The following is a 55,950-nucleotide window of genomic DNA, read 5'->3' as shown; positions in this document are numbered from 1 at the left end:
TATCGTCATTCCAGATGTTGTACATATTCAAGAATGCGGAAGCGAGTAAAATGAGGATTAAGACTGCGTCTATCTCGCGTTTTTTCATTTTCACCTGTGTTTTCACTCCTTTTGTTTAACTTTGAACAAGTGTAACAACCAAATGTGAAAAATTTATTAATAAACAAAGACAATTATTTTGCCGTTTACAAATAGGTAAAAAGAATAACAAAACGGGTAAAAAAGCAAAAAAAAGATGCCCCCGTCAAGCCGGAAGGCATCTTTCATTATTTCTGATTTACTGAATCGGTTTCAGCCGCGCTTCTATTTCAGAACGGCGGTGTTCGAGATAAGGCGGGAGCGCAACCGTTTTGCCTAGCTCTTCAGGTTTTTCATCAACCATAAATCCCGGACCGTCCGTTGACAATTCAAACAGAATTCCGTTCGGTTCCCGGAAGTACAGCGCTTTGAAATAATAACGCTCTACAATGCCTGAGTTGCTGAAACCTTCTTTCGTAATGATGCGGTGCCATAAAGCAAGCTCCTCCTCATTCTGAACACGGAAGGCCACATGGTGCACGCTGCCTTTTCCAGGACGCTCGCGCGGAAGATCGTTTCTTTCAATGAGATGGACTTCTGTACGCGCGCCACCGTTTCCGGATTCGAGCACCGTAACCGTGCCCCGGTCTTCATGTGTTTCTTTCCCGATTTCAGTGAAGCCCAGCACATCGGTTAACACACGCAGCGTCAATTCTGCATACGGGACGGTCAATTCAACGGGACCAAGACCGCGGAAAGAATATTCTTCCGGTATGCCGCTTTGCTTCACCGCTTCACCGATGTCTTTTCCTTTTTCGTCAGCTGTCAGCACAAGCCGCTGTCCTTCATGATCCTGAAAAGCGAGTGTGTCTCTGCCCGCTATTTTCACGATCTCACCGTGAGAGACCTGATGCTCTTCAAATCGTTTTTTCCAATATTGAAGCGCTTGTGCATCCGGAACACGCAGGCCGATTGAAGAAATACTGTTTGTCCCCGCATGGAACGGCGCGATCCGCGGAATCTCGAAAAACGTCAATTCCGATCCCGGATTGGCTGATTCATCACCGTAAAATAAGTGATACATCGTCGGTTCATCCTGGTTTACCGATTTTTTCACAAGCTTCAGCCCCAGGATATTTCGATAAAAATCTAAATTTTTCTGCGCATCAGCCGTCAATGCTGATACATGGTGTATTCCATTAACTTTCATTATGTTATCCTCCAGTCAATTATCTCGATTTCGAGATATTTTATATATACAATTTATGTTATCCGGATCGTAAAGTCAACCCATCTGCTTCACAGACGGTCTGCAGACTGCCGCTCTCAAAATAACGAACTTTTGATATTAAAAAAACCATTAATGTTCGCTTTTAAAACAGTATTTTTTCCTTCTCAAAAGCATAAACCTTTATCTTTTAGGCAAAACACCAAAATCAGAAAATTTATTTTATTCGTGTTTCAGCAATTAGGGTTTACAATATGGAAAATAGTTTTTTCAGCATAACGATTTTACATCTGGAGGGAAAGGATATGCAGATTGAAGAGAATGGACTTAAAAAAGAGATCGGCCTTACCATCGCCCTCTCACTTGTTATCGGCACCATCATCGGTTCCGGCGTATTTATGAAACCAGGCGCCGTGCTTGCCTACTCCGGTGATGCGAAAACCGCGCTTATCGCGTGGCTGTTAGGAGGCATTTTGACGCTTGCCGGCGGCTTGACCGTTGCGGAAATCGGCACTCAGATTCCGAAAACGGGCGGACTTTATACATATCTGGAAGAAGTGTACGGCGAATTTTGGGGCTTTTTGTGCGGATGGGTTCAAATTATCATTTACGGCCCCGCCATTATCGGAGCAATCGGCTTGTATTTCGGCTCTTTGATGGCGCACTTGTTCAATTGGGATTCCGGCTGGTCTAAATTAATCGGGATTTCAGCCGTTTTGTTTTTAAGCATCATTAACATTATCGGAACGAAATATGGCGGCATCGTACAGGGAATTACGACTGTCGGCAAATTGATTCCGATTATCTGCATGATCGTGTTCGGCCTTTGGAAAGGCGATCAGCATATTTTCACAGCCGTCACAAGCAGCATGTCGGAAATGAATTTCGGCGCCGCCATACTGGCCACCTTGTTTGCTTATGACGGATGGATTCTGCTTGCGGCACTCGGCGGCGAAATGAAAAATCCGGAAAAGCTGCTCCCGAGAGCGATGACGGGCGGACTCTTGGTCGTCACCGCCATTTATCTTTTCATTAACTTTGCGCTGCTGCACATTCTTCCTGCGACCGACATCGTCAAACTCGGTGAAAATGCGACCGGCACCGCTGCCGGAATGCTTTTTGGCGACATCGGGGGAAAATTGATCAGCGTCGGAATCATCGTCAGCATCTTCGGCTGTTTAAACGGAAAGATTCTCGCTTTTCCGCGTGTCTCGTTTGCGATGGCGGAACGGAAACAGCTGCCGTTTGCCGGACAGATTTCGCGGGTGCATCCGACATTCCGCACCCCGTGGATTGCCGTGTCATTTCAGATCGCGCTGGCCATTATTTTCATGATCGCCAGCAATCCCGATAAGCTGTCTGAGATCTCTATTTTCATGATTTATATTTTTTACGTCATGGCTTTTTTCGCCGTGTTTATCCTCAGAAAAAAAAGCGGCGGAAAACCGCGCGCCTACAGCGTGCCTTTGTATCCGATCATTCCTGTTTTGGCCATCGCGGGTTCACTGTTTGTGCTGATCAGCACGATCATTACAGATACACTGAGCTGCGCGCTGTCCCTCTTGATCGGCCTCGCCGGGCTGCCGCTTTATTTTTGGCTGAAAAACGGCAGAAAAAACTGACAAAAACGGTTCCTTTTACGGGAGCCGTTTTTTTTCTGGCAAAATCACGTGCAAAAGTTGACAGCAAATTCACATCTTTTGTTATACTTTTTAAGCAAGATGTCTGAATTCGAAGTATGTTACGTTTTTTTGGCGAAGTGGGTAACATAAGAAAAACAGGATGAGACACGTTTTTACGAAAAAATCAAGAGGCGTTTTTTTCGACTTTATCTGTTTTTTTTCGACAAAAGGCTATATAATAATTTGATGTGTGCATTGTCTCATTCAAACAATGGAGGGTTTTTAATGATAAAAAGAAAAAAAGATAAGTTCTCACTCCTTTTAACAGAAATCGCAAAAAACATAGACGAAACCGCAGAATACTTTGTCAACTTTAAAGTGACGAACCAGACGACTTTAAAGGAATTTGCCGATACGTTAAAAGAGTTTGAAACAAAAGGAGATAATCATGTTCATGTCATGATTAAAGAGCTGAACAAAGCTTTTATCACTCCCATTGAACGTGAAGACATCCTTGAGCTGACAAACAGCCTCGATGACGTGCTTGACGGAATCGAACATTTTTCAGCAATGATGGAGATTTTCTCGATCACTTCTTCAGATGAGCATATCGATAAGTTCAGCGGATACATCAGAGAGTGCGCGAAGGAAATTTTAATCACGATTGAGCTGCTTGCAGAAAACCGATTGAAGGACATTCACCCTCACGCCATTAAAATTAAGGAATACGAGCACAGCTGTGATAACCTGCACCGTAAATCATTAAAAAATCTGTTCGGCACAGAAACCGATCCGATTAAAGTGATTCAGTACCGCGAGATTTACGAAACGCTTGAGGAAATTGCCGACTCTTGCCAAAGCGTTGCCAATAACCTTGAAACCATTATTATGAAAAACGCGTAACGAGGGGTTATAATGGATACTCTATTACTTTTAACGATATTAATTGTCATATGCGCTTTGGTATTTGACTTCATTAACGGATTTCACGATACCGCAAACGCAATCGCCACCTCAGTTTCGACAAAAGCGCTGAAGCCGCGGCACGCAATCGTCATGGCCGCCATCATGAACTTTCTCGGAGCGATGACATTTACCGGTGTGGCGAAAACCATTACGAAGGACATTGTGAATCCTTATACATTAGACAACGGGTCAGTTGTCATTCTGGCGGCTCTACTCGCCGCAATCGCCTGGAACTTGATCACATGGTATTTCGGCATTCCGAGCAGCTCTTCACATGCGATTATCGGAGCGATCGCCGGAGCGGCCATTGCAGCGTCAGGTTTTGCGACGCTTAATTATAAAGGGTTCATTAAGATTATCGAAGCACTTATTTTATCGCCGATTATCGCCTTTGTTCTCGGCTTTATCGTATATTCGATCGTGAAGCTGATTTTTAAAGACAGCAATCTGGCGAAAACAAATAAACGCTTCCGCAGAGTGCAGATTTTGACGGCTGCCATTCAATCCTATACACACGGAACAAACGACGCGCAAAAAGCGATGGGTATCATTACGATGGCGCTTATGACGGCCAATTTACATAAAAGTGATGCCATTCCTTTTTGGGTGCAGCTCTCTTGCGCCCTGGCAATGGGTCTCGGCACATCCATCGGCGGCTGGAAAATCATTAAAACCGTCGGCGGAAAAATTATGAAAATCCGTCCGGTAAACGGCGTATCTGCCGACTTAACCGGCGCAGCCATTATTTTCGGGGCCACGTTTATTCATCTCCCTGTCAGCACGACGCACGTCATTTCGTCTTCCATTCTCGGTGTGGGCGCTTCCCACCGCGTAAAAGGCGTAAACTGGGGAACGGCTAAACGGATGCTTATTACATGGGTCATCACCCTGCCGATTGCAGGTACACTCGGCGCCATCGCCTTTTTCATCTTAGATCTCTTTTTCTGATGACATCCGCTTCTTTACAGAAGCGGTTTTTTTTGTGACAGGAAAATGATGTCATGACATAGAATGAACATAGCAGACCATTTTTCGAATTGTGAGGGATGCTCATGCTTTTGTTTTTTCAGATCATGGTGTGGACGATGGCGGCCGCACTCATTTTATATGTGTACGCATCCTGGCGGTATGAAGCAAAGGTAAAAGAAAAAATGTTTGCCATCCGTAAAACGTGGTATTTACTATTTGTAGTAGGCGCCATGGTCTATTGGACATATGATCCCGAATCGCTCTTTGCCGCATGGAGACAATATTTGATTGTTGCCGTCTGCTTTGCCCTTATTGATGCGTTTATCTTTTTGAGCGCGTATATCAAAAAGCTCGCCGGCAATGAATTAGAGACGGATACGCGGGAAATTTTAGAAGAAAATAACGAAATGCTTCACTCCTATCTTGAAAAACTGAAAACCTATCAATATCTGTTGAAAAATGAACCGATCCATGTATATTATGGAAGTACAGAAGCTTATGCGGAAGGCATCAGCAGACTGCTGGCCGCTTATGGAGAAAAAATGAATGTCACGGCTTCCTTGTGCGACTATTCCGCACAATCGGATAAGGACCGCTTGACGGAGCATATGCCTGATGCGGCGGACGTTCAGTCCCGTCTTAACCGTAAAGACGTCTACTATGATCAAAAAGGCAGGCTTGTGCTTATTCCGTTTACAGTCCAGGACCGCCATTACGTGATCAAACTCACGTCGGAAAACCTGTTGACGGAATTCGATTATTTGCTTTTCACATCGCTAACGAGCATTTATGATTTAATGCTGCCAATAGAAGAGGAAGGTGACGGTTAAATGGAGCAGGCATTTCAAAACGGGCAGCCGGAACAAAGAGCGAAACCGTTCAAAATGTTTAAAAAACGTTCAATGACAAGTATCGCAAGTTACCAGGTCAGCCCTCATACCGCCAGAATTTTCAAAGAAAACGAGCGGCTGATTGACAAGTATAAACAAAAAAAAGCTTGATTACACTAAGGACAGGAGACACGGCTCTTGTCCTTATTCCTTTTTTCCATATCTTTCATATAATAAAACCAACAAAGAGATGCGACAGGTGATGATGTGAAGAAAATTGTCAGACGCGTAAAGTTTGTGGATTACGGACGCTTCGGGCTTTCCGCTTATTCGCTGAGGATGCGGGCGAGGAATCTCGGGTTATTGAACCGGTTAAAAAAGAAAAAAGGCTGAATCCCGCAATGTGAACGGGACTCAGCTTTTTTTGTTAAAGCTGCATCAGAATTTTCGCTTTTACAGCGGGACCGTAGACGCCGTCAGACGTCAGTCCGTTTACAGATTGGAAGCGGGCCACGGCATCTGCCGTTTTCGGACCGTAGATACCGTCAATGCCGTTATTGACAGCTCCTTTTTCAGGATAGAAATAAAGCGCGGCGAGCGCGTTCTGCACCTGGTATACCTTTTCACCGGACGTGTACGGCTCTGTCAGCTTGATCACCTCGTCCGGAAGAGAATACAGTGCTTCAACCGGCGGGCTGACGATCAGCACTTGTCCGACTTTAATCAAGTTCGGGTCAGCGATGTTATTCCATTTCTGCAGATCGGCCACGCTGACGCCGAATTTCCGCGCGATCGCCGACAGCGTATCTCCTTTTTGGACGGTATACGTCTGTCTTTCCTCAGAACCGATTCCCGCTTTAAACTCATCCCATGTATCCAGCAGTCTTCTCGGACAAAGCTTTCCTGACCAATGCTTGTGCGCAACGACATTCGCAAGCGGGATGCCGTGCGACGTCATTAATGTGCGGATGAGCCATTGGGCGTTTGCCACAGCCTGTGAAAAGTTGCCGTCAGCGTTTTCACAAATTTCAATACCGATGGATTTACGGTTGCCGTCCCCGTTTCCGTCACCGGCATGCCAGCCGTTTTCGTTCAGCGGAAGATGCTGATAAATTTCCGTATCATCGACTGTGAAATGCCAGCTTGTCGGTGTATCGGGATTTTTCACATAGCTTGCGTGACTTTTGGCGTTAGCTCCGACTGCGGTATTGGCTGTATTGTGCACCGTAATGTAAATCGGTGTCATTGCATAGCCTGGGCGGTTATTGTTTCCTGCCGGGATAAAATCCTGTGTGATTTTTACCATATTCTCATCTCTCCTATTTCGATAAATTGTTTATTTTTAATAAAGCCTGCTGTTTTTTCCCTTTTGCTGTAACATAATTGTTTTTAAACCAGGCGGCGGCAGTCGTTATGATTGTAAAAACGGCCGACCCGGCGGCATACAGCGTATCTGCAAGCTGGCTGACCTGGTCCTCCTGAATATTCAGCGGCGATTTGCCGAACATCAGCAAAGTTTGATTCAATAAAGCAAGCAAAAGAAGCACCGTCCTGACGACCGTGCCTTTGTCCGCGAATTTCATATCGGTTTCCCCCTTACTTTTGCAGCAGATTGTACATGATGGCGATGGCTCCGCCAATGACGCCCGTGCAGATTGCTGTCACGATCGCTCCTGTAATGGTCCGCTTAATCCATGTTGTGTTTTCGTCAATTTTGTTCAGTTTTTCATTCAGCGTCATGATTTGCTGATCCTGCCGGTCTGATACCCGCTCTAATGCGGCTACCCGCTGTTCAAGCACCTTTTGTTCACCTTTGATGCCTGCGAATTCTTTTTGCACCGCTTGTTCATCCAGAAGCACTTCCGCTCCCTCCTCTTACATTGTTCTCACCTCCCTTCGGAAGCTTCATTCTTAAGAAAATGCCGTGCCTTTGACAGAAAGGCTCCCGCCGGAAATGCTCTTGATTTCCATGACGATTTCCTTAAAGCCGGCAATATCAAATGCCCACACTTCTTCTGTGCCTGACGTACCGGCGGCTGATGTCCCGTCATCAGACCTGATTCCTCTGATCGGCACATTTTTTCCCGAGATGGATCTCCCCCAAAACGCGACATGGCCCGACTCAGCCGTGCCGGTGATTTCGACGAGAAGTTTTTTCCAAGCGCCTGCTGAGAAGATGCTTCCCTCGCCCGCCTCTGCTGCATTTTCATGAAAAATCACGTCTGTATATGAAAATGCCATATCACCGCCCGTACCGACAGATTGGTATAAAACAAATTCGGACTGCTTTTGATTTCCATTTTCAAAACGGAACCGGTAATATCTTTTTGTCAGGCTGACCCACCCCGAAGCGGTCTGCACTCCGCCTTTTACTGCGACAGAATGTGAAGCTGTCCACGAATTGTTATCCTCGCTCTCTTCGATAAAAAGAGTTCCGCTGCGGTCCGAATAAGCCCACCCCTGTGCTCTGTTTATTAAGACGGCTCCTAAACGGTCTTGTCCGAATTGGCTGTAGACTTCAATCGCTTCTAGCGGCGTATTGGTAAGAAGCTCTGCCATTCCGGACAAATCAGCAACCGGTGTGACATAATCGTTTTTGTTACCGCGATAAGCTTTTACGGCGCCGGGCCTGCCAAGTTGATCGGCGGGAAATTCAAATGAATGCTTTTTCATCGGCCGTCCTCCTTTTCTCATTTATTAAAAATGACAAATAAAAAAAGCCGTTTGGCTTATGACACAGCATTTTTATAGTTTTCGTATGTTTCACCCGTTATTTCTTGAAATTCCTCAGGCGTGATATACTTCGCGGCCACACCTTCAGCCAGATCTTCGGCAGAGCAGTCATCATAGCCCATAGCCTGTTTTACCATTTCTGTTGAGGCCCACTCATAAAACAAGGCGTAAACCCAAAAGTTAAGTTTTTTCATTTTTTTCATTCTCCTTTTACGTTTAAGAGTTCCAGTTTTAAAGACGCTAATTGCCTGCCGAGTGACTGTTGCGCTTGTTCGGCTGCTTTTCTGGCCAATTTCTCATTCGCCAGCTGTCCGCCGAGGCCTGCAAGCTGGTTTGAATCGGGAGCCGTATCTTTTTTTAAGCTCTCTTTATATGCTTCGTCAGCGGTTTCCACCCATTCTTGTTTCTCTTCATCAAAAAATGGGCGCCACATCCCTTCGCCTTTTATTTCCGGCGGTAAGTCCGCAGCGTTAGGCGGCATCACATAATCTCCTGTCTTAGAATCCGGATAAAGCTCAACCGGAGTGCCTGTATAAATGTTGTCATTGTCATACGGAAATATTAATTTCATATTCTCGCTCCTTTACGTGAGTGCCAAAACAAGGTCAATATAATAGCCGTTCACGTTATTTTCTATATTGGCCATAATTCCCGTCAGCTTCATATCTCCATTAGAATAGATTATAAATTTGCTGTAACCGGTGGTGCCGCTGGCTGCAACCATTGTCACAACGCCTTTGGCCGGCGCACAAGAGGACGGCACACTCCCGAATACCACTTCTCTGTCCGTAAGAACGTGTCCGTTCAGGTGAAGGGTGTTTCCCACTTTACGGTATTGAAGCGGCCTGTCTCCTGATTTAGCGCCATTTTTATAAGGAACATTTATCCAAGGTACATTCTCAGTATCAAGTTCAGTAACGAGGCGACGCCAGCCCTGCCAGCCCAAGTTCAAATCCAAATAGTTCGTGAACATATTATTTTTATAATCGACGGCAATGACATACCCAAACGTTCCTTTCCCCTCACTGTCAAGAGAGGTAAAATGAAACATGCCGCGGGTTGAAGCGTTGCTCGGACTGTTTGCCGCTTTGCCGGTTGAATAAAAGGTGCCGAACGCCCTGCCGTTTTTAACGATTTTTTCAAGAAAGTTATCATCATCACCAATTGTCAGAAGATAGCCGCCGTTATCGTTTGTTATTTTCGAAAGCTGTGCGCCGTTCCACATATCTTTATCCGCCTGTGTGACATGAATGTCTTTTTTATTGGCGTGAGCCTCTACTTTTGCTTGAGAGCCTGAATCTGTTTCTTGTTGGCTCCATTCCGACCATACGCCTTTAGTGCTGAAACTTCGGACGTATATGGGATTTCCGGCGGTCACTGTGTCTATAAACATTTGGACAAAAGTCGGTGATGCTCCGCGGGTTCTTTGCATGACAATTAATTGTCCGTATTCCGCAGGCTTATTTTCTGTATGCTGAACTGATATATAGTAGATGCCGGACGTTTTTATATTGTCTAAGTTTGTTTCTGTTACCGTTTTAGCATTCCCGTCATTGTCAGTCAGATTGAATAACTGCCCTGCATTCCATTTGTCTTTGTCAGACTTGGTTACATGAAGATCTGTTTTGTCGGCATGCTCATTTAGTTTTGCTTGTGCTCCGGCAGCTGTTTCAAATGGCATCCATTCCGTCCAGATGCCGTTTTTCAGCGTTTTTCTCCAAAATCCCCCGTCATCTGAGAAAGCGGCCGCCTCTCCGTTATTCTTTGAAGAATAAAGGTATATACCCTCTGACGGTTTAGGCGGGGTATTTATTCCGGTTGCAGCTGCTGAGAAAGTAAAGGTCTTATTCTGGCTGGCAGCGGTCTGATGAAAATCCTGTCCGTCAGAGATATTAATAAAAGCGGAGCCATCATCTTTTGTGATTTTAGACAATTGCCCGTTATTCCACTTCTGGCGCTCTTCTTTCGTCACATGCCGGTCCAGATCTTGATTGTGCCGGTCAAAATCTTTCTTTGCTGCCTGCTGGACATTGTCCACGTTTCCGAGGCCGATTTGCGCCTTTGTCGTTTTGTGCGGGTTATTCATGTCGTTTTTATGGGCCGCCAGATCCGTGTGGGCGTCTTTTATGCCTTTTTCCCAGCGGTTGACGTCATCTTCATTAATCGGATCGTCCGGAAGCCAGTCTGTTTTTTCTTCGTAAGCCATCGTTACACCACCTCAAAGGTAAATCTTAAATCAAGCGTTCTGTTATTGCTGAGATCTAAATTTGTTTTTCGTTCTGTAATGACGCTTCCTGTTTCGTCAAGCATCTGCACGGTTTCAATGTGTTTGACGTCTTCTTCCCTGCGTGTGAGAACGGTGACTGCGGCATCTTTTACGGAAATGTCCGCAATCGGAGTTTCTTTGCCGTTTAACAGCACTTTTGTGATCCTGTTTTTCAGATCGGCTGCGGCACGCTGTCTGTAAGCGGCTGATATCATGGTAAGACCACCTCGTTATTGTTGAGTGTGACGGAATAACCGACCTTCAGTTCACTGACTTTTCGGTATCTCCGATTGTTGAGAATGACCCGGTCTTTGATTTCCAGTGTTTCGTTTAATGCGGCTCTCAGTGTATACGCCAAATGAGCGGGTTTGATTTTTTCAAGCGTTTCAATCAGCTCGTTCATGTGCTGCAGGTCATCAAGCCCGATATCGGCATAAAAACGATACTGCCCCGGAAACATCCGAACATAAGCTGACGGATGTTTTAAAAAACGGTTTAGCGCCTGCTCGATCGCTTGATGTGTGATGGGCGGAATATTCGACATCTTCGAGATCAGCCTGAGCCGTCTCATATCCTCCGTGTCACCTGATTCCCGCGGTATTTTTAATATTTTTTCCCAGCGGTCAAGCCCCCATGTCGCCGTCGTGATAAAGAGCTGATCCGTCAAATCGAAAATATCGTTATTCTGCCGCTCAAACTCAGGAGCTTCCGCCATAAGCAGTTGTGCCATCTCTTTTAATCGGGTTAAAAACGGCGGGAGGTACGCCGTCATCTCATCGAGTCTGCTCAAGGATTTTCACCTCTTTGAGTTTAGGAATTTCCACGTCACTGAGCACGAGGTTTTCTGCCGCACCGTTCATTTTAATATCGGCGTAGTCACTGACGGATGCCGAGTTATAAACGATGTTGTTAATTTGTGATAAACGGACGGTGTTTTCTTCAAAGGCCATTTTCTTGAATAAATTCAGTACGCCTTTTTCAATCTCCGCTTTTACGTCATCGATCGAGCTGTTCAGCTCAGGCAGCACGGAAGCGGAGATTTCGATTTCCTTCCATACGGCGCTTTCCACCGTTACTGCCGCTCCGATCGGCGCCTGTCCTTCTCCCTGCCCTTCGTCCGGATCAATATAATCCTTTACTTTTTTGATCAGAATATCTGATGCCGGTTCCAAATTCGCATTTGTGATGACAACTTTCACTGTTCCGTCTCCGTTCCAAAGCGGGAAGATTTTTGCCCTGCCGACGCCGTCAACCTCTTCGGCCCATTGTTTATAATGCTGTTTATTTGCGCTGACTGCCTCCCGGCGGACACGGGTAAAATAGCGCGCCCTTAAGCTGTTGTCATCTTCTTCCTCACGGCCGGGAATTAATATATCGCGCATGACTGCTTTCTCAAGCCCGGGTATCGTATCAAGCGGCAGCAGGTTCTGCCCCGAAATGCCGGCATTGCCCGCTTCACCGGCTGTTTCACATTCAAGCGTTCCATCCCCCGTATATTGAAAATACAGGTTATCAACGAAGAAACGGGAGCCTGGCGGAATGGTGATGCCCGCTGTGAATTCTCCGGCTCTAACCGCTTTAGTGGCAGGTGTTCGTTCAATTCCCGCCTCAGCAGCACGCCTGTCCAGAAATTCACCCTGAGCCGTATCGGAAAACACGAGCTCCAGCACGGTATCCAGCCAAATATAAGACTTTGCGAGCTCAGCGGCCGCAGGCGCGAGCGCATTGTAAATGACGCTGCCTTCTCTCGTATCAATATCCGCCGTAACGCGCGCCAGCATTCTGTCCATAATGTCGTCAAACGTCTGAGCTTCAAACATCCTCACCCAGCACCTCCTCTATCTCAAGCATGCCCTCATCAGTTTCAACGGTAAAAGAGACGATGAAGGCATCATCTTTTTTCTCAATCTCAAAATTGGTAACGGCCAAAATACGGTCATCATACAGCAAGGCTTCTTCTATCAGTCTTGGAATCTCCATTTTTTTATAAGCATCCGTCGTGTTCTGATCTGAAAGCACTTCCTGAAGTTCGTTTCCGATATCATGGCTGAAAACCGAATATGAATACCGTTCTGTGTGAAGAGCGATATAGACGAATTGTCTGATTGCGTCCAGTCCGTTTATCAGTTCATTGGTAATCCGGTTGTTTTCAAAGTCAATTCGGTAGGTTTGTGAAGTCTCAACAGCCTCACTCGCATCCTCCAAATCTTCAAATTCGATTTCCGGTGTCAGGGCCATTGCACCCGCTCCTTTTAGATTTGTTCATGTAAAAAAGCCCTCTTCGGCAGATGAAGCGGCTTTAATAGGCTGATATTCCCGTATATCTCCGTCCGGATGCCGGTTAAATTTTGTCCAGTACAAAGAAAGACTGTCCTCCTGTTAAAGCGGCGGTCATCACCCGATCTCCCGCCTGGAGCTGATCATCTTCTCCGGATCTCAGCCGCTTCGGCACAATGAGTGCATCAGACGGAATCAAAAGTTTGTCGTGATCTTTCAGTTTCAGCTCGAGCGGCGAAACGGAGGTCACTTCGGCCGGCATCAGCTCCACCGGCGCTTCGGCGTCAACCGCTCCGACGGCTAAATGTTTAATGGCATCACTTAATCTCATCAGGCTGTCCCCTCCGGAAGTGAATTTTTCTCCGTGACGTCAATCGTCATGGTATGTTTTGTTCCTTGGAATTCATGGCGGTCCGTATCTACATAATAGGTTTTCTTCAGCCCGATTTCCGGAATTGAAATATAGACGGGCAATCCGCTTTCCAACCCAGGAATACCGATCGCCTGTATATTTTTCAGCTCTTTCTTAATGCCTTTTTTCTCAGCCTGCTTCACTTTTGCGCGCTGTTTCAGCTGGGCTTCGTTAATGTCGTCAGAAACCGTTTCGGTATACTGCAAAACGCCGAATGTTTTCATGCCGGCGCTGTCTGAGGCGGAAGCCTTTATCGTTTTATTGTCTTTTTGCAGCCGCATGACGACACGGGTTGCGGTGTCATCAATTGAGGTGCTGTATTGATACCCTGTAATATTAACTCCTGTTTCCAGCACCCATATGTCAGACGGCTCCGGCCATTCACGCAAGCCGAGCCTGCCTTTTTCTGAATAGAGCTGATAATTGCGCCCCGTCTGGCTTTTTGTCTGCTTTAACGCTTTTAGCATCATATCGTAAAGGCTTGTATCATTTTTAAAAACGAGTGATTTAATGGTATGGCCTGTGTTGGCAATGGATGTGACGGGAATTTGAAAATCGCTGGCGATCCTTTTTAATATTTGATCAGCGCGCTTGTTGGAAAACACGTAAACGTCCTGGTTTTTCACAAGGTATTGGAGCATATCGTATGCGGTGAAGGCGACGGTATGCTCATCGGGCGTTCTTGCAAAAACAATGCCGCGGAACAGCTCTTTTCCGTTCCATTTGAACAAAACCGTATCCCCTTCTGATACGCCGTAATACGTCTGGCTGCCCTGCTTTACGACAATCGTCGCTTCGATGGAGCGGGGCGCCTGATATCTGTGTCCTTCCAGCGTTACGCTTTCTGTGACAAGCTCGAGCCACACCGTTTCTTTTATGACAAATAGTTCAATCATCTTTTCACCCGTTTCATTGCGGTATCTTCAGCTTCTGCCCCGGGAAGATCCAATGCCCCGGCTGCCGGATATTCCGTTTGCTGCGCTTAATCATGGCGGTTTTATTCGCGTTCCAGATTTTCCGCCACTCCGTGTGTTTTCCGTAAAACTTGCCGGCGATGTCCCAAAGCGTATCCCCTTTTTTGACGGTATATGTTTTGGGTGAAGCTTTGGACGGGCGCTTCGCTTTCGTTTTTTTCTTTTGTTTGATTTTTCTTGGCGAAGCGGTTTTATATTCTTTCAGTACGATATCAAAATTCCGGTCGCCGATTTCATTGTCACCTTCGCTGTAATTAAAGCTTTCAATGCTGCATGTGACATTGATTTTTGTCCCTGTAATCAAAAACTGAACGGGTTTTTTCGCTTTCATCCATGCTTCAATGGCTGAAATGGCTTTTTCCGGTGAAGGGATGCTTTGATATTCGGCAATCGGGCTGTACCGTTTCGGAAAAAAAGAAGAGAACGAAATTTCTTTCGCTCCCGGTTCTTCGATAAACGTCACCTCTCCAAGTCCGGTGATTTTCACGGAATCATTCTGCACGCTGTTAGCGATATCAATCGCTTCAGGGAGAACGGGAAGCCGGAGCTTGTCCTTCCCTTGAGACAGCCAAAATTCGTAAACAGATTTAGTCAAAAGCAACGGCCCCCTTTGCTCCGGTATAAATGTCTTTTTGCAGTTCATCAATCAGCGCCTGTTTGATTTTGGCGGCGAGGCTGTCGGCGTCCTGTCCGTTATAGAAATGCTGATCGCCGCTGAATTCGATTTTAATTTCTTTTGTTCCCGTTTTTTGAACGGTTTGGCCGCCGCCTTTAACGGCTGCGGAAACCGTGCCGGCTGAAAGCGCCGCCGGTTCCGTCCGGGACGGATCGGACACTTCCATGCCGAGCGCCTGAGCCGCTTTTTGCAGCAGATAACGGCCGCGGATGCCCCGCTCTTCAGGGATGATCCACTCCCGTTTGTTCCCTTCGCCGACACGGGCGATCTGCTCCTTGGTAATCAGACCCCCATTGGCATAACCGACGTAAGGGCCGCCATGAGCCATACTTTTAATCCCGGGGACATTGCTGATCGAGCCGTATCGGCTTTTAATATAGCCGATAGCGGCAGCGGCGTTGTGGATTGGATTTCTGATATCATTCATGCCCGGCGCTTTGTGATCTTCAAAGGTGCTCGGAATCGTCTGCATAAGCCCCTGTGACGGGTGTCCGGCTTTGGCGTTGCTGTCCCATAGATTAATGGAATTAGGGTTGCCGCCTGACTCATGCTGTGCGATCGTCATTAATCCCGGAAGCCAGCTGATCGGCGTATTGGTTGCTTTCATTGCGGCCAAAAGCCATTCTTTGACGCTTCCTTCCGCTGCACCCATGCCGGAAAAGGCTGCTGCAAGCGAGCCTGCCTGTTTTTCCGCATATTTTTTCACGTCAACTGAGCTGAGACCTTTGACGACGCCGACTGAAGCAAAGCGTCCGAGACTCATCATGACACGGGAAGGAGAGTGAATATCAAGCTCTTCCCTGAATGCGTCCTCGACTTTTTTGGCCATATCTTTGGCCGCCTGTTTGACTTCGCTTCCTTTTGCAGTCATCCCTGATACGAAGTGTCCGATCAGGCCTGACCCCCAGCCGTTCGCGGAATCTCTTGATTGAACAAACGGTTTATTGATATGTGCGCTTACGTATTGCGACGTTCCCGTATCTTTTGCATTCTGTCCGGCCGAATAACCTTTCACTGTGGCGGCGCCCCATGATGACGATTGATTAACCGCCGATTGATAAGGTGTTTTCACCTTTGTTTTTAAAAACGAATCGGTGCCCGTCGGCGATGTATTCTGACCTTTGGCATAGCCCGCAGCGACTTGCTTTCCGTAATCGGGCGAAGACGAAATAAGGGCGTTAAACGGCGTTCCGATGTTTTTCTCCTTCCAGCCGTCCATATCCACCGCTTTATTGCTGATTCCGCTGTCAAAGCCTTCAGTAAACTGTTTGCCGAGTGATGAAGCCGTCCCCGCAAATCCGGAAGCATCCACAGACGCAGCGGCCGATACAGACGCCGAAGAAGAAACACCGCCCGCTCCCGCCGGCACAGCGGAAGACTGAGCCGAAGCCGCGCCCATATCATCGACAACACGCATGCCGAGCTTAGACGCAGCTTGTGAAAGCAGCATCTTCCCGCGGCCGCGATTGTTGTCGACGGGGATGACAAATTCTTTACCGGCTTCACCGATCCAGGAAATGGTCGGCTTTGTAATGTAGCCGCCCGTGGCGTTTTTGTCCGTTTTTTTCTTTTTATCTCCGCCGCCTCCTGTGACAAAGTCCATTACGCCTGAAATCAATTTGCCGCCGGTTTTATCCCAAATCTTTTTCACCCAGTCGAATGCTGCAGAAAAAGCATCTGATATGGCTGTTCCCACTTTTACAAGAGGTTCTTTTATATGTTTCTCAAACCAGCCGCTTAACCCTTTCCATATATCCTTTACCGTATCTAAAGCAGTCGTGAAAGCGTCTGATATTCCTTTTCCGACTTTTTCCACCATGTTTTTCACCGGGTTCCAGACAATATCCATGAACCAGCCGGATACCGTACTGAAAACAGATTTAATTTTATCCCAAGCTCCTGTGATTTTACTCCAAATGGACGTCGCTACTCCGACGACAGCCGATTTTACGGGCTCCCAGACAGTGCTCATAAACCAGCCGGATACTGTGCTGAAGACACCTTGAATCGTCGTCCACGCATTCACGATATTTGACCATATGCTTGTCGCCACTCCGGCGACAGCTGATGAAACCGGCGTCCATACATTCTCCATGAACCAGGATGACACCGTGCTGAAAATCCCTTGAATCGTCGTCCACGCATTCACGATATTTGACCATATGCTTGTCGCCACTCCGGCGACAGCTGATGAAACCGGCGTCCATACATTTTCCATGAACCAGGATGAAACGCTTCCCCAAGTATCTTGTATTGTTGTCCAAGCACTTTGCGCCGCTTCGGAAATATCATTCCATGTGTCTTTCAAAGCCCCTGAATCAAAGGCCTCTCCCAAGCTGGAACCGCCTAAACTGCCGGCGATGCCGCCTACCGCGCCGCCGATTAATGTGCCCACTCCGGGAACAACGCTGCCGATTGCCGCTCCGGCCGCGGCTCCTGCAAGACCGCCGCCTGCTGAGCCGACCTTCTCTCCTGCATTATCTTTATTGATGCCGGCTAAATCAGTAAGTGATAACAATTCACCTATGCCGGGAATTCCTTTAGCGGCACCTTTTAACCCTTTCATACCGCCTTTCAGCGCCTTTGAATCTCCTAAGCCTTTCAAAAGCCCGCCGATGCATTTACCTGCCCCTTTTGTTTTCGGCGTGTTTACGGATGCCTGTTTGCTTTCCTTTACGGAGGAACCTCTTTTCGAAGATTTATTCCGCCCTTCGACTTTACTGCTTTTGCCCCTCGTCACTCCGGTACAGCAGCAGCCGCCCCCCAAAGCCCCGCCGGTTTTTTTGGCTGACCTTCCTGAAGATTTCGGTGATGGTCCCGTGCGCTGCGGACCCTTTGTCAGCTCAGGACGCTTCGGGCTGTTGGTGCCGCCGGCAGAAAGGCTCCCCTTACTCTTTTCTTTTTTCGTGCCGCCTCCTAATAATCCGCCGATATTGAGTTTGCCTAATTTTTCAGCAATTCCTGAAAATATTTTTTCTATTAATTCCCCGGCTTTTTCGATGATTTTGTCCGGGCTGAATTTCTCAAATTTTTTGGCAATCTTGCTGACAATTTTATCAACAAATGCCTCGGCTTTTTCGATGATCGCATCAGGGCTGAACTTGCCGAACTTTTTATCAATGCCTCCGAACAGTGAGGAAGTAAACTGCTCCACTTTTTCCAGAATCTTATCCGGATTGAGAAAATCGAATTTCTCAGAAATTCGGTCAATCGTGTCATTTACAAATTGTTCGGCGCGGTCAATTAGCTTATCAGGACTGAATTTACCGACAACGTCGTCGACTTTCTTCATAAACGAATCAGTAAAATGATCCAGCTCTTTCAATATGGTCTCCGGACTGAATTTGCTGACAACGTCATCAACCTTTTTCATAAATGAATCAGTGAATTTATCCAGTTCTTTCAATATGGCTTCCGGACTGAATTTACTCACGACCCCGTCTACCTTTTTCATAAACGAATCAGCGAATTTGTCCAGCTCTGCTAATATCGTCTCCGGGCTGAATTTGCTCGCGATTTCATCCACTTTCCCCATGAATGAAGTCGTGAACTTGTCCAGCTCTGCTAATATCGTCTCCGGGCTGAATTTGCTCGCAATCTCGTCCGCTTTTCCCATGAATGAGGTCGTGAACTTATCCAGCTCTGCTAATATCGTCTCCGGGCTGAATTTGCTCGCAATCTCGTCCGCTTTTCCCATGAATGAGGTCGTGAACTTATCCAGCTCTGCTAATATCGTTTGCGGGCTGAATTTGCTTGCAATCTCGTCCACTTTCCCCATGAATGACGTCGTGAACTTGTCCAGTTCGGCTAATATCGTTGCCGGGCTGAATTTGCTCGCGATTTCGTCCACTTTCCCCATGAATGACGTCGTGAACTTGTCCAGTTCGGCTAATATCGTTGCCGGGCTGAATTTGCTCGCGATTTCGTCCACTTTTCCCATGAATGAGGTCGTGAACTTGTCCAGTTCGGCTAATATCGTTGCCGGGCTGAATCTGCTCGCAATCTCGTCCACTTTTCCCATGAATGAGGTCGTGAACTTGTCCAGCTCTGCTAATATCGTCTCCGGGCTGAATTTGCTCGCGATTTCGTCCACTTTTCCCATGAATGAGGTTGTGAACTTGTCCAGCTCGGCTAATATCGTTGCCGGGCTGAATTTGCTTGCGATTTCATCCACTTTCCCCATGAATGAGGTCGTGAACTTATCCAGCTCTGCTAATATTGTCTCCGGGCTGAATTTGCTCGCGATTTCGTCCGCTTTCTTCATAAAGCTTGCAGCGAATTTATCCAGTTCCGCTATGATTGTTTCCGGATAAAATTTGGATGCGATATCATTGACTTTTTTCATGAAGGTGTCTGCAATGGAGTCAAGCATTGAAAAATCATTTTTCGGCGAAGCAGGAGCAGCAGATGCAGAAGCTTTTCCGACGTCCGGCATATTCTTTTGCATTGCAGCCAGCTGTGCTGTCACCTTTTCGTTTAACGATAATTGAATGACATTGTTTTTCCCCGTCAGCGAATCAATCCCCGCTGAAATTCGGCCGACTGTTTTCATGACATGATCTATGACGCGTATAGTGACAGAGTACCCGTTCTTTAACGCAGATTGCATGTAGCGTTTGATACGTTCCATGGCAGGAGTCACTTCGTCTGACGCATACAGTGAAACGGTAAATCCTTTAAAACCGGCAGCCAGATCCCGCAATCTCTCAAATGCCGCTGTCGCGCTGTCTTTTGCTCCTATTTTAACGGTTAAAGACGCAGGCAGATCCGCTAATTGGGCTTGCACCTTTTGAATGACGGCACTGGCTCCGTCTTCAGCTGAAATAGAGATCATTTGTGCGCCCAGCTTTCTTTTCATAGAGCGCTGGATGCGGTCAATTGTTCTTAAAACAGATTTACTCTCTTTGCGTATATCAATTTCACTTTGGCGTTTTGTCATTTTCCTGTATTTCTCAAGCGCTCTGAAGCCATTTTGGATTTTCCTTATTTTCTTTGAAACCCGATCTTCCAATTCAAAACGGGCGGTCAGCTTTGCCATGATGTCGCTCCCCCTTTCTTCGCTTGTTTTTCAAGAATGTCCAGCTTGTAACCGATTAAACCGTACAACAGCGCCTTAAAATGTCTCGGTGCTTCATATAACTCTTTCAGTTCTGATGGAGAATAATGAAGCTCATGCATCGCGTAATAGAGATACACGGCTTCCTTATTCCCATCTTTTATCAGTTTTTTGCTTCTTGCTCCAGATCTTCTAATTCATCTTCAAAACCATTGATCTCAATCGCTTTATTCAGCCAATTTGCATACTCACCGCCGACTGAAAGAACGCGTTTTGCCACCTCGACCGGATCTGCCGTTTTGTAAGCGTCGCGGAGCTCCTTAGACCGGAAATCAGGGTAAATCGTAGATTCAACCGCGATCCGCGCATAGAAGCGCTGGCTGTCTAAGTCTTTTACGCGGCCTCTGCCCTTCACATTTTTATATGTCGTGCTTTCCTTCTCCAGTTCGTCAATGCGCTCAGTCGTAATGGCTTTAAAAATAAAAGGCACGATGTTCCCTTTTTTATCGACAAAACGCTTTGAAAGCGGAACCCGGATCTCCTCAGCCTCGACTGTTTTACCCGGCATAAAGAATGACAGATCATATACTTGTTCGTTTTTTTCGCTCATGATGAAAACTCCCTTACTCTTTTTTTTATAAAAAAACAGGCCTATAAAAGGCCTGTTTCACTCACAATGATTCTGGTTAAAACGTTTCAGAAAGCTTTTCCGGCACATCGAAATCTTCAAAGGTAAACGGCACTTCTTCTTCGAGGGCTTCTGAGTCTACGTCCAGTCCGGCGATTTTTGCAGAATCAAAGTTGACGTCATACAGGGTGACGCGTTCTGTTCCGCGGCCTGATGATTTGTCGTCAAGAACGGCTTGCAGCGTAAAATACGGGTCGCTGCCTTTTTTCACGTAATCCATCATAAGGACGGCGAATTTGGATGTGACCTTATAGAATGTTGCCGTGCCCGTTCCGTTGGCGCCTGTTGTTTTATGTCCCGTCATGCGGCGGCCCATGATGTTTACTTCTGATTTGTTTTTTTCCACGTTTGCTTCAAAGGTTTTAATATGCGCCATCTCTTCTCCGTCGAGAAATAAACGGCCTTCTTTTCCTGAAATCGTGTTTTGCGCTTTTAATGCCATCTTAGTTTACCTCCACATTAAAGTAGAATTTTTCTGCCGCATCCACAGGCTGTACGGCAAGATCGATTAAAAAGCCGTCGCGGTCTTCATTCAGCCCGATTGTAATGTCTTTGTCTGAATCAAAGTTAGCGATGCCGCCCGCATCCTGGAGCGTTGTCAAATATTGAATAATCATCGTTTTGACGAATTGAAGGCCGTCATTTGTCGCAGGAAGATCGCTTCCGGTGCCTTTTTTCGATTTAATTAAGGCTTTCAGTTCACGTGTCAAATCGTTATTCACCGCATCAAGTACACGGACGATTTTGTTTTTCGCGAACTTTTTGTTTTTCTCTGCCGTAAATGTCACCAATGAGTTGATATCTTTTTCAACGCTGACTGACTTATCACGGGCATCATAAGAGAAAAGGAATTCACCTTTGGAAAGACGTTCGATCACTTCATCATGAGTCAAGCGGTGCAGCACATCGACGGCGCCTTCGTATTCAACGAATGTTAAGGATTGATTAAATGCGGCGCTGGCACTTGCGCCTGCCACCCAGGCGGTCGCATCTTCAGCTTTAATCTCAGTTCCGTCTTCCAGCAGCACACCTTCAGTCACATTGATAATGCCTTCATAATCCCCGCTGTAATGGGCGGTCACCCCTTGCACTTTCTGTCCCTGCCCATCGCGAAGGCGTTTAATGAATGCGGCAAATGTCGCTTTCAGCTGATCGTTTTCCGCGACAGGAAGAGCGATGACATCGAAATTCTCCGTTTCAGCCGCAGCTAAAAAATCCGTATAGTCTGAGTTGACCGGTGCTTTATCAGTTCCTCCCGCGAGACGGATGCCTGCCTGCGGGTTTAACGTTTCCCCGGATTCTTCCTCAGTGCCTGTCAGCGGGATGGAAGCCGACAGTTCGCCCGTTCCCGTAAATGTGACATAGCCGTTTGCTTTTAATTCTTCGGCTTTTTTCACCGTTTGTTTGTCAACTTCCGCTTCATCCATGTAAGTGGTCACATCGAAAGAGGTCTGATCAAGGACGTTTTCACTGATGCGGATGATGATGTCATTCCCTTTTGAACCCCCGTACAAAGCGGTTGCTTTAACACCTTGCGAAAGATCTGCGCTCGCTCTGATTCCCTCTGTCAGACGGTACATCAAAACGGTTTTTGCTTTCTTTTTCGCCTCACGAAGCAGAATCAGTGACGGATCTTCAATACTGAGCCCCACTTTTTTATTCAAATCCTCAACGCTTGAAATGGAAACGAATGTTTTCGCTTCCCCCCAGCCGGATGCGACGGGAAGGGCGACAATCCCGCGTTCACCGATCGATACCCGCTCCTGGGCGGTTGTTTTAAAGTTAAAATAGATTCCGGCACGTTCTTTTTCTTTTCCTTGCGTAAATGTTCCGCCGTTCATTATTGCATGACCTCCTTGGTTAAAAATGCTTCAATGTAAGACTTGGCTTGCGCTTTTGTCATTTGTTTTTGCTTCACGCCGAATAAAGCACCCTGGAGAATCTCGGGTTTTACGCCGAAAAGCTCCTTCGCGTGCTTTGTTAAATCCGCCGTGTCATAAAGAACCGCTCGTTCCGCCGTTGCGGCGTTTTTCTTTTTATATTGTTTCACTTTTGTTTCACCCCGCTGTTAATGTCCACATCCCGCAGTGCGGGAGATGTTTGTTTTTGATAGTAGTAGCGGCTCGTCCAGCGGATGGTGATCACTGCCTCGCCTTTGTCTCCGACTCTTGTTTCGATACGGCTGATGCGGACGAAATCACCGGTATCCTCCCCTGATTCCGTAAGCAGCGGAATCAGCTGTCTTGATTCTCTCACCGCATCGGCGATCCCGTCGGCTGCATAGAGGGCCTGCACCGAGTCGGCATGGAACAGCTTCACATTCAGACTGTATGTCTTCTTAAAGGTGGAGACTGTGTCATTCTCGTCAAAAGCATACGGGGGCGGGATGTAAAGTGACGGCACCTGAAATTGTTCAGGCAGTTCATTTTCATATACGGGCACGCCGCACTGCTGATACAAAAAAGCGGCGATTGAACCGGTCTCGCGATTCATCCGATATCTCCCCCCAACGTGTTAAGCCACTGATTGAAACGCTTGTCCAGCGATTCGGCGAAGAGTGTTTCATACAAAAGAAGGGCTTTGTCCCAAAACCCATTTCCGCTGATCCACTGTTTTTTGAGCGCCATTCCCGTTGAAGCTGACGGATCATAGATGAACCGGGAGCCTTGAAAATACCCGGGCACCCATCTGACATTTTCATCTGAGACGGTCCAATGTCCGTCATTTATGAATGAGGCATACTCTGCATTGGTGCCGATTTCAAGGGTCAGTCCCCCGTTTTCAATGATCCATACGTGATCCTGCGCTCCTTTCCGGAAAGAAGACAGCAGGCTTTCTGTATCAATCCCGCCCGAATGAATAAGCTCCTCCCGTACCAAGTCGAGAAAATCCTCTCCTGACTGTTCCAGCCATTCGCCTGCCTGACGGGCAAATTCTCCGGATGATGCCTTTTGCAGCGACCGATTCCATTGTTCAAGGTTTTTTATGTTCATAGTCTGTCATCTCTCACAGCGATAACCTCCCAATGGTGCTGTCTTGCTTTCTTCGGCATTTCCAGAATATACGCCTGTCCTTCCCAAATGATTTTGTCATTGACACGCACAACGGCCTCTTTCGGAAAATGAACGAGAAACCGCTGATATACCTTATGATCAGGCTCAAGCTGAATAAGCTGCTGCTGTTTTTCAACAAACAGACACGGCACGTCTTCATAATCGGGCACTTCCGGATAAGAAAAGACAGGCTGGAGCTTTTCGGCGGGAATCCCGAAGCGTCCGGCCTTCGGAACTGACACCGTCTCATGATAAATATCGCATCTGTCAGTGAGCAGCCGTTCGTAGCTCATAAAGGTCTCACCTTTGCGTGTGCAGAAACCGGAGAATAACCCGGCGTGATATATTCACAGAGCAGATGGTGCACCGCCGGTTTTCTGATTCCGCCTTCACCTGCCACCGTATACGAGTAGTCGCCTATCTTTTCAGATTGATAGGCGGAAGCGGCTGCTTCATTCTGGTTGATCAGCGCAAAATATTGAGAAAGCTTTAATAACGCAATCTTAATCTTTTCGGGAAGCGGTGAGTAAACAGGGTCAGTGAACGAATGCCCCGCCATTCTGGCCGCTTCCGCCTCCGCCTCCAGAATGTCCTGTATAAGAAGCGGCTCCGGCCTGTTTTTGACTTGATCATAAACTGAATATGAAACAACGTCAGACGGCTGAATTAACATAACTGCCACCCCCGTCTTATTCTTTAACGTTTACGATTTTGGCGCTTGCATCTTCTTCTTCAAATTTGCTGTCAAGTTTAGCCGTCAGTACGATAATAAATTTGCGGCTGCGAATATCTTTATCTACTTCGATTCGGATATTTCTTGAAAAACCGAGAATGATATTTTTCGGGTGAGTCAAAATGATGTCAGACGCATCGTACTGGGAATCACCTTCTCCGACTGAGTACGGCTGCAGATTGGACACTCCTTTGACCGGAACGCCGAATGCTGAAGACAAACCGCCCTGCACCGCAAGATCTCCCAGATTGGTCTGACGGTCAGCCACACGGTCTTTCCATTCAATCTCCATGCCTTGAGATGTGTAAAATCTGAATTCCTGAGGCAGTCGCAAATATTTTGCCGGAATGGCTTTTAAGCCTTTTTTAAATGTGGCTCTGGACAGCTCTTCCCCGTTTCCGTCAATGACGTGAGATACAGTCTGCTTACGGATTCCGTCAAGCTGTGCCAAGTACGGATCAGAAGAAGATGTATCGCCGTTTACGACTAGCTCCTCAATATCGACTGCCGCCCGCTCCGCCAAAATCTGCATGATCGTCTGCTGCAGGCCGTCTTTTTCAATATTGTTTTCAAGCGTGTCATAGGTGATATTAATTTCCGCGATGACTTCTTTCGTATTCAGCTGCACCGTACTTGTTGACGGGACGGTCAGCTGATCGTCAGTTAAGGCTTTTCCTTCCTCAGCGGCACGCAGAATACGCTGGCCGAAACCGATTTTTTCAAATTTCTGCGAGTCATTTTCCATTTGAATCACACGCGATTCACTGAAAATGGTCGGCGTGTTCTGCACCATGCGGATAAATGCTGAAGCTTGTGCGGGGTTCATTAAACCGCCGCTTTTTAAAGCGGAAAGTGACATTTCCGCCTTTCTGATGATATCTTGATTTCTCACTCTACAGTTCCTCCTTCTGACTGGGCTTAAAGCAGTCCGCTCCAAATGGATTTTTTAACAGGCTCTTGACCGCCCGTCTCTTCTTCCGGCTGCTTTGATGCGCCTCTTACTTTTTCAAGCGCTTCAATGCGTTTAATAATCGGCGCCAGCATGTCCTCAACAAGTGTTTTCAGCTTTTCTTCATCAGACGGCGCAGCCGCCCCGTCTTTGTCTTCCGTGTTCTGGTCCAAACTGTCAAGCCGCTTTAAAAGCGGGTGCAGCGCGTGTTCAATCGATTCTCTTACGTCTTCTTTTCTCATCTTGTTCAAGTCCTCTCCCTTGCGGTTTCTTGATTTGCGGTCACGGTCGAGAAATTGCTTGACTGCGCCGAATAAGCCGGCTTGCTTTTCTGCCGGCTCTTCGTAAACGTCAGCGGTTCCCGCCATGCTGTAGCCCGTAATGATACCGGCTTTAATCTGATCCCATACTTCATCGGAAGCTTTGGTGACAAGCACCCAAGATCCTTTCCGGATCACAGCATTCCCGATTTCAAAGTCATCCGGGGCGACGTACGACTCCACCACCTCGCCGGTCCCGCCTTCAAAATTATGATTTGTATCGATGTTGCGGGCGTCCGCCAAAAAACCGTGAGCGGCCTTTTCAATCTCTTCAGCCGTCATATAATCGCCATGTGCATCGGGGACATCCGGCTCGTAAACGATGCCGTAAACAAGCTTCTGCTCATCCGATTCGTTTTTTGTAAACACCTGCACCTTTTTTTCAAATGACGGAAGGCCTCCGGCTGATTTTGTAAAAAAGAATTCCGTTTGGTTCGCCGCCTTATCGACATAGCTCACAAAACTGATGACGGCATTTCTCAATTCTCTCGGCACGAGATGTTTTCACCCCCTTTCAGGATTGCTCCTATTTCCCTTTCAGCACCGGCCGGCTGTAGTACTCTTCAGGCCATTCCTCAAGCGTCTTGCCGAGCACTCTTCCCGCCAGATCACGGAGGTCATTAGGAGAGACCGCGCCGGCGGAAATAAATGGCGTAAGCACCTTCGCAATTTCAAGCGGATCGCGAAAATCAGGCCCTTTTAATGTGAGCTGTACATCGTGGAGACCCAGTTCAGGCAAAAATAACGTGTTGAGCTTATTAATCAGCGTTTTCCGCTCCGGCTGAAACACCTGCTCCTCCGTTATTTTCCGTGCCGTATCGGCTGTGGCTTTGTTGTATTCCTGCGCCTCTCCCGTATAAAGCGGCGGGAGACGGAAAGCGGAACGGAGTTTATTTCTGCTTCTGTCGTCATATTCAAGAAACAGCGCATCATCCTGCAGAATTTCCGCAAGTGATTTAATTTCCACAGACACGGGCGTAATGTCTTCGCCTCCGTGAAGGTCTTTTTCCTTCGCAATGCCTTCCGCCTCAATCAGCAGAAATTTGTGGGCGTTTTCCACCCCTTCCAGGTCATTCATATAATCCTGAAGCTCTTTGTACGAGGTTTCTGACAGCATGCCGTTTTCAACCGTAATGGCGGCCGGCACGTGACGGCCCTGCTTGAAATACATAAAATTCAGTTCTTCCGCTTTCCGGGCGCCGTACAGATTGACGATATTGCCGACCCAGCGCGGAATGCCGTAAGTGCCGCTGCCGATTTTTAAGTGAATGGCTTCATTTGCCCGGTATTCTTCAGACAGGGTCTTTACGTATTCACCGGTTCTCATGTCCATCATGCGGGGATCGCCGTATTCCTTAAAAAACACTTTCCGTCCGTTCAGCATCTGAACATATTTACGGAACCGTTTTTGCCTTTTAATCGTTTTGGATGCGCCGTTTTCTTCATATGAAAATGTAACTTCAACGGGATCAGTCACACCGCAGACGCGCATATGTTTCACATCCAGATATTCAATCCCCGCCGGTTTTCCCGCGCCGTCCCGAAGCACTTCGAGAAAACCGTTGCCCGTTTTTTCGCGGTCTTCTATCGCATATCCGAGGACCGTCTCGGCCGATTCATCAAAATGAAGACATTTGTAAAAGCTCTCCAGCTTCATCCAGTTTTTTTCGGCCCGGGCCTTTTTAGACGGTGAGCAATCTGGGCTATTTACATCAAAGGTATATTCCACATCGAACCCAAAACCCGTAATATTGACCCGATACGCGTCAATGCACTGCTGAAGAATCGTCGAGTATTCGGCGATTGTTTTCAGTTCAATGAGATTATAGGGCGGTGAAATGATGTCTTCGCCGTACAGATCGGCAAATTGATCTTCGTTCATCTGCCTTGCCTGCGGCGCGGCCATTTTTGATTTAAAGACGGTGGCTCTAACGTTTTGATAGTTAGGCAACGCCTATCTCCTCCTTTCCCGATTCGGACGTCTCCGTTTTTGTGATGCATCTTTCAGATCCGCCGCGTCATAGTCATCCAGCGCATACCAAATGGCTGAAAGTGTGTGGGGATCAATTGAAAACTCATCTTCCGACAGAACGCCGTTTTTGTTTTTTGCGTACGTTAAGTTCTGCAATTCGCGGATCGTATTTTCACAGCTGTCTGAGCAATAGATATGTTTGAACCGTTTCAGCTTTTTTGTATACTGAAGTCTTGAGCCCGGAAACTTTTTGGCCGCAACCATGCAAAATCCCTGCCTGCGGAAATATTGGATGCTTTTCGGCTCAGCCGAATCCGCTTTGATCAGCTCTTTTTGATCCGCCAATTCTTGAAGCTCCTCAGCTGTCTGATCATCGGTCATTTTGTTTTTGTAATACTCCCAGAAAATATAAAGCTCTTTTTGATCCGGATCGACGGCTAGCCGGATGACCGCATTGTATGACTCTTCAAAACCGAAATCCATGCCCGTCCGAAACAGTGGGCGCCTGATGGACGCAATCCGCTCCGTTACTTCGTTGTGCTCCATGACCTGAAACTGCGGAAACACGCGGATGCCGTTGACGCCGAACCGTCCTTTGCGGGCGATCCGGTACAAATCAGGATCGTAATGCCGTAAGCTGTCCAGCTGCTTAATATAGCTTTTCGGCAAAAACAGATTATCGCACGCTGTGGAATGGTGATAATACGTATCTCCCTTAACGACGGTGCCTTTTTCATACAGTGTCTGATCATCCAATACGAACCGTTTGTTTTGCTCATCACGAAAAAAATGCCGGTACGTCCAATTGGAGGTGCCGACGGGATTTGTGGTGCATATCATATGAAGCGAAAGCTCAGGATGGCGCAGACGGCCGATCAGCTCCTTAAAGCCTTCATACTTCACTTCAGAGCATTCTTCAATCCAAATCAGTGAAATATGATGAATGGATTTCAATTTGGCCGGGTTGTCCATCCCTTTAAACATAATCCGGCTTCCGTTTGAAAATCTCAGCTGCATCGGTGATGACACGGCCTTTACGGCATGTCCCAGCTCAAGCTCTTCGATAATGTCCTCAAACAAGGCAAAAGTAGAATCTCTGTGCGTATCGAAAACTTCCCGCACGACAAGCGCCGTCCGCTTTTCACGAAGCAGCTTCAAGATGATTTTCAGCGCGGTATGATAGCTTTTTGACGAGCCGTAGCCTCCGACGAGAAATTGGTACGTTTCATTCCAATTGAACAAATAATCTTCAAAGCGCGGGTTAACCGCTTTTTCAATCATGTCCGTTCCTCTTTCCGCGTAATGACAATGTCAATCGGCTTTTGGCTGTCTTCTGTTTTTTCCATCTTCTGCTGTGCCAGCTTTAATTTTTCATTTTCGATTTTTTGTTTAAATTGGTCAGGGAAAAGGTCAAAGTACAAGGACAGCTTTTCAAGAGCCTTCATCTTGTCGGCAAGCTTTATTGCAATGCCTTCTTTCCCTAGTTTTGCTTCCGTGACGATGGTTCCGTCCAGAAGGTGCGAATCTTTAACGTCAACGTAGCTGATCTCCTGCATAATCGGATTATCATTTTCGTCAAAGAGCGGCCCTGATTTTCCGAAGGCCTGAACCTCTTTTTTTCCGAAGGTTACATAATCGGTAATGTCAGCGAAAGCGATTTTCACATAGACTTGAAGAACGTCCATCGCTTCGACAAACACTTTATTGACCATTTCCTTTTTCATGCGGCTGATTTCTTTAGCGACTTTTTCGTTTTTTAACAGCCTGCTTCCCGTCACATGCGCGCTTTCCGGTGAATACCCGGCTTTTATCGCAGATTGGGTGGCGTTAAAGCTTTTCACATAATAAAGACAAAACAGCCGCTGGCGTTCGTTTAACTCATCACCTTCGCCCGGGTTGTTTTTTCCGCCGCTTTCCGCGTTCTTATTAAGCGCCTCGTCCCAGCGCCCTTCTTTTTTCCATCTGCCGATTGTTCTTGCGGATACGCCTGATTTGCCGGCAAGGGCGCGATTTGTGATGCGGCCTTTATGAGACTGATAGATTGTAAATGCCTGTTCTCTTTTTGCGTTTTTCATGCTACGGCATCACCGCCACCTCCGACATGATTGTCTATAATAAAAAGCGGCTTCTAATCGGGCCGCTTTTTGTGATCGTCTGTTCACTTCTAGGTGGCAAACGTATGACAACTTATGAAGCAGGCGATTGATTTCTTTGTTCCTGCTGTTTTTGAATTTTCAGAAGCGCCCGTTTGACCGTCGTTTGTACGGTTGATTTCTTTACATTCAGCAAGGCGGCGATCCGTTCATACGAAAAGCATTCCGCTTTGTGGAGCAGCAGCATTTCTTTTTCTCTATCCGTTAAAACGGCTAATGCGTCCCGCAGTCTGATTCTGTCTTCTTCAGTCACATTTGCGGACGGTTCAAACATCAGCGCCTGCGAATAGGTTTCTATGATTCTCGGATCTTTAATGAGCATTCTCTGATAAGCGTCTCTGCGGTCTATCGCTCTTCTTATGCCGGGCTGCCGGCCTTTTTCAAGCCATTCGATGACATATTCCAAATCTGTAATAATCGTTCTGATGATTTTTTTATCTTTCAGTTCTTCTGAAGTAAGCACCGTTTCATCGGCTTCCTCCAGCTGCTTGTACCACTTTTTCGTCTCTTTCAGCGTGCGTTTATATTCAAATAGTAAGTCTTCCATGTAGATCCTCCTCTTTTTCGGAACAAAAAAGGACACCAATCAATGCGCAGCATGTGCGCGATTGATCAGTGTCCGCAGGCTTTCCGTCTTGGACGTATTCTGTTTTTTTCGATTAATTCAATTTAAAGCCGATTTCATATTCGACCCGGGCCAGATCCCCTTTTCGCGTTTCGACAAGCGTTTTGCCGTGCTCCGGCGCTTCGGCGAGCCATGCTTCCTTCTTCAGTCCGTCTACTATAATCACCCGAACCTTGCCTTCTTCCAGCTGGCTTTTTAATGTTGTATGTTCAATGTCAGTCAGTTTTTTAGGATTCATGTTTTACGTCCTCCGTCTTTTTCAAAATGTTCACTTCATGTATGAGGCTTCCGAGCTCATTTATGAACGCTTCTTTTTCTTCAGAACTTTCTCCCCGGAGCAGGCGGAGAGCCGTTTCGGCCGCCTCAAAGAGTTCCGGGGCTTTCGCCATCAATGCCGCGTTGATGTGCTGTGAGTATGAACTTAAGTTGAAAACGGCCGCGATGAGCCTTCCGTTTGAATAAGGGAACTTCTCTTTATCCGCTTCGCTGTAAGCGGAATAAATGTAAATGGGTTTTTCTTCTCCGCTGTGTACGGCCCGCCATGGAGCGGGGCTGTTTTTTTCTTGCAATGGTGATCCTCACTTTCCATCAGCCTCATGCCATGCTTCAATTTGCTTTTCTATCCGTTTTGCCCTGAACAGCAGGCAAAAAAGCCATTTGATATATTTACACACGTGCATCAAGCCTCGCTTTTGCGTCTTGAACCATTCGTTCAAGCCGTTTAATGACCGGCGTTAAATCAGTGCCTGTTTTGCAGTTCGGGCAAGGGTGAAAGACAGCGCCGAAACCCGTTTCCGTCACAATGACCTTCTTCGGTCCGCACAGTTTACACATTATCTCGCCCCCTCTAATCTGTGGTTTACGTCAAATGAATTGCCGTTAATGATGACTAAATAATCGCTGCACATCTCATAAATTCTTGTGCCCAAGGCTTCATCAACCTGCACCAATCCGTCACAGGCCAGCTCGCTCGAGATAAGAACCGGCTTATGATTTAAATAGCGGTAATTCACGACGGCATACATTTGTTCAATCTGCCAATCGGTCGCCCGGGGTTTTCCGTTCAGCGGCTTGAACAGATCGTCAATAAAAAGCACATCCGCCTGTTTCATACGGCCAAGCTTTGCATCAAGCATATCAAAATCATTTTTTAAATCCGTAAAGCCCTCCACAAAAGGAAAATACAGCACCGGTGTCTGCTTCTGTCTCATGACATAATTGCTGAGAGCGGTCAAAAGATGGGTTTTTCCCGACCCCGGACGCCCTAAAAGGGCTATGCTGTTTTTCCGGCAGTTTTTCATCTTGTCGAAGTTCTCAACATATTCAAGGGCGCACTCATATGCGTCGACGACTGCCTGAGGCTTGCCCCGCGTGATAAATCCTTTGAAATCCAGCTTCCGAAAGGCATCTGTAATTTCACTTGCGCCGAGAATGCGTTCTACTTTCCGTTCGGCGGCGCAGCGGCACTTCACCCACACTTCCATTCCCAGCTGGTTTTTGAGATAACCGCCCTGATCTTTACAGAGCGGGCAGTCAAAGCGGCTTTCGTCTGATTCTTCCGGTCTGTCCGCCAGTAATGGACGTTTTCCGTTTTTCAGGTCGGCCAGTATCTGCTCGATCGTTCGTTTTGTCATGTATCGTATTCCTCTCTTTTTTTGTTGTGATTGTCCTTCCCGCAATTCGTGCATTCAAGCGGTCTTCCATAAACTTGGCGCAATAGCTGAAAGCCTTGATCGTTTCAGCTGAAAAGGTGCGCCGCTGTTCAAAAGCGGTAAAGCATTCGCCGAGCCATTTGATTGCTTCTTGTGCTGACGCACCGAGGGAAACAATCCGGGCGATGGCCTGATAATCCCGGGGCGACGGGTATACGCTCCGCCCCTCCTGTGCAGACCTTAATCTGATAAAATGGGCGGCAATTTCGTTAATCGCTTCTTCAGCAGTATGATTTTTTGTTATATCTATTTCTCTCCGGACATTTTTGTCCCGGTGATCCGCCGATATTGTCCGGTCAGTTGCTTCCGGGCGGGTTAATGTCTTTTTCGGCGTGAATCTTTTCGAGTGCTTTACGGAGACGATGAGTCCGTAAGGGGCGCGGACGGTTTTGATATACTCATGCTGTTCCAAGCTCTCGAGCCACCGCCTGACGGTTTTTTCGCTGACCGCGAATACATCGGCCATTTCTCTTGCTTTTACGGGCTTATGTCCGAGGACGATCCCCCACTTTATGCCGTCTTTTACATGTTCCTTTGTCGTTGAGCTGATGAACCATAAAAACAGCCAAATGGCGGACCCTATTTTGTCATAATGTTCAGAATTCAATAATCCGGAATATATGAAAAACGGGTAGCTTTTACGATTCATAAGGGACGTCTCCATTTTTCTTCAGACGTATATAGCGCTCATACTGCAATCGGTTATCAAATCGGAATACCGGTAGTCCGCAAGCGGTAAAAGATATCGAACCGCCTGCTTTTCCTAAACATCTCTGGTCAGCCGGATTGCTGCTGAAACGGATGATTATCGGCTGCATCTCTCACCCTCCTGATCAATTTCTTATCGTATTTTGATACATTTTGTATCTCTATGATGTTGATTATATACGATACATTTCGTATCATCAAGACCTTTTTGATACTTTTTTTATCATCCCTTTCTTTTGATACATTTTGTATCTATAATCATAAGTAACTTAGGGTGTTGAAAAAAGAGAGGTCATTTCGGATGATAGGCGGAAGATTAAAGAGTCTCAGAGGTAAGAAAACGCAGGAAGAAGTCGCAAATCATATCGGTGTCTCGCGCGCCAGATATTCTCATTATGAAAACGGCCGATCTGAACCCGATTACGACACGCTGCAAAAGCTTGCGGATTATTTCAAAGTGTCGACTGATTATTTGTTAACCGGAAAAGAACCTTCAGATGAAGACATGTTTGCCGATCCCGACCTGCAGATCGCATATCGGGACATGCAGGACTTTTCCCCGGAAAGCAAGCAGCAGGCCATTGAATTCATTAATTATTTAAAAGAAAAAGAGAAAAACCGCAGGCCGAAACATAAATAATCCGCTCTTTTCCTTTAAACTGCTTAACGTTCAGCCGATATAAAAGCTGAATGTTTATTTTTAAAAGAAAAGGGAATTGATTCAAAGTCCGATCAGGGCTTTTCTTTCTCGCTTAAAAAAGAACATATGTTCGAAAGGGTGTATTCAATTGGGCGATTTTTTAACACATCTTGAGGAATACGTCAAAAACTTATATTGCCGCATGGGAATGACCGCCCCTCTCCATATTGATATGCAGATGATTGCCAAGGAGCTTGACATTTGGATTCATTTTGAAGATACGCACAGTATGATGCTGAAGCGGGACGGCATGTACAGCATCGTCCTGAATCAAAAAAAGTCACCCGAAGAGCAATGGCAGGATTTTGCGCACGAACTGTGCCATGTGCTGAAGCATACCGGGAACCATTTTCATATGAACAAGCTGTTCAGGGAACTGCAGGAATTTCAGGCCAACCATTTTATGTACCACTTCTGTGTGCCGACCTTTATGCTGTTAAACATGGAGCTGCCCCAGCGGAGGAGCCACGCCGTTATTTTAATCGCAGCCGCTTTCCGGGTGACGGCATCATTTGCGGAAAAAAGGCTCGAGCTGTTTGAACGGCGTAAAGCAGGTATTCAATTTCAGAAGCGGCTCGCTTGTCTGTTATCCGACAAGCGGCCGAATGTGTATTATGGAAGCGGACAGACACACTTGCATGCCGCTGAAGAAAAAACGCCGTATTTTATTGAAAATTAGCGATTCTCCGCCGGCTTAGAACACAGCCGGCAGAATGTCATCATTTTGACATCGGAGAAAAGGTTTTTGCATCATGACGCTGTAATCACCGTGCTGCCCGCCAAGCACTTCATGCGCCGCATAGCTCCAGTGAATGTAAGAACGGGCCCTCTGTTCATTTATCATAAAAACCGGCCTTCACGGTTTCTACATACCGAAAAAACAGATCGGTTGGCGTGTATTTTTCTCCCCGGCAGCCAAAATTGCTGAACAGCGCGTGTCTCTGCGCCGTGCTCACTTCCAATTGCAGCCCCATTTTCCTTTTTGTCCGATTGACAATGTTGCCGGGATTTACACCTGCCAGCCGATCATTCTTCTCTGTCAGCTCGGCATCAAATCCCGCTTCACGCAGCAGATCACAAATCAGTCTTGCTTTTTCCAGATCCGCCCCCCCGACGAGTGTATTTGCCTTTTTCAGATCATGATACCCGTGAAAAGCCAATGCGTAATGATGGGCGGTCACTTTTTCTAAAGCCAGAGGCTCGTCAAAGCGTGTGCTTGTCAAGTGGAGAGAACGGTTATCGCACCGCTTCGTCCCTTCAAATAAATAAATTGAGCTTTGGTCAGAAAATGCCTGCACCAGCTCACTGACACCCGGCTCAATCCTGCCGCCGTGGGGAGCGAGGACGATACATTTACTTCCCTCTTTTTCTTCATAAATAATTCTGTATTCCGATTCAGCAGCGGAAAGGGCTGCGAAGCTGTCATATCTATCTTTCATGTGTAACATGCTCTCCTTTTCCAGTCAGCACCAGTTTACTCTACTCATCTGGGAATGGAAACCTTTTTATAGTATGATTTAAATCAGGGGGGAGATATCATGGGGTTCATCAATGGATTGCTGGGCAATGCGTCGACAATATCGACGGCTGAAGCAAAATCAGAACTGGCCCGTATTTTGCTGGAAGGCGAGAATGTCAATGCCGCATTTAAGCTTGTCCGAGATATCATTGTCTTTACGGATAAGCGTCTTATTCTTGTTGATAAACAGGGACTCACGGGGAAGAAAACGGAGATTCAATCCATTCCGTACAAGAGCATTTCCAGATTCAGCGTAGAAACCGCCGGCCGCTTTGACCTTGATTCAGAGCTGAAAATTTGGATTTCAGGCGCGGAACTTCCCGCTGTCTCAAAGCAGTTTAAAAAAGATGAAAGCATTTATGATATTCAAAAGGCTCTTGCCGCAGTTTGTATGTAAGAAGAAACGGAAGCCCGGGGAGCTTCCGTTTTCTTGATTACAGTTTTTCTTCAATTTTCGCCTTCGTTTTCGGGCCGTAAATTCCGTCTGCCGTTAATCCGCTGACGGATTGAAAACGTTTTACGGCATTTGCCGTTTTCGGGCCGTAAACGCCGTCCGCCCCATGATTTTTTGCTCCTTTATCGGGATAAAAATAAAGTGCGGATAAAGCGTTTTGCACTTGTTTTACGTTTGTCCCTTTCGTCAGCGGTTTCGTCACTTTGATCACACCGGATGGAAGCGGATATGAAGACACAGCCTGACTTTTTGAAGAAGAACCCGTCTGAGCGAGCTTGATCACTTGTCCGACTGTAATGTGATTCGGATCGGTGATATGGTTGATGCTTTGCAGCGATTTTACGCTGACACCGTGCGATGCGGCGATTTCCGATAAGGTGTCGCCTTTTTTCACATGGTATTCAGAGGCGGAAGAAGAAATAGAGGCTTTTTTCGCCGGCATACTTCCGCTTAATTTCTTTTCAATCTTCGCCTTCACTTCATCCCAGCGGCCTTCAGACAAAATACGGTGCGGGCAGTACTTTCCGTTCCAGTCCTGATGCTTTCTGATTCTGTCAATCCCCCAGCCCCGTTCTTTCAAAAGCTGCGCCGCAAACGCAATCGCCAGTTCTTCTGCGGCTCTGTACCGTTCGCCGCCTGACTTGCTGTAACAGATTTCTATAGCAATCGACTTTCGGTTTCCGGTGCCGTTCGTGCCGTCTCCCGAATGCCAGGCATTCCGGTCCAACGGAATTCCCTGGATCACTTCTTTGTCATCAACCGCAAAATGATAGCTCGTTGATTCGCTGTTTCCCGTCATATAGCTGATTTCATTTGCGGCGGATGCGTCGTTTGCCGTGTTATGAATGGTAATATACTCCGGCGTCATCGGATTCGGACATTTTAACGCATATTTATCAGCCGATACGAGCCGTTTTTTCACTTCAATCCCCACTCTTCATCTCTCCTTATGCCTTTTTCATCAATAGGTGGCATTCGTAGGACAGATAACTTGAGCATATCGACCCTGCATTCGGATAAAATTGGAATGGATACGCATGCAAAAAATAAGACCCTTCCAAAGAAGGGTCTTTATGTTATGTTTGGTTGCGTGCGGCAATATGGAACGTGCCGTCCGCTTGGTTTTCCAAATGGCTTTCATGGCCGATCACCTGTGTAAAGCTGAACCCGACAGCAACTAGCAGCAATCCTGACAACAGTTTAGATTTCATATAGACAATCTCCTCTCTGGATTTGTTTTTGGGCGTGCACCATTTTTTCATAAAACGTGAGCGCTTTTTCAGGCTGTCCGTGTTTCATGTAAAATTTGGCAGCGTCATGCGCCAATTCTTCCACATACGGATACAGCATGTGTTCTTCCAGAAAATCAAACGTGTGCCTGACGGATGCGTTATCCATTTCCTTGCCGTATAACGCATGCAAAAATTGGAACAGATTGACAAACAATTCATCATTGTATTCGCGGGCGATACTGAGCCCGAGGCGATATTGCTTCTCTGCTTCGGCTGTAGTGTTCTGTTTATAAAGAACCTGTGTTAATGAGTAAATAGAATGCGGAAGATTATCGAACTTTTCTGACCTGCAAATGGAAACGGATGTCTCAAAATATTCGGCTGCTTTAGAGAGGTCTCCCATTTTTTCGTAACAGTTTCCGAGATTATATAAGGCTGAACTGATAAGACGGGGATTGCCTTCTTGTTTTGCAAGATCTAAAGCAAGTTCTAAGTGGGGCAATGCTCTTTCTGGATACTGCATGTCATCATAATTCCCTGCAATAACGAATTCACATTGGATTCTGCGGACGTTGTACGTCTCATACGATTGGTACGTTTCAAGGGCTTGAACGGCATAACTCATGGAGACGTAGGTTTGTTTCAGGTTGTAAAAAATCTCGGCCATTTTAAAAGCAAACTCAGCTTTCTCGATGTCATCAGAAACGAGTGCAAGGTTTTTTTCAGCCCGTTTGTAATACATCATGGCGTTTAGGAACATTTTCTGTTTAAATTCGTACATTCCTCGAAAAAAATTAAAGTAGTAATCAAGCAGTCCTGTCAGTTTATACTGGTTGCCTTCAATGTCTTCCAATAATTCTGAAAACTCAGGCTGAGAAGGGTCCTCCTTTAAGGGCTTGATGTAATCCAGCATGACGCGGTGTCTGAATTCCATTAATGAATAATACAGCAGCAGATCCTGATCTTCTTCCATATCCTCAATCTCTCTCTCTACTTCACGTTTGACGCGCTCCGCCTCAAGGACGTGAAACTGCCGGATATGGGTATACCATTCATTAATTTTGAGCCCGACAAAAGAGGACGGAATAGTCTGCTTCATCCTCAATAAATCCCCCCTTTTGGAATGACCGAGATATGTCATATTTTATCATAATTGCTAGAAAAAGAAGAACGCAAAAAGACCGCAATTGTCGAATTTCGGATATCCGCAACGATTTATCTTCATCACAAGCTTATTGCTTGTTTCTTCCGTGCCGTTGATATAGCATATCCTTGCAGCTTTTATTCTGTATTAAATGGGGGTTTTCACATGACAGCACAAAATCAATTGGTCAGCCACTTTCTGTCACATCGCAACGTGACGATTGAGCTGGCGGAAAAAATCAGCCGCGAGTATTACGACTACAAGCCGGCGGAGACATCAATGTCCGCTCAGGAACTTGTAAAACACATCGTTTATTCTTTTCTTATGTTTGCAAACGTCATTAACGACGGAAACGGATCAGCTATCCAGAACAAACCGAAAGAAGAAGCGGAAACAGACCTCGTCAAACTGGCTGAAGCATGTACTGAAAAAACGACAGACATCCTGTCACAGCTGACTGAAGAGCAGCTGAACCGCGAAATTGACCTGACTGCCTCTTTCGGCAGAAAAATAACCGGCGCGGCTCTCCTTCAGCTTGCCATGGAGCATGAAATTCATCATAAAGGCAATCTTTTCGTGTATGTCAGAGAAATGGGCCACACGGAACTTCCGTTTTATCAGCAAAAATCATAATCCGGCCATCATCCGCCGATCTGCGAAATAACAGCAGGCAGGCGGATTTTTTTGTTCTGTATAAAATTTTCCGAAAATTTAATTGATTACTGCCTCTTAATCATATATAATCTGATAAAAATAGTAGGATTATTCAGGAGGCACACAGATGACTGTAAGCATTGTGTTTATGGGTTTCTTTGTCGGAACGCTGGTCGGATTGACGGGTGTGGGAGGAGCGGCGCTTTTGACTCCTTTACTGATCGTTTTGGGGATCAACCCCTCAATCGCCGTCGGCACTGACCTTTTATATAACTCCATCACCAAACTGTTCGGTGTCGTTTCTCATTGGAAGCAGCGCACCGTTCAATTTAAACTTGTCGGCTACTTGGCGCTCGGGAGCATTCCCAGCGCAACAGCCGCCATCGGTGTTCTTCACTTGTTTCCCGCTTTTCACCAGCATCAGGAGCAGATTATCAAACAGGCGCTCGGCTACGTGCTGACCCTTGTCGCCATTTCCATTATCGCCCGCCTTTTTTTCGATAAAAAACTGCGGCCGAACCGCTGGCAGCAAAAAACACTTGAAGAAAAGCGGACACTCATGATACTGATCGGCGTCATTTTCGGCTTCATCGTCGGCCTGACATCTATTGGGTCCGGCTCATTATTTGCGATCGCCATGTTATACCTGTTCAGAATGAAAACAGCAGAAGTGGTGGGAACGGATATCGCACATGCCTTTTTGCTCGTAACTGTTGCCGGTCTGTTAAACGCAAGCTTCGGAAGCGTCGATTACCTGCTTGTATTGAATCTGTTGATCGGCTCTGTGCCGGGTGTGCTTCTCGGCAGCTTCTTTTCGCCGAAATTCTCACCGCGCCCGCTGCAGTTTGTGATGGCGGCGATTATTTTAATCAGCGGGATAAAATTAATCTAAAAAAAGCGTCCTTTACAGGATCGCTTTTTTATTTGGGAAATCCCCCTCAATCCAAAGCCAATGGGGTGGGAATTTCTTTATTAACTAACCTTAAGAGTGCATATAATTGTCCGGTTTTCCCTAACATCATACCAAGTCCCGAATGATCATTTCTTATTCCATTTTGCCAGCCATTTTTCAACAGGGTCTCTTTAAAATGGTTAACCCATATATTAATTGTATTCTCAATCTCTTGCTTGCGATTTTTAAAGAGAGATAATTCCTTAATAGCGTGAAGTACATCTATATTCCCCATCGTTCCATGGCATAATGAGTAGCCCTGACGATGGGAATTTCCATTCAGCAATGTGTCATCTAAAGACTCATTAATATACCCAACGTGAATGCGCCCGTCTACATTCTCGTATATCCTGCTTCTTCCAAGAAGAATACCGCAAGACCCGTGACACCACATTGCGGAAGAATAATCCGACTCATTTTTTCTGTTATCCCTCCATTTTTTTATTTTAGTATCAAAAAATTTATCTTCGTATTTGAGAGCTGATTCAATCAGTCTAAGTACTTCTCCAGATGCCTCAATATGCGCATAATATTCAGATAGTGCATAACAAATCCCAGTAATACCGTGAGAAAACCCTGCTAAAACAACATTCTCATCCGCGTCGGATTTCCAATATGCTTCATTTCTATTTTGAATCATTCTTTTGCATATTTCTTTACAAACTGCCCTTGCCGTATCTTCCATTAATTCAGTCCGATAATACCTGCCAAGCTGAATCACAACCTTTAATATACCTGCGAGTCCGCCTATAAAATCGGTATGTGTTATTTGAGCGGTTTCCTGACGAAGTTTCTCTAAGTATGCTTTACACATACTATTCACTTCATTTTCCGAATAAAGTCCGGTACCTCTCATTTTATTGACAAAATAGATATAAGAACTTGACCCGTAAAAAGCAGAGAAATTTGTTTTATAAATACTATGCTCATATATTTGATTAATTGAATTCACTATTTTACGAAGAATCGATTTGACTTTTTCATCATTATAAATAAAATCATAAGCTGAAAAATAAAGCCCCACTCCAGCTAACCCATCGTACAGCCCAAAACTCAACGGTCCTACGGATAAGGTGCCATTGGGAGCCGAGACTATTGATACCCATTGAAGATATTTCTCCGATTCGATTGCTTGTTTTAATATACAATCTGTTTCTATTTGAATCAGCTCTTTGATTTGTATGTCATTTTCTAAATATCCAGGTACAAAATCATCAATTTGATTTTTATAAATAATATCCAAATTAGCCGCCGTGGAGCTTAAGGCCATATTTATCAAGCTCACTTGCTGATGCATGTCTTCTTCCGACATATTCGCTAAACGAGTTAAAACTTCTTGTTTAGCGCTTTGTTTCATAATCCCTGTATCCACCACATGTATTGAATTTGAATAAACCCTTTTTTCACTAATAGGAGCATTAAAATAGGGTATATCACCGATCATCATATCCTTGATCTCAAATGGACTGATGGAATCAAATACTTCATATTTTGTATAAGCATCCTTAATAAAAGATAAAACCCTTATCCTTTCTCCATAATCTTTTAAATACATAGGATGGAGGAGGGTTTCAAGAAATGAAGCGTAAACATATGTAGGTCTGACAATAATTCTAATAGGGGCATAATTTAATTCGCTTATAAGGTTCCGTATATATAAATCTTCTTTCAAAATCAAGAATATTCTTTTGAAGCCTTCAATAAATTCTCTTTCAAATTCAAAACATTCTGCTACTTTATTTTTGTAAACAGGAAGATTCCTTCCCCTTTTGAAGAGATATTGTTTCTTTCTTATAGAAATTTTATCTGTTTTTATATGAAGCACTTCTTCTTTTTCACCTTTTTGATTTTCTGTGTTTATCAAGCCTCCTATATTAGTCAGCCCATTATCTTCCGGAAAACTCATATAGTTAAAAAGTGCAGATTTTAATATTGTTTTATTTACCTGTGCTGATGCCATTAAATTAACATTTTCCTTGTTCTCCTCAGAAAAAAAGAGGCTGCTTTGAAACAGAGTCTCAAGATCAACCAACACTGGTTTATCACGACATGCTATGATATTTTCAAAATGAAAATCTGACCCTTGAAAAGCATAAATAAATCCTAAATGCATTCCAAATTGGTAATAATAATTTCTTACCTGTTCAATATTATCGCACGGTTCAGACTGTACATACTCTTGCCACCCGTACTCACCTTGATCCAAGGATAAAGGTGTTTTTAAATTAGTTTGATAATACTGATTGACATAATCAATGACCTTTTCATAAAAAACATCAATTTCAAGTGAACGGGGTTTATAAACGAGTTTGTTATTCTCAAATTCAATAATAACAACACTTTTACCGCCATTATGAACATCCCCTGCATTCATATTAACCTTTCTCATTTTTCCGAACGAAAAGTTGAATTTTTGTTGGATTTTTTTATAGTCATTAACCCAATGTTTAATAATAGATATAGTGAAGCGTATAAAATCAGAGGTGGATCTGGAGATTAAATCTTGCAATACAGGATAATTATTGAGTATTTCTTCAACAAATGCGGAGTTTTTCAGCCTTTCTGAGAATATATCATAATTTTTAGATTCATTTTTTTCATCAAACTCGTCAAAAGTTTGATGAAACTCATGGATAAGTGTTTTCCCCGCCAAATAGTATATTTTTTTCTTATAATTAATTAATATCGATTCAACAAGACATCCCTTATCCAACAGACTTTCGGATGGTATTCTATCTATTTCTTTAACAATCTGAGCTTTAAAAATACTTATATAATACTGCGCAAAACCTTCGAAATAATCCTCTTCTTTAAAAATATTCAACATAGAGTTTTCATAAACATAGTTAGCCGAATTCTGTGTTTTGTTCACAATTATCACTTCCTTATATATTCTTGACTGTCTTTGACAAAAAAGAAAAAGAATATGTACGCATATACATATTCTTTTTCGGATATGTTTAATCGTTACATGGACTGACAATGGACGCACACTTTGTCGTCGGACAGCCTGCTAAAGAGATTGGTATTGTGATGGTTGTCGGCGTTACGGTCATCGGGGTTGCATCTGAACCCCCTGCAAGGTTTTTTAATTCTTCTTCAGTCATTGGAGTCAGTGCTTGAAAATCTTTTTTCATGTTAATTCCTCCTATTGTTTGAGTTTTTTATAAATTTCAGTCGTTACATGGACTGACAATAGACGCACATTTAGTTGTCGGACAGCCTGCTAAAGAGATTGGTATTGTGATGGTTGTCGGTGTTACAGTCATTGGAGTTGCCTCCGAGCCCCCCGCCAATTCTTTTAATTCTTCCTCAGTCATTAGTTCCAATGCTAAAAATTCTTTTTTCATTAAAAATCCCCCCGATTGTTTTTTATACTTGCCTTTGCGGACATGCGCAGCCTACTGTGATAGTTGGACAAACATGATTTGTTATTGGAATTGTTGTTATTGATACTGAGTTTTGCCCTCCAATAAGCTCTCTTAATTCTTGCTCTGATGTTTCATACAACGCGCTGAAGTTCTCTTTCATATTCCATATTTCACCTCCTTTCAAGTTAATAAGTCTGCTGGAGCTGTGATTCATATTTGGTCTTAATCGTCTTTAAGTTTCCATTTTCAATCTCGTAGACAGATTCGGAGAATTCGAGCCATTCGGTTCTATGAGTAATAGAAATTACAGTGATATCCTTTTTGTAAATGTTATTTAATATATTTAATTCTGTATCCTTATCCAAATTGCTTGTTCCTTCATCTATAAATAGAATTCGCGGATTTTTCGCTAATACTCTGGCTATTGAGATTCTCTGCCGCTGTCCACCTGATAAGGTAATACCATTTTCTCCAATCATGGTATGATACCCCATAGGCATTTTTATAATATCCTCATGAATACATGCTTCTTTTGCAGCTTGTACAACTTCTTCCATTGTTATTTTTTCATTGAAATATTTTATATTATTTATAATAGTGTCATTAAACAGATTGACATCTTGAACAATATAACCTAACGTTTCTCTCAGCTTAACCATATTAACGTCCTCGATTTTGAATTCACCGTAGCAAATTTCTCCTGCTGTTTTTTGATAAAGGCCGGCAATGATTTTAATCAAAGTAGACTTTCCGCTTCCGGTTTTTCCAATTAATGTGATTTTTTCTCTCGGCCGGATCATTAAATTTATATTATTCAAAATATAATCGTTTCCGTTGTAGCTGAAATCAATATTTTTCAAGCTGATATTATGAGCGACCGGGTTAAATAGTTCAATGCTTTTATCATTTATTTCCTCATCTTTTTCATCCAGTACAGCCTCAACCCTGTCTACCATTTCTTCAACTAATTTAATAGACTCTAAACTGCCGATAATTGATCCCAGCGGAGACATAAACCGTCCGGCAATGTTAGAAAAAGCAATTACTGCGCCTAGCGTAAGGCCTATAGATACTGCTGACCAAGTACCCACAATTAAAATAAGTAATGGCAAAGATAGATTGATTGCATTGGAGACCGCACCCAGTAAAGATGAATAATTCATTCTTTTAGAGAAATAATCTAACTGATGATTAAAGTTATAATTTAATTGGCTCTCAATATTCCTGGTTTCTCCTATTGTTTTTATAAATGTCATTGATCTTAAGATTTCGATTAGCTGGCTCTGAAAATTGGATTGACTATTTACTTCCTGTTTTGTGAACATTTCAATTTTCGGAAGCAAAATTTTAGTACTCATCACCTGTATAGCTGCTCCCAATAAAACTATAAAAGATAATATCGGAGAATAAACAAACATGACTATGAAAAATACAAATATAAGACTGATATCTAATATCAAAGTAGACGCTAACCTGGAAATGACTTCACGAATTACAGCAATGTTATGGATTCTAGTTGAAATATCCCCGGCAGTATTCGCCTCAAAAAACTTTAATGGAAGACTAAATATTTTATGAATTATTTTATCAGTCATACTCTTATTAATTTTTAATTGCAGTTTGATAATAAATTTCATTCTGATTAAGGACAGACTAAAGAATAATACGATTGAAACAATTACAATCATGAAAAGCATTGGTATGGGAAGAATTTTCTCATTTCCGTCAATAAATGAATCAATAATATATTGAGTCAAAAAAGGGGTCATTAAGTTTAATGCTTGAAAAATAAAAGTGAAACTTATAATAACCCCCAACAATTTTTTATCTTTCAAAAGATATTTTCCGATCTTTCTAAATGAAGACACATCTTTTAACGACGAAGCAGTCTTATCCTTTCTCTCAAGTTCGTTCTTTCTGATTAACATAATAGAAATGCCATTATAGAAGGTTTTGAACTCTTCTAATGTGATTGTCAGTCTGCCAGACGAAGGGTCTATAATTTTAACGTTATCTGTGCCAAATGCGTCGACAACTACAAAATGATTATGATTCCAATGAACAATTAGCGGATGGTTTTTATTTAACTCTTTAAGCTGCGTTATATTGTCTGTGCGGAATGCTTTGAAATCATAATCGAATGTTTCAGAAATCCTTTTCATTTCTATTAAATCAGTGCCGTCTCTTCCGATAATTTCTTTATTTAATTTCAATTTGTTAGGATTGATTTTTATTCCCTCAGCCCTGCTCAAAACCATGGCTAAACAAGTAATACCGCAATCAAATTGATTTCTTTGAAGAATAACCGGAAGCTTTCTTTTTCTAATTTTCATAAATGTCTCCTAATGTATCTACACGTCCTATTTCAAGATTGAGAATATTCGGCAATTCTGTGTCTGCTGCATACAGCATTCCATATACGATCCCCGCTAAACCAAGCATTAAATTAGGTGTTTCAACATCCCTTCCAACTCCGCATTGGTAGAAACCTATATTTTTGTCTTGTACACTCTCCAAAATCAAGTTTTTTCCTATATTTACAAATTGACTTTCACCAGTCTTTTTTCCATATTCGATCAGTATTAAAGCATTTCCCATGTCTCCGTGACAAAGACTTTGCTCTCGGCCAAAACCGTCATAAAAAATGTTAGAAACGGTTTTATTCAGATCTTTTTTGGCCACTTCGGCAATATCAGGGTGTTTTGAATCTTTCAATTCTAATCTGCTTAATAGAATTCCAGGGGATCCATGGCACCATGCAGATGTTGCAGCTTCATTTACCGTTTTTCTCAGATCAAGCCAGTTACCGTTTACTTTTTTTGAATTTTCAAAAGCAAGTCCTTTTCGGATGTACATACTTATATCTTGATGTTTTGAATGTTTCTCGAGTAATTGAAGGGCATATATCATTCCAGCGTTTCCATGGGAAAAACCCGTTAACGGCTTATTTGCAATACCTTCCCAAGTGACAAAATCCTCATCAAGAAAGATCGCTTGTTTCATTAAAAATGAACCGCATTGTTCAGCCAATGATAAAAAGAATGTATCATTCTCTATTTCAAACGAACGTATCATTACAATAAGAGCCCCTGCTGTGCCCCCGATTATATCCAATTCTTTATCATAAGGAAGCAAGGACGGAATAAGCTGAGCGATTTGTTTTGCATTCTGTTTATATTTTTCGCGTTTAGTATACATATAGAAATTCATTAAAGTATATACTATTGAAGACACTCCGGAAAAAGCACCTACAGACATACTGCTGTCTTCGTCCGGTTTCACCTCAATATCAATAAAACGAGAGATGACATCTTTCATAATTTTTTCGGCAATGTCCAGATACTTTTCTTTTTTCGTGACGCGCCATAAAGCCAGGTAGGTGAAAGCCATCCCGGAAAGCCCGTCGTAAAAGGTATCACCCATAACGGATAAGTTCCATTGAATTTCATCAACTCCAATAGGAGTAGCGTTAAGCCAAGAATACGAACTTCCTTTATCTGTGTGTGCTTTGTAAGATTGATTATAAATATAAGCGGCCAATTCCTCTGCTTTTTCTATTAAGATACTTTCTTGGTTACTACTGAAAACATTTACATATTGTCCTGGTTCTTTTGTTATAAATTCTTTCAAAACAATTTGCCGATCATCCTCCGAAGCAAGCATTGACAGTTCGATAACATAGAGCTGAAACTTTAAATCGTCTTTTGATAAATTTGAAATTCTTTCTTTTACACTTTGAGCTGGTGTTTCCGGAAAGTAATTTTCAATTTTCTTATTTTTTGAGCTTAGTAAGTCTTTCTCATTCAATTTCACTTTGAAATAAGGTATATCATTATTAATTAAATCGTTGAACTCATATTTAACAATAGATTGATATTCATCTTCTTGCTTTGGTCTCTCCCATATTTTTGATAAGAAAATTTCTCTATCAATAGAGTTGTGTAAAAATCTAGGATGAAAACTTAATTCTAATAAAGCAGAATACTTTATTGTCGGTTTTGATATAAACCGAACATATATCTTGTTTTCGCTCTTTTCTATTATGCGAATCAGCTCCGAAGCATGTTTTAATATAGTCATATATGCTTTTGAAAAACCTTGCTTCAGTTCTTCGACATAATCTTTTGCATATACAAATTTATTCTCAAGCATAGGGTGATTATTAGCTGTATCAATTTCGACATAGTCTCGTTTGACCGACATTTCTGCTGTCTTTAGATTGATAAGCTGAGGAACTTTAATGATCGATTTTGCTTTCCCTTTCCGACCTATTCCGCTGATGTCGGCTTTGCCCGCAAAGAAAAAAGGAAGCAGCCCTAATGCTCTGACAGATTCATGAAGCTGCGTTTCAGCTTTTTCATAAGCGTCCATCCCATCCTTTTTTTTCTGGTATGCAGGATGAAATAAGGATTCCAAATCAATGAGAACTGGATAGCTGCCGTTGGCAATGAGATTTTCCGAATGAAAATCAACAGCTTTCAATGCATATAACAAACCGATTTGAGCTCCTGTACGCTGATAAAAGTTTTGAACATCTTTTAAACAATTGCATGCTTTAAAAGATATAAATTCAGTCCATCCATATCCGTCTCTGCTAAGGACATTCGGAGTGCTCAATTTTATATCATGATCTCTAATTTTCTCATTCAAAAATTCAATTATCTTTTTATATAATAGATCAATTTCTAAACTTCTCGGCTTATAAATAAGTTTACCTTCATTTAATGTTATTTTAGTAACCTTTCTCCCATCAGAATGAGAATCACCCATCCCTACTTCAATGTCCCTTATTTTGACTTGTTCTGAAAAACCAAATAAAGAGAGCAGTTCAGGCTTGTCCTTTTCAAAACGGGAGATAAATTCCAGTATGAATTTTTTAAATTTTCTCAGTTCATTTCCAATCACTCTTAATAAGACTGGATATCGTTGGAAAAAGATTTCAAGATACTCCTGACTGCACAAAAGAGTTTTATTATAATCACCATATTTTTCTTTAGGAGTCTCCCCTGCCAAAAAACCTTTTTCCCGATTCATATTCATATCCAATACAAGTGTTCTATAGGATACTTTTAAAATGATTTTTTCTAATTGATTTGAAATACTATGATAAAAAAGAGCCGGTTGTTCCAGCAGATAGTCATAAGAAGGAAACTTTGATTTTTTAAGTAGATCATTGAAGTAAGAGGACACTTTTAACGCAAAAACGTGAAACATGATTTCTTCATTTACGTCTTCTTTTTTAATAGCTTGGTGAGCGATCCCTTTTTTTAGGTTTTCGAAAACATGAACTGTAAAAGCGGATTTATGTAGTGGGGTTTGATATAAGCTTTTCACTTTATCAATTGATTGAATGGATAACACATTATAAATGCTTTCCTGGGCCATTTGAATATCATTCTTATAGATTAGTTCTAAGTTTCGATCAAACAGTTTCTCATTTTCATCAAATTGAGAGACAGCAGCTTTTTTTTCTTTACTTAATAGAATATTAGTTAGCGAATTCATTTAATATTCATCTCCTTTAAAAAAAGAGGGAGACAGCTGGATCTCCCAGAGCATTGGAAATCTATTTTCTTATTTCGGGTTGTTTTAACACCAGCAAGTGTGAGTAGGACAAAGACCGCATTCCCAAGTTAACGTACAAAGCTTACCATCATTTCCTTGAGAAATCCCCCGCTGTTCTGCGCCTCCTCCTCCGCTGAATTCACTTAAAGAAATTTCCTCAAGTTCTTCTCTTAAATCACCGGCAAAACGATACATTTTCTCATTCATTAATATTCCTCCCTTTGATTTTTGAAATATATTGGATTTTGATCCATATATTTCTATAAACCTATGATAAACGATCTTTTACCTATAGGCACCGAAAAGTCATATTCGGAAAAGCGCTTTTTTTTTGCGCGTTTCCGAAGTATAGGTTATAAAGAAAATCGGGATTAACTCTTCCGTTAATCCCGATTCATTTACTCATATATAGTTTTCATAGAAATTAATGAATATCGATTTGCTTTGATCAGTGCCTCTGTTCTGGATTTTACTCCGAGCTTGTTGTACACACCAGTAAGAATGTATTCAACCGCTCTTTGACTGATCAACAGCTTTGCTGATAATTCCCGGTTTGTCATTCCCTCCGCTACGCCCGCTAAGATATCTTGTTCTCTTTCATTTAAAGTAATATCTCTTATTCTATCTTCAAGCTTATCAATGTTGAACGTATTTGCTTCTGTTCTTCTTAATTGTTTAAAGAGATGAGTAGGAATAATGGTATCTCCCTCAATGACACTTTCAATTACTTTTATCATATGTTCTTCTGTTGATGACTTACTTATGAACCCGGAAACACCAACTTCAACCAAAAGATTGAAATGCACAGAGATATCAAAACCAGTATAAATTATAATTTTTTGATCGGGGCTCTCTCTAAGAATCATTTTTGACAATTCCATTCCATTTAACTCCGGCATATATAAATCAAGTAAAATTAAGTCATACTCATAATGCTTAAGGTGATTAAGTACTTCTTTACAGCAAGACAATATTGTTACTCCCATTTTATTGCTTTTTTCAAGAATGGCTTTTGTCCCTTGAGCAACACCAATATGATCATCAATTAATAGAATCTTTATCATGTCAGCGCTCCCTATTCATTTTTCGTACTTATTTCAAACCTTAACAGCAATCCTTCATTTACGCTTGAAGATATATTATGAATACCATTCATACAATTTATCCGCTCTTTTATCCCTGTCAGCCCAAAACTGTTTGTTTTTGAATTTACTTTATTCCAATCAATGCCGATTCCATTATCTTCGTAAACAAACATAAGACTTGTTTTTTTTTGAATCATCGTCAAAACAATATAACTGGCTTTTGAATGTTTTACAGCATTAGTAAGCAGTTCTTGAACAATCCGGTAAATGTTTATTGTGATATCTTCTGTAAAAATAGAATCATCTTTTACATCTACAAAGAATTCAATATCAAGCTGATAGTTGCTTTTATGTTTATCAATCAGGACTTGAATGCTTCGAAGAAGTCCCATCTCCATTAAAAAAGGTGGTCTTAAATCAAAACATTTTTCTCTTATATACTGGATATTGTCCAGCAAAATTTCTCTTATGTAATAAATATCCTTGTATTTCTCAACATGATACTCTAATTCTCTGCATACAAATATCAGCTCTTGAATGATAGAGTCATGAATATCCTGTGCAAGCTTGGTTCTCTCTATTTCTGAAATTGAAAATAAAACCTTAGAAAGTACAGCCGACTTACATTTATGTTGATCGTCTATGATAATTTCATCAATTTTTTTTTGAATCAATAATTTGTTCTGAAGTGCAGATGCTGTGCAGAATGCCAGCATTCGCAGCCAATCTGCCTCGTTTTCACGAATCTTTATAGGGTGTCCTCCATGTGATAAATGAATAAAAACAAATGTATCACACTTCTCCCCGATAAACAGAATTGATCCGCTGGCGGTTTCACGTATTTCTCCTATCTTAAAATTTGAAATGTTTATGTTAGGAACTTGAATGTTTTTTTCTTTCAATTTTAATGTTTTTTTGTCATAGTTTATAAGAGCAATCTGCTTTCCTGAGAGCACACTCTGTATTTCATTGGTTAGTTCTTTTATCAATTGATCTGCATCGGATCCCTCTTGACATAATTCTGAAAAACGGAACAGGCTGCGAAGATATGTCTTATTTCTGTCATCATAGGTAAAGCATAAACAACTACTGCCGAATATACTTAGAACAAAAAATAGACTATACTGTTTAAACTGTAATTGGCTGTCTGTTATAAGCAAAAGCATAAAAAACAATAATAAGGAGAAAACAAAAGCCCTTGCAAACTGCTCAATATTAAGCTTCACCCAATTATCTTTCATTTGTATCCAAGCCCCTTACTAAGGAAAATAAGGGAATCCCTTTGAATCCCCTTAAAATGAAAAAGTTACTTTACACTTATTAAAATATAAACAGCAAAGGCAACAATGTATACCAGAAATGATCCAGTCATAAATTTTACAGGTTTTCTTGAAAAGTTTAGTACGCCTCTTAATCCGTCATTCAAAATCATTCCGAAAAAGGTAACCAGTGTAACTCCTAAAGCGAGCATTGAAATCACAAAAATAACTTGCTCCATGTATACTCATCCTCCATTTACATTCTGTTTTTTTTCGAATATACGTATAATCCTGATAAGGATACCAAAACATACAGCCCCATAATCAGTAATCCCCAAACTAAAAGAATTGAATTGGTATATCCCATATCACTTTCAAAAATTTGAATACTGAAACGATAAATAAAAGAAAAAGGAAAGACTATTGAGACATCACTTGCTAACAGTATCGTCATTATTAAAAAGGAAGCTACACCGGTTATCATGACAACCACTAGATTTTTACTTAAGAAAGCAATTAAAGCTGCAATCGGAATGGTTAGCAGGCTCAAAGTAGTAGAAGTAAAAGATGTCGCTATTAATCTTAATAAGTCGCTTGCTGAGATATCTTCCCGAAAAAAGAAAAACAAGGTGGATAAGTGAATAATATGATTAACAGCTGAGATTAAAAACAAAAATAGAAAAGCTGCAGCTAGCTTTGATAATATCAATTTGAATTTATGATACGGATATGACATCCAATTCAACATTGTCCTGTTTTTAAATTCTAAATAAAAATAAAAACCTGAAAAAATAAAAATAATAGTCGGAAATAGGATCGAATACTGATTAAAAACAAACATATAAAATTTGTTCCAATCTGTATTTTCGTTCATAGTCAAAAGACCGATTCCGTTTATGAGAAATGGCAAAAAGCTTAGAAAGAAAATAACATAAATTGATTTCAGTCTTTTAAGTTTCAGAAACTCGTTACGCACTAACAGACTCATGACCTTTCTCCTTTGCCAGCAGTTTTAAATAAAGATCTTCCAAAGATAGCTTAAATCCGTCAATAGACGCCTTGTTAAATCCCCAAGAATTTAATTTCTCTTTCATTTCCGACGGATGAATTATTGAAATAAACTCGAATTGCTGTTTATTCTTTGAAATAACATGATCCGCAAATTTCTCAATATCCGCCCAATTAATACCCGCTTCAGCTGGAATTTTGTACAAATAAAGATGTTGCGTATTTTTCATAAAGGCTGACTCGAAAATAATCTGCCCCTTATTCATAATAAGCAATTCATCGGCCATGAGATTAATCTCACTTAAAAGGTGACTTGAAATAACGACTGTGGTTCCATTTTTCATTACCTCTTGGATCAACATTTCACGTACTTCTTTAATACCATATGGATCTAAACCGTTCGTCGGCTCATCCAGCAAAAGCAATGCAGGAGCATGCGCAACTGCTCTGGCAATTCCCAGCCTCTGTTTCATTCCTAATGAAGTTTGCGAAAACAGCTTATCTTTATGTTCAAAAAGTCCAACCTTTCCTAAAATCTCATTTATTTCTTCATCAGAAGCTGATTTTTTTAAATAGTTAAGATGTAATTTAATATTCTCAAAAAGATTCAAATTTTCATAAAAGCCAGGAAATTCTATAATGCTTCCTATAGACTGAATCACATCATTATTTGGATTTCCATATAAGTCATCCCCCTCAAAAATCACTTCACCTGAAGTTGGAGGAAATATCCCTAAAAGAACTTTAAGCAATGTCGTTTTTCCTGCACCGTTGGGACCTAATAAACCATATATTTTACCTTTTTCCAATGTTAAATTTATATCATGTAAAATTTCTTTCTTTTTTATAGAAACATTGATACCCTTGGATATTAAAGCTGGATCAGCCTTTCCCACTTTTCATCATTCCTCTCCGTCTTGTTCTGTTTATAATATAAACTTACGAGGTTAAAAAGAAGATATAGTCAAGGTTAATTTACGTTTAAATTTCTCAATATAAAAAATACGTGAAGCCTCTACGGCTTCACGTATTCATTGCTGTTTGGATAAATAATAAAAACCGTTCCGTTTTGATTGCTCTTTATTTTATGTTCAAGCCCCATTTGTTTAAGCATCATATTAATGATCGATAAGCCGATCCCGGCGCCTTTTCTTTCAGATTTATAATTCATTCCCGGGCCCCTATCCTCAATTATGATTACGGGTTTGTTTTCAATTAGCTTTGTCTGTACGGAAACGTATTTTCCTGAATGAGCATGGCGCAAAACATTTTGAAAAATGTTATCAAGAATTCTCTTCAGCCAAGTCTCGTCTATTTCCCATACGATGTTTTCCTTCAGATCAATATCTATTGTGAAGTGCTCTTTCTCAAAAATTGGATACCAAGCTGTTAACGAAGAACGTATTATCTTTAATATGTCACAACTCTTTTTATGAAGCGGCAATTTACCTGCGGCAAGAAGAGAAAATGATGACAAATTGTCAATCAGTTCGCCCATAAACGTTATTTTATCGTTTATGATGCCTAAAGAATGCTTTCCATTTTCACTGCTTATTTCATTCTTCAACGTAAATGTATGCCCTCTTATAACCGTAAGAGGGGTCCTTAAATCATGAGATAAATCAGCAATCAAGTTTTTTCGGATTTCGCCTTCTTCACGCTCTTTTTGTCTGCTGTTCCTTAGTTCCTCAACCATCTGGTTGAATGAATATTCCACTTGACCCAGTTCATCCTTCTGTTTAACTGTTACAAATTCCGGTATGCCGTCATTATCTTGTTTTTTCATATGATTCCCCAAAGAAATTAACCTTTTTTGTATTTTCGCAAAAAACATCCATGAATTAATCACAAAAAGTGAACAGACAAAAATCAAGGCGATAAACCATATATAGGAATACTTGGCCCTCATAACCTCCCATTGAGATCCTATAATTGAGCGCGGAGTTTCTAAAAATGCATATCCGCTGTCTTCACTCCCATTTACATAAGCACTCAGCAATAAATATTTCTTTTGGTTTTGTTCCATCAATTTAATCAATTCGCTAACGTGAATAACCTCACCCTTTTTGGCCAACCGTTCTGAGTTCGAAAACATCACCTTTCCCTTATCATTTATCCATACAATATCAGAGTGTTTATATTGCTTCATGTGCGGGAAAGCAGACGTAATTTCCCGATTGGATTTCCCTGAAAAACCTTCCACATCAGACTTCCAATCACTTTCCAACTTGTTTGGTTCATAGTGTACTTGCCCCTGGTGATCAATCAAGTATGTTAATGTGACATAGTAAAGAAAATTCACACCTAAAAAGGCTATCGGAAAAAACAAAATTGAGGCAACGATATTAATAAGGTATTTTGTTGATAATTTCATTGTTTAATCCTGTATCCAATCCCTCTGATCGTTTCAAGAATTTCCGGCTCATTTGGATTGATCTCGATTTTTTGCCGTAAATGCCTGATATGTACCATCAACGTCTTATCCCCTTCGATATAAGGCTGCTCCCAAATATTTTCATAAATTTGTTCCTTTGTTAATATTTGATTGGGATGTCTAAGCAAAAGCAAAAAAATCCTTAACTGCTTATCAGTTAAAAATATTTCCTCATGACTTTGATGATTTAAAATTCTTTTTTCTTTCAAGTGGACACTTAAGTGTTTTAGCTTCAATTCATGAATGGCAGTCTTGTCAAATCTTCTTAATAATACTTCGATTCGAGCGGCCAGTTCATCGGGATGAAAGGGTTTTGTCACGTAATCATCCGCAAATCCTAAGCCTTTCAGTTTATCTTCCAGACCCGTTCTCGCTGTTAAAAGCAAGAGCGGGATCTGCGGATGTGTTTTTTTCATCCTTTGACCGATTGTAAATCCATCTAAACCGGGCATCATTATATCAAGCACGATCAGATCAGCCTTTTCTATATATGTTTCGTAATTATAGGAAGAAGTGAGCCATATAATCATATAGCCCCGATCTTCTAAATCATCCTTTACAAATTGGCCAATTTCTTGGTCATCTTCAATGTATAAAATGTTATTCATTAGGACCCCCTCTGAAATATGTGACTAAAAACCAATCTTCCATAATAATTATATATATTATAAAAATCTCCTTTATGTAAGGCACCATTCCATTATTATAGCTCATAGATATTCACAATTCATCAAGGGGCAAAACGATAAGTGAATACGAAAAGGCGGTCTGTTGTCAGATCGCCTTTTCCCTTATAACGTCACACCGGACTTAAAGATTGCAAGCTCCCGAAAATCGTTTTTTTCGTTATTGACGTATTCTCCGCTTGCAACTTTAATAATGTATTGAATAAAATCTCTCACAATGTGATCTTCTGTTGTTTGGTCTTCCGCCAATCTGCCCCCATTGTAATCAATCCAATGAGGTTTTGATTGAAATAAATCGGTATTTGTTGATACTTTCACAGTCGGGACAAATGTGCCGAACGGCGTGCCTCTTCCGGTTGTAAACAACACGATGTGACAGCCCGCCGCAGCGAGCGCTGAAGAAGCGATTAAATCATTGCCAGGCGCACTGAGCAGTGTCAATCCCTTTGTTTTCAGTGTTTCACCGTATGTCAGCACATCAGAAACCGGTGCAAGACCGGCTTTTTGGGTGCAGCCGAGCGACTTGTCTTCGAGCGTTGAAATGCCGCCTTCCTTATTCCCTGGTGACGGGTTTTCATAAATCGGCTGCTCGTGCTTCATAAAATATTGCTTGAAATCATTGATCAATCGGACTGTTTTATGAAACACTTCTTCACTCACCGCACGCTGCATGAGAATCGTCTCAGCGCCGAACATCTCAGGCACCTCCGTTAAGACCGTACTCCCTCCCTGTGCAATCAAGTAATCTGAAAATCTCCCTAATAAAGGGTTTGCGGTGATGCCGGAAAAACCGTCCGACCCGCCGCATTTCAATCCGATGCTCAATTCTGACAGGGGAATCTCCTCACGTTTATCTCCCTTTGCCGCAAGGTGTATCTCTTTAAGAAGCGCTGTCCCCGCTTCAATTTCATCTGTGACAGCCTGTGATTCGAGAAATTTCACCCGAT

The 55,950-nt window shown here is 43.1% G+C and carries 68 protein-coding genes (2 of these 68 only partly in view); 11 read left to right on the top strand and 57 right to left on the bottom strand.

Features of this window, described 5'->3' with window-relative positions; all coding sequences use genetic code 11:
- Both HAP68_RS06210 and HAP68_RS06205 read right to left on the bottom strand, forming a co-directional pair.
- Positions 1–94 carry the 5' portion of a glycosyltransferase family 39 protein gene (locus HAP68_RS06210; RefSeq protein ID WP_024085197.1) on the bottom strand. Its footprint begins 2,048 nt before the window's first position, so the window shows 94 of its 2,142 coding nt (coding positions 1–94); the start codon lies at positions 92–94; its stop codon lies off the left edge, out of view.
- 183 nt (positions 95–277) lie between these two features.
- A complete protein-coding gene (locus tag HAP68_RS06205; protein ID WP_024085196.1) occupies positions 278–1,228 on the bottom strand; it encodes a ring-cleaving dioxygenase in 951 nt (316 codons plus the stop codon).
- Between the two features lie 323 nt (positions 1,229–1,551).
- Between HAP68_RS06205 and HAP68_RS06200 the strand changes: the two genes are divergently transcribed.
- The 6 genes from HAP68_RS06200 to HAP68_RS19515 all read left to right on the top strand — a co-directional run bounded on the left by HAP68_RS06200 (position 1,552) and on the right by HAP68_RS19515 (position 6,026).
- Positions 1,552–2,868 carry an APC family permease gene (locus HAP68_RS06200; protein WP_003154801.1) on the top strand — a complete coding sequence of 439 codons (1,317 nt, stop codon included), beginning with the start codon at positions 1,552–1,554 and terminating at the stop codon, positions 2,866–2,868.
- Positions 2,869–3,153: 285 nt separating this feature from the next.
- A complete protein-coding gene (locus tag HAP68_RS06195; RefSeq protein WP_003154804.1) occupies positions 3,154–3,771 on the top strand; it encodes a DUF47 domain-containing protein in 618 nt (205 codons plus the stop codon).
- 12 nt (positions 3,772–3,783) lie between these two features.
- The gene (locus tag HAP68_RS06190; protein ID WP_003154805.1) at positions 3,784–4,782 is read left to right on the top strand and encodes an inorganic phosphate transporter; all 999 of its coding nucleotides are present in this window, start codon (positions 3,784–3,786) and stop codon (positions 4,780–4,782) included.
- Positions 4,783–4,886: 104 nt separating this feature from the next.
- On the top strand, positions 4,887–5,633 hold the full coding sequence (locus HAP68_RS06185; RefSeq protein WP_003154806.1) for a type II toxin-antitoxin system SpoIISA family toxin: 747 nt from the start codon (positions 4,887–4,889) through the stop codon (positions 5,631–5,633).
- Positions 5,634–5,804, top strand: a complete 171-nt coding sequence (locus HAP68_RS06180) for a type II toxin-antitoxin system SpoIISB family antitoxin (RefSeq protein ID WP_003154807.1) — start codon at positions 5,634–5,636, stop codon at positions 5,802–5,804.
- A 96-nt stretch (positions 5,805–5,900) separates the two neighbouring features.
- Positions 5,901–6,026 (top strand): hypothetical protein, encoded by a 126-nt coding sequence (locus tag HAP68_RS19515; protein WP_003154809.1) that lies wholly within the window; start codon positions 5,901–5,903, stop codon positions 6,024–6,026.
- A gap of 34 nt (positions 6,027–6,060) precedes the next feature.
- Here the strand turns inward: HAP68_RS19515 and HAP68_RS06175 are convergent, their stop codons facing one another.
- The 36 genes from HAP68_RS06175 to HAP68_RS06000 all read right to left on the bottom strand — a co-directional run bounded on the left by HAP68_RS06175 (position 6,061) and on the right by HAP68_RS06000 (position 33,050).
- Positions 6,061–6,939 (bottom strand): N-acetylmuramoyl-L-alanine amidase, encoded by an 879-nt coding sequence (locus HAP68_RS06175; protein WP_024085195.1) that lies wholly within the window; start codon positions 6,937–6,939, stop codon positions 6,061–6,063.
- Between the two features lie 13 nt (positions 6,940–6,952).
- Positions 6,953–7,216 (bottom strand): phage holin, encoded by a 264-nt coding sequence (locus HAP68_RS06170; protein WP_003154813.1) that lies wholly within the window; start codon positions 7,214–7,216, stop codon positions 6,953–6,955.
- 13 nt (positions 7,217–7,229) lie between these two features.
- Positions 7,230–7,493 (bottom strand): hemolysin XhlA family protein, encoded by a 264-nt coding sequence (locus tag HAP68_RS06165; protein WP_003154815.1) that lies wholly within the window; start codon positions 7,491–7,493, stop codon positions 7,230–7,232.
- A gap of 51 nt (positions 7,494–7,544) precedes the next feature.
- Entirely contained in the window at positions 7,545–8,306 is a 762-nt protein-coding gene (locus tag HAP68_RS06160; protein ID WP_024085194.1) for a hypothetical protein, read from the bottom strand.
- Positions 8,307–8,362: 56 nt separating this feature from the next.
- Positions 8,363–8,560, bottom strand: coding sequence for an XkdX family protein (locus HAP68_RS06155; protein ID WP_003154819.1), 198 nt, complete (start codon positions 8,558–8,560; stop codon positions 8,363–8,365).
- Between the two features lie 5 nt (positions 8,561–8,565).
- Positions 8,566–8,937 (bottom strand): XkdW family protein, encoded by a 372-nt coding sequence (locus HAP68_RS06150; RefSeq protein WP_024085193.1) that lies wholly within the window; start codon positions 8,935–8,937, stop codon positions 8,566–8,568.
- Between the two features lie 12 nt (positions 8,938–8,949).
- Positions 8,950–10,572, bottom strand: a complete 1,623-nt coding sequence (locus HAP68_RS06145; RefSeq protein ID WP_024085192.1) for a pyocin knob domain-containing protein — start codon at positions 10,570–10,572, stop codon at positions 8,950–8,952.
- A gap of 2 nt (positions 10,573–10,574) precedes the next feature.
- Positions 10,575–10,847, bottom strand: a complete 273-nt coding sequence (locus HAP68_RS06140) for a hypothetical protein (RefSeq protein ID WP_003154822.1) — start codon at positions 10,845–10,847, stop codon at positions 10,575–10,577.
- Entirely contained in the window at positions 10,844–11,422 is a 579-nt protein-coding gene (locus tag HAP68_RS06135) for a YmfQ family protein (RefSeq protein WP_003154823.1), read from the bottom strand. The genes HAP68_RS06140 and HAP68_RS06135 overlap by 4 nt, the downstream gene beginning before the upstream one ends.
- A complete protein-coding gene (locus tag HAP68_RS06130; RefSeq protein ID WP_003154824.1) occupies positions 11,406–12,452 on the bottom strand; it encodes a baseplate J/gp47 family protein in 1,047 nt (348 codons plus the stop codon). The genes HAP68_RS06135 and HAP68_RS06130 overlap by 17 nt, the downstream gene beginning before the upstream one ends.
- Positions 12,445–12,870 (bottom strand): DUF2634 domain-containing protein, encoded by a 426-nt coding sequence (locus tag HAP68_RS06125; protein ID WP_003154825.1) that lies wholly within the window; start codon positions 12,868–12,870, stop codon positions 12,445–12,447. The genes HAP68_RS06130 and HAP68_RS06125 overlap by 8 nt, the downstream gene beginning before the upstream one ends.
- Before the next feature lie 103 nt (positions 12,871–12,973).
- Positions 12,974–13,240 carry a DUF2577 family protein gene (locus HAP68_RS06120; protein WP_007610818.1) on the bottom strand — a complete coding sequence of 89 codons (267 nt, stop codon included), beginning with the start codon at positions 13,238–13,240 and terminating at the stop codon, positions 12,974–12,976.
- Positions 13,240–14,217, bottom strand: coding sequence for an XkdQ/YqbQ family protein (locus tag HAP68_RS06115; RefSeq protein WP_024085191.1), 978 nt, complete (start codon positions 14,215–14,217; stop codon positions 13,240–13,242). The genes HAP68_RS06120 and HAP68_RS06115 overlap by 1 nt, the downstream gene beginning before the upstream one ends.
- Before the next feature lie 13 nt (positions 14,218–14,230).
- Complete coding sequence (locus HAP68_RS06110; protein WP_024085190.1) at positions 14,231–14,890, bottom strand: LysM peptidoglycan-binding domain-containing protein; 660 nt, start codon at positions 14,888–14,890, stop codon at positions 14,231–14,233.
- Positions 14,883–20,009: a transglycosylase SLT domain-containing protein gene (locus tag HAP68_RS06105; RefSeq protein ID WP_083058681.1), complete on the bottom strand. Its 5,127-nt coding sequence runs from the start codon at positions 20,007–20,009 to the stop codon at positions 14,883–14,885. The genes HAP68_RS06110 and HAP68_RS06105 overlap by 8 nt, the downstream gene beginning before the upstream one ends.
- Positions 19,997–20,149, bottom strand: a complete 153-nt coding sequence (locus HAP68_RS06100) for a hypothetical protein (RefSeq protein WP_015239684.1) — start codon at positions 20,147–20,149, stop codon at positions 19,997–19,999. The genes HAP68_RS06105 and HAP68_RS06100 overlap by 13 nt, the downstream gene beginning before the upstream one ends.
- A gap of 41 nt (positions 20,150–20,190) precedes the next feature.
- Complete coding sequence (locus HAP68_RS06095; protein WP_003154836.1) at positions 20,191–20,637, bottom strand: phage tail assembly chaperone; 447 nt, start codon at positions 20,635–20,637, stop codon at positions 20,191–20,193.
- Between the two features lie 76 nt (positions 20,638–20,713).
- Positions 20,714–21,157 (bottom strand): phage tail tube protein, encoded by a 444-nt coding sequence (locus HAP68_RS06090; protein WP_003154837.1) that lies wholly within the window; start codon positions 21,155–21,157, stop codon positions 20,714–20,716.
- Between the two features lies 1 nt (position 21,158).
- Entirely contained in the window at positions 21,159–22,556 is a 1,398-nt protein-coding gene (locus HAP68_RS06085) for a phage tail sheath family protein (RefSeq protein WP_015388356.1), read from the bottom strand.
- Positions 22,556–22,765 (bottom strand): YqzN/YkzM domain-containing protein, encoded by a 210-nt coding sequence (locus HAP68_RS06080; RefSeq protein ID WP_003154839.1) that lies wholly within the window; start codon positions 22,763–22,765, stop codon positions 22,556–22,558. The genes HAP68_RS06085 and HAP68_RS06080 overlap by 1 nt, the downstream gene beginning before the upstream one ends.
- On the bottom strand, positions 22,762–23,208 hold the full coding sequence (locus tag HAP68_RS06075; RefSeq protein WP_014304848.1) for a hypothetical protein: 447 nt from the start codon (positions 23,206–23,208) through the stop codon (positions 22,762–22,764). The genes HAP68_RS06080 and HAP68_RS06075 overlap by 4 nt, the downstream gene beginning before the upstream one ends.
- Entirely contained in the window at positions 23,205–23,708 is a 504-nt protein-coding gene (locus HAP68_RS06070; RefSeq protein ID WP_014304847.1) for an HK97 gp10 family phage protein, read from the bottom strand. Before HAP68_RS06070 ends, HAP68_RS06075 begins: the two co-directional genes overlap by 4 nt.
- Positions 23,705–24,061: a DUF3599 family protein gene (locus HAP68_RS06065; RefSeq protein WP_003154844.1), complete on the bottom strand. Its 357-nt coding sequence runs from the start codon at positions 24,059–24,061 to the stop codon at positions 23,705–23,707. The genes HAP68_RS06070 and HAP68_RS06065 overlap by 4 nt, the downstream gene beginning before the upstream one ends.
- Positions 24,058–24,441, bottom strand: coding sequence for a protein YqbG (gene yqbG, locus HAP68_RS06060; protein ID WP_015388357.1), 384 nt, complete (start codon positions 24,439–24,441; stop codon positions 24,058–24,060). The genes HAP68_RS06065 and yqbG overlap by 4 nt, the downstream gene beginning before the upstream one ends.
- 16 nt (positions 24,442–24,457) lie before the next feature.
- A complete protein-coding gene (locus HAP68_RS06055) occupies positions 24,458–25,393 on the bottom strand; it encodes a phage major capsid protein (protein ID WP_003154848.1) in 936 nt (311 codons plus the stop codon).
- Positions 25,394–25,419: 26 nt separating this feature from the next.
- Complete coding sequence (locus HAP68_RS06050) at positions 25,420–26,265, bottom strand: XkdF-like putative serine protease domain-containing protein (RefSeq protein WP_015417286.1); 846 nt, start codon at positions 26,263–26,265, stop codon at positions 25,420–25,422.
- Positions 26,266–26,296: 31 nt separating this feature from the next.
- Positions 26,297–27,676 (bottom strand): phage portal protein, encoded by a 1,380-nt coding sequence (locus HAP68_RS06045; RefSeq protein WP_099762611.1) that lies wholly within the window; start codon positions 27,674–27,676, stop codon positions 26,297–26,299.
- A 48-nt stretch (positions 27,677–27,724) separates the two neighbouring features.
- Positions 27,725–29,023, bottom strand: a complete 1,299-nt coding sequence (locus tag HAP68_RS06040) for a PBSX family phage terminase large subunit (RefSeq protein WP_024085188.1) — start codon at positions 29,021–29,023, stop codon at positions 27,725–27,727.
- A complete protein-coding gene (locus HAP68_RS06035) occupies positions 29,020–29,817 on the bottom strand; it encodes a terminase small subunit (RefSeq protein WP_003154855.1) in 798 nt (265 codons plus the stop codon). The genes HAP68_RS06040 and HAP68_RS06035 overlap by 4 nt, the downstream gene beginning before the upstream one ends.
- A gap of 112 nt (positions 29,818–29,929) precedes the next feature.
- Positions 29,930–30,442, bottom strand: coding sequence for a sigma-70 family RNA polymerase sigma factor (locus HAP68_RS06030; protein WP_003154857.1), 513 nt, complete (start codon positions 30,440–30,442; stop codon positions 29,930–29,932).
- Between the two features lie 112 nt (positions 30,443–30,554).
- The gene (locus HAP68_RS06025) at positions 30,555–30,758 is read right to left on the bottom strand and encodes an XtrA/YqaO family protein (RefSeq protein WP_003154859.1); all 204 of its coding nucleotides are present in this window, start codon (positions 30,756–30,758) and stop codon (positions 30,555–30,557) included.
- On the bottom strand, positions 30,748–31,089 hold the full coding sequence (locus HAP68_RS06020) for a hypothetical protein (RefSeq protein WP_003154861.1): 342 nt from the start codon (positions 31,087–31,089) through the stop codon (positions 30,748–30,750). The genes HAP68_RS06025 and HAP68_RS06020 overlap by 11 nt, the downstream gene beginning before the upstream one ends.
- Before the next feature lie 97 nt (positions 31,090–31,186).
- Complete coding sequence (locus tag HAP68_RS06015) at positions 31,187–31,354, bottom strand: hypothetical protein (RefSeq protein ID WP_003154863.1); 168 nt, start codon at positions 31,352–31,354, stop codon at positions 31,187–31,189.
- Entirely contained in the window at positions 31,354–32,154 is an 801-nt protein-coding gene (locus HAP68_RS06010; RefSeq protein WP_003154865.1) for an ATP-binding protein, read from the bottom strand. Before HAP68_RS06010 ends, HAP68_RS06015 begins: the two co-directional genes overlap by 1 nt.
- Positions 32,054–32,881: a FaeA/PapI family transcriptional regulator gene (locus tag HAP68_RS06005; RefSeq protein ID WP_003154867.1), complete on the bottom strand. Its 828-nt coding sequence runs from the start codon at positions 32,879–32,881 to the stop codon at positions 32,054–32,056. The genes HAP68_RS06010 and HAP68_RS06005 overlap by 101 nt, the downstream gene beginning before the upstream one ends.
- On the bottom strand, positions 32,871–33,050 hold the full coding sequence (locus tag HAP68_RS06000) for a hypothetical protein (protein WP_003154869.1): 180 nt from the start codon (positions 33,048–33,050) through the stop codon (positions 32,871–32,873). Before HAP68_RS06000 ends, HAP68_RS06005 begins: the two co-directional genes overlap by 11 nt.
- 191 nt (positions 33,051–33,241) lie before the next feature.
- Between HAP68_RS06000 and xre the strand changes: the two genes are divergently transcribed.
- On the top strand, positions 33,242–33,580 hold the full coding sequence (gene xre, locus HAP68_RS05995) for an HTH-type transcriptional regulator Xre (RefSeq protein WP_003154871.1): 339 nt from the start codon (positions 33,242–33,244) through the stop codon (positions 33,578–33,580).
- A 148-nt stretch (positions 33,581–33,728) separates the two neighbouring features.
- A complete protein-coding gene (locus HAP68_RS05990; protein ID WP_003154873.1) occupies positions 33,729–34,319 on the top strand; it encodes an ImmA/IrrE family metallo-endopeptidase in 591 nt (196 codons plus the stop codon).
- Between the two features lie 15 nt (positions 34,320–34,334).
- On the opposite strand, the gene HAP68_RS05985 is transcribed toward HAP68_RS05990, so the two are convergent.
- Both HAP68_RS05985 and HAP68_RS05980 read right to left on the bottom strand, forming a co-directional pair.
- On the bottom strand, positions 34,335–34,484 hold the full coding sequence (locus tag HAP68_RS05985) for a hypothetical protein (RefSeq protein ID WP_003154875.1): 150 nt from the start codon (positions 34,482–34,484) through the stop codon (positions 34,335–34,337).
- Positions 34,474–35,079 carry a poly-gamma-glutamate hydrolase family protein gene (locus HAP68_RS05980; RefSeq protein ID WP_003154876.1) on the bottom strand — a complete coding sequence of 202 codons (606 nt, stop codon included), beginning with the start codon at positions 35,077–35,079 and terminating at the stop codon, positions 34,474–34,476. The genes HAP68_RS05985 and HAP68_RS05980 overlap by 11 nt, the downstream gene beginning before the upstream one ends.
- Before the next feature lie 99 nt (positions 35,080–35,178).
- On the opposite strand from HAP68_RS05980, the gene HAP68_RS05975 reads away from it, so the two are divergent.
- Positions 35,179–35,556 (top strand): PH domain-containing protein, encoded by a 378-nt coding sequence (locus tag HAP68_RS05975; protein WP_003154878.1) that lies wholly within the window; start codon positions 35,179–35,181, stop codon positions 35,554–35,556.
- 37 nt (positions 35,557–35,593) lie between these two features.
- Here HAP68_RS05975 and HAP68_RS05970 read toward each other — a convergent pair whose 3' ends face one another.
- The 3 genes from HAP68_RS05970 to HAP68_RS05960 form a co-directional block, all read right to left on the bottom strand.
- The gene (locus HAP68_RS05970) at positions 35,594–36,547 is read right to left on the bottom strand and encodes an N-acetylmuramoyl-L-alanine amidase (protein ID WP_003154880.1); all 954 of its coding nucleotides are present in this window, start codon (positions 36,545–36,547) and stop codon (positions 35,594–35,596) included.
- Positions 36,548–36,689: 142 nt separating this feature from the next.
- Positions 36,690–36,824, bottom strand: coding sequence for a PhrA family phosphatase inhibitor (locus HAP68_RS05965; protein ID WP_003154881.1), 135 nt, complete (start codon positions 36,822–36,824; stop codon positions 36,690–36,692).
- Positions 36,814–37,950 carry a Rap family tetratricopeptide repeat protein gene (locus HAP68_RS05960; RefSeq protein ID WP_087920760.1) on the bottom strand — a complete coding sequence of 379 codons (1,137 nt, stop codon included), beginning with the start codon at positions 37,948–37,950 and terminating at the stop codon, positions 36,814–36,816. The genes HAP68_RS05965 and HAP68_RS05960 overlap by 11 nt, the downstream gene beginning before the upstream one ends.
- 204 nt (positions 37,951–38,154) lie before the next feature.
- Here HAP68_RS05960 and HAP68_RS05955 point away from each other — a divergent pair, with 204 nt between their 5' ends.
- Together HAP68_RS05955 and HAP68_RS05950 are read left to right on the top strand one after the other, a co-directional pair.
- The gene (locus HAP68_RS05955; RefSeq protein WP_003154885.1) at positions 38,155–38,622 is read left to right on the top strand and encodes a DinB family protein; all 468 of its coding nucleotides are present in this window, start codon (positions 38,155–38,157) and stop codon (positions 38,620–38,622) included.
- Positions 38,623–38,770: 148 nt separating this feature from the next.
- On the top strand, positions 38,771–39,535 hold the full coding sequence (locus tag HAP68_RS05950; RefSeq protein ID WP_003154887.1) for a sulfite exporter TauE/SafE family protein: 765 nt from the start codon (positions 38,771–38,773) through the stop codon (positions 39,533–39,535).
- 46 nt (positions 39,536–39,581) lie between these two features.
- Here the strand turns inward: HAP68_RS05950 and HAP68_RS05945 are convergent, their stop codons facing one another.
- The 14 genes from HAP68_RS05945 to HAP68_RS05880 all read right to left on the bottom strand — a co-directional run.
- The gene (locus HAP68_RS05945) at positions 39,582–42,467 is read right to left on the bottom strand and encodes a type 2 lanthipeptide synthetase LanM family protein (RefSeq protein WP_003154888.1); all 2,886 of its coding nucleotides are present in this window, start codon (positions 42,465–42,467) and stop codon (positions 39,582–39,584) included.
- A gap of 88 nt (positions 42,468–42,555) precedes the next feature.
- Positions 42,556–42,732, bottom strand: a complete 177-nt coding sequence (locus HAP68_RS05940) for a class II lanthipeptide, LchA2/BrtA2 family (protein WP_017417596.1) — start codon at positions 42,730–42,732, stop codon at positions 42,556–42,558.
- Positions 42,733–42,768: 36 nt separating this feature from the next.
- Positions 42,769–42,945: a class II lanthipeptide, LchA2/BrtA2 family gene (locus HAP68_RS05935; RefSeq protein WP_017417595.1), complete on the bottom strand. Its 177-nt coding sequence runs from the start codon at positions 42,943–42,945 to the stop codon at positions 42,769–42,771.
- A gap of 206 nt (positions 42,946–43,151) precedes the next feature.
- Entirely contained in the window at positions 43,152–45,299 is a 2,148-nt protein-coding gene (locus tag HAP68_RS05930; RefSeq protein ID WP_024085186.1) for a peptidase domain-containing ABC transporter, read from the bottom strand.
- The gene (locus HAP68_RS05925; protein ID WP_003154890.1) at positions 45,289–48,471 is read right to left on the bottom strand and encodes a type 2 lanthipeptide synthetase LanM family protein; all 3,183 of its coding nucleotides are present in this window, start codon (positions 48,469–48,471) and stop codon (positions 45,289–45,291) included. Before HAP68_RS05925 ends, HAP68_RS05930 begins: the two co-directional genes overlap by 11 nt.
- A gap of 84 nt (positions 48,472–48,555) precedes the next feature.
- Positions 48,556–48,738, bottom strand: a complete 183-nt coding sequence (locus tag HAP68_RS05920) for a plantaricin C family lantibiotic (RefSeq protein WP_003154891.1) — start codon at positions 48,736–48,738, stop codon at positions 48,556–48,558.
- Positions 48,739–48,929: 191 nt separating this feature from the next.
- Positions 48,930–49,595: a response regulator transcription factor gene (locus tag HAP68_RS05915; protein ID WP_003154892.1), complete on the bottom strand. Its 666-nt coding sequence runs from the start codon at positions 49,593–49,595 to the stop codon at positions 48,930–48,932.
- 11 nt (positions 49,596–49,606) lie between these two features.
- Positions 49,607–50,857 (bottom strand): sensor histidine kinase, encoded by a 1,251-nt coding sequence (locus HAP68_RS05910; RefSeq protein ID WP_003154893.1) that lies wholly within the window; start codon positions 50,855–50,857, stop codon positions 49,607–49,609.
- A gap of 65 nt (positions 50,858–50,922) precedes the next feature.
- Entirely contained in the window at positions 50,923–51,114 is a 192-nt protein-coding gene (locus tag HAP68_RS05905) for a hypothetical protein (RefSeq protein WP_003154894.1), read from the bottom strand.
- Positions 51,115–51,131: 17 nt separating this feature from the next.
- Positions 51,132–51,863, bottom strand: a complete 732-nt coding sequence (locus HAP68_RS05900) for an ABC transporter permease (RefSeq protein ID WP_003154895.1) — start codon at positions 51,861–51,863, stop codon at positions 51,132–51,134.
- A complete protein-coding gene (locus HAP68_RS05895) occupies positions 51,844–52,779 on the bottom strand; it encodes an ABC transporter ATP-binding protein (protein WP_003154897.1) in 936 nt (311 codons plus the stop codon). Before HAP68_RS05895 ends, HAP68_RS05900 begins: the two co-directional genes overlap by 20 nt.
- 119 nt (positions 52,780–52,898) lie before the next feature.
- A complete protein-coding gene (locus HAP68_RS05890; protein WP_003154898.1) occupies positions 52,899–54,257 on the bottom strand; it encodes a HAMP domain-containing sensor histidine kinase in 1,359 nt (452 codons plus the stop codon).
- Positions 54,254–54,925, bottom strand: a complete 672-nt coding sequence (locus HAP68_RS05885; protein WP_003154900.1) for a response regulator transcription factor — start codon at positions 54,923–54,925, stop codon at positions 54,254–54,256. The genes HAP68_RS05890 and HAP68_RS05885 overlap by 4 nt, the downstream gene beginning before the upstream one ends.
- A 183-nt stretch (positions 54,926–55,108) precedes the next feature.
- Positions 55,109–55,950, bottom strand: the 3' portion of a protein-coding gene (locus HAP68_RS05880) for a UxaA family hydrolase (protein ID WP_003154902.1). Its footprint extends 652 nt past the window's final position; 842 of the gene's 1,494 nt are visible here — the last part of the coding sequence; its start codon lies off the right edge, out of view — the gene reads right to left on this strand; it ends in the stop codon at positions 55,109–55,111.

This window comes from Bacillus sp. Bvel1 (assembly GCF_014872755.1).
Classification (GTDB): domain Bacteria; phylum Bacillota; class Bacilli; order Bacillales; family Bacillaceae; genus Bacillus; species Bacillus velezensis.
Note: the sequence above shows the minus strand (reverse complement) of the source record. Positions and strands in the feature narration are given on the sequence as shown.

What these genes read in the sequence shown, in the direction of transcription:
- HAP68_RS06205 (WP_024085196.1), bottom strand. Translation starts at nt 1,228, where the DNA reads ATGAAAGTTAATGGAATACACCATGTATCAGCATTGACGGCTGATGCG.
- HAP68_RS06200 (WP_003154801.1), top strand. Translation starts at nt 1,552, where the DNA reads ATGCAGATTGAAGAGAATGGACTTAAAAAAGAGATCGGCCTTACCATC.
- HAP68_RS06195 (WP_003154804.1), top strand. Translation starts at nt 3,154, where the DNA reads ATGATAAAAAGAAAAAAAGATAAGTTCTCACTCCTTTTAACAGAAATC.
- HAP68_RS06190 (WP_003154805.1), top strand. Translation starts at nt 3,784, where the DNA reads ATGGATACTCTATTACTTTTAACGATATTAATTGTCATATGCGCTTTG.
- HAP68_RS06185 (WP_003154806.1), top strand. Translation starts at nt 4,887, where the DNA reads ATGCTTTTGTTTTTTCAGATCATGGTGTGGACGATGGCGGCCGCACTC.
- HAP68_RS06180 (WP_003154807.1), top strand. Translation starts at nt 5,634, where the DNA reads ATGGAGCAGGCATTTCAAAACGGGCAGCCGGAACAAAGAGCGAAACCG.
- HAP68_RS06175 (WP_024085195.1), bottom strand. Translation starts at nt 6,939, where the DNA reads ATGGTAAAAATCACACAGGATTTTATCCCGGCAGGAAACAATAACCGC.
- HAP68_RS06170 (WP_003154813.1), bottom strand. Translation starts at nt 7,216, where the DNA reads ATGAAATTCGCGGACAAAGGCACGGTCGTCAGGACGGTGCTTCTTTTG.
- HAP68_RS06160 (WP_024085194.1), bottom strand. Translation starts at nt 8,306, where the DNA reads ATGAAAAAGCATTCATTTGAATTTCCCGCCGATCAACTTGGCAGGCCC.
- HAP68_RS06155 (WP_003154819.1), bottom strand. Translation starts at nt 8,560, where the DNA reads ATGAAAAAACTTAACTTTTGGGTTTACGCCTTGTTTTATGAGTGGGCC.
- HAP68_RS06150 (WP_024085193.1), bottom strand. Translation starts at nt 8,937, where the DNA reads ATGAAATTAATATTTCCGTATGACAATGACAACATTTATACAGGCACT.
- HAP68_RS06145 (WP_024085192.1), bottom strand. Translation starts at nt 10,572, where the DNA reads ATGGCTTACGAAGAAAAAACAGACTGGCTTCCGGACGATCCGATTAAT.
- HAP68_RS06140 (WP_003154822.1), bottom strand. Translation starts at nt 10,847, where the DNA reads ATGATATCAGCCGCTTACAGACAGCGTGCCGCAGCCGATCTGAAAAAC.
- HAP68_RS06130 (WP_003154824.1), bottom strand. Translation starts at nt 12,452, where the DNA reads ATGTTTGAAGCTCAGACGTTTGACGACATTATGGACAGAATGCTGGCG.
- HAP68_RS06125 (WP_003154825.1), bottom strand. Translation starts at nt 12,870, where the DNA reads ATGGCCCTGACACCGGAAATCGAATTTGAAGATTTGGAGGATGCGAGT.
- HAP68_RS06120 (WP_007610818.1), bottom strand. Translation starts at nt 13,240, where the DNA reads ATGAGATTAAGTGATGCCATTAAACATTTAGCCGTCGGAGCGGTTGAC.
- HAP68_RS06115 (WP_024085191.1), bottom strand. Translation starts at nt 14,217, where the DNA reads ATGATTGAACTATTTGTCATAAAAGAAACGGTGTGGCTCGAGCTTGTC.
- HAP68_RS06105 (WP_083058681.1), bottom strand. Translation starts at nt 20,009, where the DNA reads ATGGCAAAGCTGACCGCCCGTTTTGAATTGGAAGATCGGGTTTCAAAG.
- HAP68_RS06100 (WP_015239684.1), bottom strand. Translation starts at nt 20,149, where the DNA reads ATGCATGAGCTTCATTATTCTCCATCAGAACTGAAAGAGTTATATGAA.
- HAP68_RS06095 (WP_003154836.1), bottom strand. Translation starts at nt 20,637, where the DNA reads ATGAGCGAAAAAAACGAACAAGTATATGATCTGTCATTCTTTATGCCG.
- HAP68_RS06090 (WP_003154837.1), bottom strand. Translation starts at nt 21,157, where the DNA reads ATGGCATTAAAAGCGCAAAACACGATTTCAGGAAAAGAAGGCCGTTTA.
- HAP68_RS06085 (WP_015388356.1), bottom strand. Translation starts at nt 22,556, where the DNA reads ATGAACGGCGGAACATTTACGCAAGGAAAAGAAAAAGAACGTGCCGGA.
- HAP68_RS06075 (WP_014304848.1), bottom strand. Translation starts at nt 23,208, where the DNA reads ATGAATCGCGAGACCGGTTCAATCGCCGCTTTTTTGTATCAGCAGTGC.
- HAP68_RS06070 (WP_014304847.1), bottom strand. Translation starts at nt 23,708, where the DNA reads ATGAACATAAAAAACCTTGAACAATGGAATCGGTCGCTGCAAAAGGCA.
- HAP68_RS06065 (WP_003154844.1), bottom strand. Translation starts at nt 24,061, where the DNA reads ATGAGCTACGAACGGCTGCTCACTGACAGATGCGATATTTATCATGAG.
- yqbG (WP_015388357.1), bottom strand. Translation starts at nt 24,441, where the DNA reads ATGTTAATTCAGCCGTCTGACGTTGTTTCATATTCAGTTTATGATCAA.
- HAP68_RS06045 (WP_099762611.1), bottom strand. Translation starts at nt 27,676, where the DNA reads ATGGCCGCGCCGCAGGCAAGGCAGATGAACGAAGATCAATTTGCCGAT.
- HAP68_RS06040 (WP_024085188.1), bottom strand. Translation starts at nt 29,023, where the DNA reads ATGATTGAAAAAGCGGTTAACCCGCGCTTTGAAGATTATTTGTTCAAT.
- HAP68_RS06035 (WP_003154855.1), bottom strand. Translation starts at nt 29,817, where the DNA reads ATGAAAAACGCAAAAAGAGAACAGGCATTTACAATCTATCAGTCTCAT.
- HAP68_RS06030 (WP_003154857.1), bottom strand. Translation starts at nt 30,442, where the DNA reads ATGGAAGACTTACTATTTGAATATAAACGCACGCTGAAAGAGACGAAA.
- HAP68_RS06025 (WP_003154859.1), bottom strand. Translation starts at nt 30,758, where the DNA reads ATGAATCCTAAAAAACTGACTGACATTGAACATACAACATTAAAAAGC.
- HAP68_RS06015 (WP_003154863.1), bottom strand. Translation starts at nt 31,354, where the DNA reads ATGTGTAAACTGTGCGGACCGAAGAAGGTCATTGTGACGGAAACGGGT.
- HAP68_RS06010 (WP_003154865.1), bottom strand. Translation starts at nt 32,154, where the DNA reads ATGACAAAACGAACGATCGAGCAGATACTGGCCGACCTGAAAAACGGA.
- HAP68_RS06005 (WP_003154867.1), bottom strand. Translation starts at nt 32,881, where the DNA reads ATGAATCGTAAAAGCTACCCGTTTTTCATATATTCCGGATTATTGAAT.
- HAP68_RS06000 (WP_003154869.1), bottom strand. Translation starts at nt 33,050, where the DNA reads ATGCAGCCGATAATCATCCGTTTCAGCAGCAATCCGGCTGACCAGAGA.
- xre (WP_003154871.1), top strand. Translation starts at nt 33,242, where the DNA reads ATGATAGGCGGAAGATTAAAGAGTCTCAGAGGTAAGAAAACGCAGGAA.
- HAP68_RS05985 (WP_003154875.1), bottom strand. Translation starts at nt 34,484, where the DNA reads ATGATAAATGAACAGAGGGCCCGTTCTTACATTCACTGGAGCTATGCG.
- HAP68_RS05980 (WP_003154876.1), bottom strand. Translation starts at nt 35,079, where the DNA reads ATGAAAGATAGATATGACAGCTTCGCAGCCCTTTCCGCTGCTGAATCG.
- HAP68_RS05975 (WP_003154878.1), top strand. Translation starts at nt 35,179, where the DNA reads ATGGGGTTCATCAATGGATTGCTGGGCAATGCGTCGACAATATCGACG.
- HAP68_RS05965 (WP_003154881.1), bottom strand. Translation starts at nt 36,824, where the DNA reads ATGAAATCTAAACTGTTGTCAGGATTGCTGCTAGTTGCTGTCGGGTTC.
- HAP68_RS05955 (WP_003154885.1), top strand. Translation starts at nt 38,155, where the DNA reads ATGACAGCACAAAATCAATTGGTCAGCCACTTTCTGTCACATCGCAAC.
- HAP68_RS05950 (WP_003154887.1), top strand. Translation starts at nt 38,771, where the DNA reads ATGACTGTAAGCATTGTGTTTATGGGTTTCTTTGTCGGAACGCTGGTC.
- HAP68_RS05940 (WP_017417596.1), bottom strand. Translation starts at nt 42,732, where the DNA reads ATGAAAAAAGATTTTCAAGCACTGACTCCAATGACTGAAGAAGAATTA.
- HAP68_RS05935 (WP_017417595.1), bottom strand. Translation starts at nt 42,945, where the DNA reads ATGAAAAAAGAATTTTTAGCATTGGAACTAATGACTGAGGAAGAATTA.
- HAP68_RS05930 (WP_024085186.1), bottom strand. Translation starts at nt 45,299, where the DNA reads ATGAAAATTAGAAAAAGAAAGCTTCCGGTTATTCTTCAAAGAAATCAA.
- HAP68_RS05925 (WP_003154890.1), bottom strand. Translation starts at nt 48,471, where the DNA reads ATGAATTCGCTAACTAATATTCTATTAAGTAAAGAAAAAAAAGCTGCT.
- HAP68_RS05920 (WP_003154891.1), bottom strand. Translation starts at nt 48,738, where the DNA reads ATGAATGAGAAAATGTATCGTTTTGCCGGTGATTTAAGAGAAGAACTT.
- HAP68_RS05915 (WP_003154892.1), bottom strand. Translation starts at nt 49,595, where the DNA reads ATGATAAAGATTCTATTAATTGATGATCATATTGGTGTTGCTCAAGGG.
- HAP68_RS05910 (WP_003154893.1), bottom strand. Translation starts at nt 50,857, where the DNA reads ATGAAAGATAATTGGGTGAAGCTTAATATTGAGCAGTTTGCAAGGGCT.
- HAP68_RS05905 (WP_003154894.1), bottom strand. Translation starts at nt 51,114, where the DNA reads ATGGAGCAAGTTATTTTTGTGATTTCAATGCTCGCTTTAGGAGTTACA.
- HAP68_RS05900 (WP_003154895.1), bottom strand. Translation starts at nt 51,863, where the DNA reads ATGAGTCTGTTAGTGCGTAACGAGTTTCTGAAACTTAAAAGACTGAAA.
- HAP68_RS05890 (WP_003154898.1), bottom strand. Translation starts at nt 54,257, where the DNA reads ATGAAATTATCAACAAAATACCTTATTAATATCGTTGCCTCAATTTTG.
- HAP68_RS05885 (WP_003154900.1), bottom strand. Translation starts at nt 54,925, where the DNA reads ATGAATAACATTTTATACATTGAAGATGACCAAGAAATTGGCCAATTT.